Source organism: Shewanella decolorationis (genome assembly GCF_004354305.1).
Taxonomy (GTDB): Bacteria; Pseudomonadota; Gammaproteobacteria; order Enterobacterales; family Shewanellaceae; genus Shewanella; species Shewanella decolorationis.
Genome location: NZ_CP037898.1, coordinates 2,251,884 through 2,309,554 on the forward strand (window position 1 = coordinate 2,251,884; position 57,671 = coordinate 2,309,554).

The 57,671-nt window shown below is 47.3% G+C and carries 49 protein-coding genes, 2 pseudogenes and 1 riboswitch (2 of these 52 cut by a window edge); of the genes and pseudogenes, 23 read left to right on the plus strand and 28 right to left on the minus strand.

The window, feature by feature from the left end; all coding sequences use genetic code 11:
* Nucleotides 1–9, minus strand: partial view of an ABC transporter permease gene (locus EYR25_RS10270; RefSeq protein ID WP_243729967.1) — the start only. The gene continues 2,658 nt to the left of window position 1, outside the view; only the first 9 of its 2,667 coding nucleotides appear in the window; the start codon lies at nucleotides 7–9; its stop codon lies off the left edge, out of view.
* A 157-nt stretch (nucleotides 10–166) separates the two neighbouring features.
* A pseudogene (locus EYR25_RS10275) lies at nucleotides 167–688 on the minus strand (ABC transporter ATP-binding protein); the annotation flags it as partial.
* A 368-nt stretch (nucleotides 689–1,056) separates the two neighbouring features.
* Nucleotides 1,057–1,182, plus strand: a riboswitch (glycine riboswitch).
* A 150-nt stretch (nucleotides 1,183–1,332) separates the two neighbouring features.
* On the opposite strand from EYR25_RS10275, the gene EYR25_RS10280 reads away from it, so the two are divergent.
* The 3 genes from EYR25_RS10280 (at nucleotide 1,333) to EYR25_RS10290 (ending at nucleotide 9,203) form a co-directional block, all read left to right on the plus strand.
* A complete protein-coding gene (locus EYR25_RS10280; RefSeq protein ID WP_133179884.1) occupies nucleotides 1,333–2,691 on the plus strand; it encodes an alanine/glycine:cation symporter family protein in 1,359 nt (452 codons plus the stop codon).
* Nucleotides 2,692–2,820: 129 nt separating this feature from the next.
* Nucleotides 2,821–8,124: a PAS domain S-box protein gene (locus tag EYR25_RS10285; protein ID WP_133179886.1), complete on the plus strand. Its 5,304-nt coding sequence runs from the start codon at nucleotides 2,821–2,823 to the stop codon at nucleotides 8,122–8,124.
* Between the two features lie 62 nt (nucleotides 8,125–8,186).
* The gene (locus EYR25_RS10290) at nucleotides 8,187–9,203 is read left to right on the plus strand and encodes a response regulator (protein WP_133179888.1); all 1,017 of its coding nucleotides are present in this window, start codon (nucleotides 8,187–8,189) and stop codon (nucleotides 9,201–9,203) included.
* A 48-nt stretch (nucleotides 9,204–9,251) separates the two neighbouring features.
* Here the strand turns inward: EYR25_RS10290 and ygfZ are convergent, their stop codons facing one another.
* Complete coding sequence (ygfZ, locus tag EYR25_RS10295; RefSeq protein ID WP_133179891.1) at nucleotides 9,252–10,208, minus strand: tRNA-modifying protein YgfZ; 957 nt, start codon at nucleotides 10,206–10,208, stop codon at nucleotides 9,252–9,254.
* 137 nt (nucleotides 10,209–10,345) lie between these two features.
* Nucleotides 10,346–11,575 (minus strand): phosphoglycerate dehydrogenase, encoded by a 1,230-nt coding sequence (gene serA, locus EYR25_RS10300; RefSeq protein ID WP_023266825.1) that lies wholly within the window; start codon nucleotides 11,573–11,575, stop codon nucleotides 10,346–10,348.
* A gap of 155 nt (nucleotides 11,576–11,730) precedes the next feature.
* Between serA and EYR25_RS10305 the strand changes: the two genes are divergently transcribed.
* Together EYR25_RS10305 and EYR25_RS10310 are read left to right on the plus strand one after the other, a co-directional pair.
* A complete protein-coding gene (locus tag EYR25_RS10305) occupies nucleotides 11,731–12,339 on the plus strand; it encodes a DUF2238 domain-containing protein (protein ID WP_133179893.1) in 609 nt (202 codons plus the stop codon).
* A gap of 364 nt (nucleotides 12,340–12,703) precedes the next feature.
* Entirely contained in the window at nucleotides 12,704–13,375 is a 672-nt protein-coding gene (locus EYR25_RS10310; RefSeq protein ID WP_023266822.1) for a helix-turn-helix transcriptional regulator, read from the plus strand.
* Nucleotides 13,376–13,812: 437 nt separating this feature from the next.
* Here the strand turns inward: EYR25_RS10310 and EYR25_RS10315 are convergent, their stop codons facing one another.
* Together EYR25_RS10315 and EYR25_RS10320 are read right to left on the minus strand one after the other, a co-directional pair.
* Nucleotides 13,813–15,321, minus strand: coding sequence for a curlin (locus EYR25_RS10315; RefSeq protein ID WP_133179896.1), 1,509 nt, complete (start codon nucleotides 15,319–15,321; stop codon nucleotides 13,813–13,815).
* A 14-nt stretch (nucleotides 15,322–15,335) separates the two neighbouring features.
* Entirely contained in the window at nucleotides 15,336–15,755 is a 420-nt protein-coding gene (locus EYR25_RS10320) for a curlin associated repeat-containing protein (protein ID WP_023266820.1), read from the minus strand.
* Nucleotides 15,756–16,154: 399 nt separating this feature from the next.
* On the opposite strand from EYR25_RS10320, the gene EYR25_RS10325 reads away from it, so the two are divergent.
* Nucleotides 16,155–18,662: a S8 family serine peptidase gene (locus tag EYR25_RS10325; protein ID WP_133179898.1), complete on the plus strand. Its 2,508-nt coding sequence runs from the start codon at nucleotides 16,155–16,157 to the stop codon at nucleotides 18,660–18,662.
* Nucleotides 18,663–18,762: 100 nt separating this feature from the next.
* Here EYR25_RS10325 and EYR25_RS10330 read toward each other — a convergent pair whose 3' ends face one another.
* The 8 genes from EYR25_RS10330 to sfsA all read right to left on the minus strand — a co-directional run bounded on the left by EYR25_RS10330 (nucleotide 18,763) and on the right by sfsA (nucleotide 25,781).
* On the minus strand, nucleotides 18,763–19,290 hold the full coding sequence (locus tag EYR25_RS10330) for a hypothetical protein (RefSeq protein ID WP_023266818.1): 528 nt from the start codon (nucleotides 19,288–19,290) through the stop codon (nucleotides 18,763–18,765).
* A 294-nt stretch (nucleotides 19,291–19,584) separates the two neighbouring features.
* On the minus strand, nucleotides 19,585–20,430 hold the full coding sequence (panC, locus tag EYR25_RS10335) for a pantoate--beta-alanine ligase (protein ID WP_133179901.1): 846 nt from the start codon (nucleotides 20,428–20,430) through the stop codon (nucleotides 19,585–19,587).
* A 76-nt stretch (nucleotides 20,431–20,506) separates the two neighbouring features.
* A complete protein-coding gene (panB, locus tag EYR25_RS10340; protein ID WP_133179903.1) occupies nucleotides 20,507–21,301 on the minus strand; it encodes a 3-methyl-2-oxobutanoate hydroxymethyltransferase in 795 nt (264 codons plus the stop codon).
* Nucleotides 21,302–21,357: 56 nt separating this feature from the next.
* The gene (gene folK, locus EYR25_RS10345) at nucleotides 21,358–21,846 is read right to left on the minus strand and encodes a 2-amino-4-hydroxy-6-hydroxymethyldihydropteridine diphosphokinase (protein ID WP_133179905.1); all 489 of its coding nucleotides are present in this window, start codon (nucleotides 21,844–21,846) and stop codon (nucleotides 21,358–21,360) included.
* A complete protein-coding gene (locus tag EYR25_RS10350; RefSeq protein WP_243729968.1) occupies nucleotides 21,846–23,153 on the minus strand; it encodes a polynucleotide adenylyltransferase PcnB in 1,308 nt (435 codons plus the stop codon). Before EYR25_RS10350 ends, folK begins: the two co-directional genes overlap by 1 nt.
* A 282-nt stretch (nucleotides 23,154–23,435) precedes the next feature.
* Nucleotides 23,436–24,332, minus strand: coding sequence for a tRNA glutamyl-Q(34) synthetase GluQRS (gluQRS, locus tag EYR25_RS10355; RefSeq protein WP_133182817.1), 897 nt, complete (start codon nucleotides 24,330–24,332; stop codon nucleotides 23,436–23,438).
* Nucleotides 24,333–24,470: 138 nt separating this feature from the next.
* Entirely contained in the window at nucleotides 24,471–24,914 is a 444-nt protein-coding gene (dksA, locus tag EYR25_RS10360) for an RNA polymerase-binding protein DksA (protein WP_011718198.1), read from the minus strand.
* A gap of 162 nt (nucleotides 24,915–25,076) precedes the next feature.
* Nucleotides 25,077–25,781: a DNA/RNA nuclease SfsA gene (sfsA, locus tag EYR25_RS10365; protein ID WP_133179909.1), complete on the minus strand. Its 705-nt coding sequence runs from the start codon at nucleotides 25,779–25,781 to the stop codon at nucleotides 25,077–25,079.
* A gap of 231 nt (nucleotides 25,782–26,012) precedes the next feature.
* Between sfsA and pepB the strand changes: the two genes are divergently transcribed.
* Together pepB and EYR25_RS10375 are read left to right on the plus strand one after the other, a co-directional pair.
* On the plus strand, nucleotides 26,013–27,305 hold the full coding sequence (gene pepB, locus EYR25_RS10370; protein WP_133179911.1) for an aminopeptidase PepB: 1,293 nt from the start codon (nucleotides 26,013–26,015) through the stop codon (nucleotides 27,303–27,305).
* Between the two features lie 190 nt (nucleotides 27,306–27,495).
* Entirely contained in the window at nucleotides 27,496–28,008 is a 513-nt protein-coding gene (locus tag EYR25_RS10375; RefSeq protein WP_165953564.1) for a GNAT family N-acetyltransferase, read from the plus strand.
* A gap of 263 nt (nucleotides 28,009–28,271) precedes the next feature.
* On the opposite strand, the gene EYR25_RS10380 is transcribed toward EYR25_RS10375, so the two are convergent.
* From EYR25_RS10380 to EYR25_RS10390, 3 genes are all read right to left on the minus strand, one after another.
* Entirely contained in the window at nucleotides 28,272–29,159 is an 888-nt protein-coding gene (locus tag EYR25_RS10380) for a phosphoribulokinase (RefSeq protein WP_011071167.1), read from the minus strand.
* Nucleotides 29,160–29,247: 88 nt separating this feature from the next.
* Entirely contained in the window at nucleotides 29,248–29,493 is a 246-nt protein-coding gene (locus EYR25_RS10385; protein WP_011621531.1) for a YheU family protein, read from the minus strand.
* Nucleotides 29,494–29,502: 9 nt separating this feature from the next.
* The gene (locus EYR25_RS10390) at nucleotides 29,503–30,486 is read right to left on the minus strand and encodes a hydrolase (RefSeq protein WP_133179916.1); all 984 of its coding nucleotides are present in this window, start codon (nucleotides 30,484–30,486) and stop codon (nucleotides 29,503–29,505) included.
* Nucleotides 30,487–30,597: 111 nt separating this feature from the next.
* On the opposite strand from EYR25_RS10390, the gene EYR25_RS10395 reads away from it, so the two are divergent.
* Both EYR25_RS10395 and EYR25_RS10400 read left to right on the plus strand, forming a co-directional pair.
* The gene (locus EYR25_RS10395; protein ID WP_133179918.1) at nucleotides 30,598–31,104 is read left to right on the plus strand and encodes a TAT leader-containing periplasmic protein; all 507 of its coding nucleotides are present in this window, start codon (nucleotides 30,598–30,600) and stop codon (nucleotides 31,102–31,104) included.
* A 46-nt stretch (nucleotides 31,105–31,150) separates the two neighbouring features.
* Complete coding sequence (locus EYR25_RS10400) at nucleotides 31,151–32,746, plus strand: GMC family oxidoreductase (protein ID WP_133179920.1); 1,596 nt, start codon at nucleotides 31,151–31,153, stop codon at nucleotides 32,744–32,746.
* Nucleotides 32,747–32,833: 87 nt separating this feature from the next.
* Here the strand turns inward: EYR25_RS10400 and EYR25_RS10405 are convergent, their stop codons facing one another.
* Both EYR25_RS10405 and EYR25_RS10410 read right to left on the minus strand, forming a co-directional pair.
* Nucleotides 32,834–33,493: a cupin domain-containing protein gene (locus tag EYR25_RS10405; RefSeq protein WP_133179922.1), complete on the minus strand. Its 660-nt coding sequence runs from the start codon at nucleotides 33,491–33,493 to the stop codon at nucleotides 32,834–32,836.
* A gap of 67 nt (nucleotides 33,494–33,560) precedes the next feature.
* On the minus strand, nucleotides 33,561–34,343 hold the full coding sequence (locus EYR25_RS10410) for an SDR family NAD(P)-dependent oxidoreductase (RefSeq protein WP_133179924.1): 783 nt from the start codon (nucleotides 34,341–34,343) through the stop codon (nucleotides 33,561–33,563).
* Nucleotides 34,344–34,445: 102 nt separating this feature from the next.
* Between EYR25_RS10410 and EYR25_RS10415 the strand changes: the two genes are divergently transcribed.
* Both EYR25_RS10415 and EYR25_RS10420 read left to right on the plus strand, forming a co-directional pair.
* The gene (locus EYR25_RS10415; RefSeq protein ID WP_023266941.1) at nucleotides 34,446–34,781 is read left to right on the plus strand and encodes a winged helix-turn-helix transcriptional regulator; all 336 of its coding nucleotides are present in this window, start codon (nucleotides 34,446–34,448) and stop codon (nucleotides 34,779–34,781) included.
* Nucleotides 34,782–34,878: 97 nt separating this feature from the next.
* Nucleotides 34,879–35,289: a GFA family protein gene (locus EYR25_RS10420; RefSeq protein ID WP_039978046.1), complete on the plus strand. Its 411-nt coding sequence runs from the start codon at nucleotides 34,879–34,881 to the stop codon at nucleotides 35,287–35,289.
* Nucleotides 35,290–35,306: 17 nt separating this feature from the next.
* On the opposite strand, the gene EYR25_RS10425 is transcribed toward EYR25_RS10420, so the two are convergent.
* Both EYR25_RS10425 and EYR25_RS10430 read right to left on the minus strand, forming a co-directional pair.
* Nucleotides 35,307–35,768 carry a DUF2390 domain-containing protein gene (locus tag EYR25_RS10425; protein ID WP_133179926.1) on the minus strand — a complete coding sequence of 154 codons (462 nt, stop codon included), beginning with the start codon at nucleotides 35,766–35,768 and terminating at the stop codon, nucleotides 35,307–35,309.
* 34 nt (nucleotides 35,769–35,802) lie between these two features.
* Nucleotides 35,803–37,716 carry an ABC transporter ATP-binding protein gene (locus EYR25_RS10430; protein ID WP_133179929.1) on the minus strand — a complete coding sequence of 638 codons (1,914 nt, stop codon included), beginning with the start codon at nucleotides 37,714–37,716 and terminating at the stop codon, nucleotides 35,803–35,805.
* A gap of 391 nt (nucleotides 37,717–38,107) precedes the next feature.
* Between EYR25_RS10430 and EYR25_RS10435 the strand changes: the two genes are divergently transcribed.
* The 4 genes from EYR25_RS10435 to dbpA all read left to right on the plus strand — a co-directional run bounded on the left by EYR25_RS10435 (nucleotide 38,108) and on the right by dbpA (nucleotide 43,475).
* Nucleotides 38,108–38,308 carry a YheV family putative zinc ribbon protein gene (locus tag EYR25_RS10435; RefSeq protein ID WP_011621538.1) on the plus strand — a complete coding sequence of 67 codons (201 nt, stop codon included), beginning with the start codon at nucleotides 38,108–38,110 and terminating at the stop codon, nucleotides 38,306–38,308.
* Between the two features lie 730 nt (nucleotides 38,309–39,038).
* A complete protein-coding gene (locus tag EYR25_RS10440; RefSeq protein ID WP_133179931.1) occupies nucleotides 39,039–40,139 on the plus strand; it encodes a hypothetical protein in 1,101 nt (366 codons plus the stop codon).
* Nucleotides 40,140–40,738: 599 nt separating this feature from the next.
* Nucleotides 40,739–41,596: a pirin family protein gene (locus tag EYR25_RS10445; RefSeq protein ID WP_133179933.1), complete on the plus strand. Its 858-nt coding sequence runs from the start codon at nucleotides 40,739–40,741 to the stop codon at nucleotides 41,594–41,596.
* A 502-nt stretch (nucleotides 41,597–42,098) separates the two neighbouring features.
* Nucleotides 42,099–43,475, plus strand: a complete 1,377-nt coding sequence (gene dbpA, locus EYR25_RS10450) for an ATP-dependent RNA helicase DbpA (RefSeq protein WP_133182819.1) — start codon at nucleotides 42,099–42,101, stop codon at nucleotides 43,473–43,475.
* Between the two features lie 63 nt (nucleotides 43,476–43,538).
* Here the strand turns inward: dbpA and EYR25_RS10455 are convergent, their stop codons facing one another.
* The 4 genes and pseudogenes from EYR25_RS10455 to EYR25_RS10470 all read right to left on the minus strand — a co-directional run bounded on the left by EYR25_RS10455 (nucleotide 43,539) and on the right by EYR25_RS10470 (nucleotide 47,486).
* Nucleotides 43,539–45,815 carry a TonB-dependent receptor gene (locus tag EYR25_RS10455; RefSeq protein ID WP_133179935.1) on the minus strand — a complete coding sequence of 759 codons (2,277 nt, stop codon included), beginning with the start codon at nucleotides 45,813–45,815 and terminating at the stop codon, nucleotides 43,539–43,541.
* Nucleotides 45,816–45,872: 57 nt separating this feature from the next.
* Nucleotides 45,873–46,121 carry a hypothetical protein gene (locus EYR25_RS10460; RefSeq protein ID WP_235056932.1) on the minus strand — a complete coding sequence of 83 codons (249 nt, stop codon included), beginning with the start codon at nucleotides 46,119–46,121 and terminating at the stop codon, nucleotides 45,873–45,875.
* A gap of 240 nt (nucleotides 46,122–46,361) precedes the next feature.
* Nucleotides 46,362–46,889, minus strand: a complete 528-nt coding sequence (locus EYR25_RS10465; RefSeq protein WP_133179937.1) for a CbrC family protein — start codon at nucleotides 46,887–46,889, stop codon at nucleotides 46,362–46,364.
* Between the two features lie 174 nt (nucleotides 46,890–47,063).
* Nucleotides 47,064–47,486: pseudogene (locus tag EYR25_RS10470) on the minus strand (VOC family protein).
* A gap of 395 nt (nucleotides 47,487–47,881) precedes the next feature.
* Between EYR25_RS10470 and EYR25_RS10475 the strand changes: the two are divergent.
* Genes EYR25_RS10475 through EYR25_RS10490 form a run of 4 tightly spaced genes read left to right on the plus strand, consistent with a single transcriptional unit; the run spans nucleotide 47,882 to nucleotide 51,112 of the window.
* A complete protein-coding gene (locus EYR25_RS10475; RefSeq protein WP_133179939.1) occupies nucleotides 47,882–48,721 on the plus strand; it encodes a MipA/OmpV family protein in 840 nt (279 codons plus the stop codon).
* A gap of 9 nt (nucleotides 48,722–48,730) precedes the next feature.
* Nucleotides 48,731–49,114: a DUF3019 domain-containing protein gene (locus tag EYR25_RS10480; protein WP_023265855.1), complete on the plus strand. Its 384-nt coding sequence runs from the start codon at nucleotides 48,731–48,733 to the stop codon at nucleotides 49,112–49,114.
* Between the two features lies 1 nt (nucleotide 49,115).
* On the plus strand, nucleotides 49,116–49,823 hold the full coding sequence (locus tag EYR25_RS10485; RefSeq protein WP_133179941.1) for a response regulator: 708 nt from the start codon (nucleotides 49,116–49,118) through the stop codon (nucleotides 49,821–49,823).
* Nucleotides 49,820–51,112 carry an ATP-binding protein gene (locus EYR25_RS10490; RefSeq protein WP_023265857.1) on the plus strand — a complete coding sequence of 431 codons (1,293 nt, stop codon included), beginning with the start codon at nucleotides 49,820–49,822 and terminating at the stop codon, nucleotides 51,110–51,112. The genes EYR25_RS10485 and EYR25_RS10490 overlap by 4 nt, the downstream gene beginning before the upstream one ends.
* Nucleotides 51,113–51,348: 236 nt before the next feature.
* Here the strand turns inward: EYR25_RS10490 and EYR25_RS10495 are convergent, their stop codons facing one another.
* The 3 genes from EYR25_RS10495 to EYR25_RS10505 form a co-directional block, all read right to left on the minus strand.
* Nucleotides 51,349–51,807 (minus strand): CC0125/CC1285 family lipoprotein, encoded by a 459-nt coding sequence (locus tag EYR25_RS10495; RefSeq protein ID WP_023265858.1) that lies wholly within the window; start codon nucleotides 51,805–51,807, stop codon nucleotides 51,349–51,351.
* A gap of 21 nt (nucleotides 51,808–51,828) precedes the next feature.
* Nucleotides 51,829–52,602 (minus strand): outer membrane protein OmpV, encoded by a 774-nt coding sequence (gene ompV / locus EYR25_RS10500; protein ID WP_133179943.1) that lies wholly within the window; start codon nucleotides 52,600–52,602, stop codon nucleotides 51,829–51,831.
* Between the two features lie 303 nt (nucleotides 52,603–52,905).
* Complete coding sequence (locus EYR25_RS10505; protein WP_133179945.1) at nucleotides 52,906–53,946, minus strand: NADP(H)-dependent aldo-keto reductase; 1,041 nt, start codon at nucleotides 53,944–53,946, stop codon at nucleotides 52,906–52,908.
* Between the two features lie 453 nt (nucleotides 53,947–54,399).
* Between EYR25_RS10505 and EYR25_RS10510 the strand changes: the two genes are divergently transcribed.
* The 3 genes in view from EYR25_RS10510 to EYR25_RS10520 are tightly spaced (each overlapping or abutting the next) and all read left to right on the plus strand, a layout consistent with a single transcriptional unit that may run on beyond the window.
* The gene (locus tag EYR25_RS10510; RefSeq protein ID WP_133179947.1) at nucleotides 54,400–55,770 is read left to right on the plus strand and encodes a Na(+)-translocating NADH-quinone reductase subunit A; all 1,371 of its coding nucleotides are present in this window, start codon (nucleotides 54,400–54,402) and stop codon (nucleotides 55,768–55,770) included.
* On the plus strand, nucleotides 55,770–56,984 hold the full coding sequence (locus EYR25_RS10515) for an NADH:ubiquinone reductase (Na(+)-transporting) subunit B (RefSeq protein ID WP_133179950.1): 1,215 nt from the start codon (nucleotides 55,770–55,772) through the stop codon (nucleotides 56,982–56,984). Before EYR25_RS10510 ends, EYR25_RS10515 begins: the two co-directional genes overlap by 1 nt.
* On the plus strand, nucleotides 56,974–57,671 hold the 5' portion of the coding sequence (locus tag EYR25_RS10520) for a Na(+)-translocating NADH-quinone reductase subunit C (RefSeq protein WP_133179952.1). 97 nt of this gene lie beyond the right edge of the window; the window shows 698 of its 795 coding nt (coding positions 1–698); its start codon is at nucleotides 56,974–56,976; its stop codon lies beyond the right edge, outside the window. The genes EYR25_RS10515 and EYR25_RS10520 overlap by 11 nt, the downstream gene beginning before the upstream one ends.

Sequence of the window (57,671 nt, forward strand, 5' to 3'; positions counted from 1 at the left end):
TGGACTCATCATCGACTTAACCGGAGATAGACACTGCGGCGTGGGAAAGATGCCAACGTTTTTGCATAAAGGCAGCGCATTCTTCACTGTGGGTGACCATGAGTATGCTGGTTTGGCTTTCATTGGCCAGTTCGCACAGCAGTGACATCACCTGTTTACCCGATTCATCATCAAGGTTGCCCGTGGGTTCGTCGGCCAGCAGTAAACTCGGGTTGTGGGCTAAGGCTCTGGCGATAGCGACCCTTTGCTGTTGCCCGCCAGAAAGTGCTTCGACCTGCCGATTGAGCAGCGAAGCTAGCCCCAATTTGTCGACGAGATAATCGCACCAAGGATTCCAACTGGCGCCATTGAGATTGAGTGAAAAACCTATGTTGTTTCTCACATTGAGTGGCGTCAGTAGATTAAATTGTTGAAACACGACGCCTAAATGGCTGCGCCGGAACTCGCTCCAGTGTTTGTCTTGCCAATCTTGGGTGGATTGATGATTCAACACTATCTGGCCGCTGTCTGGCGTTTCAAAGCCTGCGATCAAATTTAGCAGTGTGCTTTTACCGCTGCCGCTGGGGCCCGTGAGTGCGATGGTTTCGCCGCGATGCAAGGTTAAATCGACGGCTTGCAGTACGGTATGACGCTGCTCACCATCGCGAAAGCTTTTACTCACTTGGATAAGTTTGGCTACTTCTGACATTTATCCTTCCACTCTGGCAACATTTAGCTCGACTAAAGATAAAACATTTTATCTTCTGATAGATACTGCTATTTGGCCCTTAAGGTTCACTTTGCATCGATTCAAACTTAGGTTTTATGCTGTTTAAATTTTCTGCAATTGTGGCGTTTAGCTCGCATTCTGTGAGCGAATGGGCTTGAGCTATTTTTGTGTTTGTTGCATGCTGTGCGCCCTGTTAAATCGATAGCGGACTATCGATTTAACAATCCGTTCGGATGAAGGTAGCAGGAGAGTGGGGAATTAACCCCACACCGACGAGGCAACTTTGTTTTGGGATCTTTCCCGATACAAAGCACTCTTTCAGGTGCCGCAAGGCGTGGACTGTTACTGGACGAGCCTCTGGAGAGACTACCGATTGCGTTAAATCGCGATAATAGGTGGCGCCGAAGGCGAAAGTAGGTGCGTCGATGAATGCATTCTGCGAAACGCTCAGGCAAAAGGACAGAGGAGAGGATGACTGCACGGTCCCTGTCGTTTGTCTTTTGGACTTTGCCCTGCCTTTATTGGCTGGGTGATAGTCTTTCTTTAGGCTGGCAGCGGTGTGTCACAGCCATTTCTTTTCCTCCTCCTTTATTAATTTAGTTGTTTAATAATTGAGGAATATCATGAGTTTTCAAGCTTTACTCAGCAGCCTGAACGGTATCGTTTGGGGACCCGTTACCCTGTGTTTACTTGTGGGCACGGGCATCTATCTCACCTTGCGTTTGCGGCTTATCCAAGTGTTTCGTCTGCCCATGGCGCTTAGCCTATTGTTTAAACCTGCGAAAGGGCATGGGGATCTCTCTTCCTTCGCCGCCTTATGCACGGCGCTGTCCGCCACCATTGGTACGGGCAATATTGTTGGGGTGGCAACCGCAATTAAGATGGGCGGCCCAGGAGCATTATTTTGGATGTGGTTGGCGGCCTTCTTTGGCATGGCGACTAAGTATGCCGAATGTATGTTGGCGGTAAAATATCGCACTACCGATGCGCGCGGGCAAATTGCGGGCGGCCCCATGTATTACATCGAGCGGGGGCTGGGCATACATTGGATGGCGAAGTTGTTTGCCCTGTTTGGCGTAGGGGTGGCGTTCTTCGGGATTGGGACTTTTGCCCAAGTGAATGCGATTAGCGATGCCCTGACCATTGCCTTTGAGGTGCCTACTTGGGCGACGGCACTGGTGCTCACCCTGTTAGTCGCGGCGGTGACCTTAGGTGGGGTGAAGCGTATTTCCAACGTGGCGCAAAAGTTAGTGCCAGCGATGTCAATTGGTTATGTGCTGGCTTGTATATGGATTTTAGTGAGTTTTGCCGAATCGATTTTACCCGCCTTGCAATTAGTGGTGGAGTCGGCCTTTACGCCAGTCTCGGCGGCGGGTGGATTCTTAGGCGCGACTGTGGCGCAGGCGATTCAAATGGGGATTGCCCGCGGGGTGTTTTCGAACGAATCAGGCCTCGGTAGCGCGCCAATTGCCGCCGCGGCGGCGAAAACCAATGAGCCCGTTGAACAGGGTTTAGTCAGCATGACGGGCACCTTTTTCGACACTATTATCATCTGCACTATGACGGGGCTGGTGCTGATTATCACCGGAGTCTGGAGCGGCGATACTGCAGGCGCAGCCATGACTAGCGCGGCCTTTAGCTTAGGCGGCTCGGCGGCCATCGGTCAGTATTTAGTGACCATCGCCTTAGTTTGCTTTGCGTTTACGACCATTTTAGGCTGGCACTACTATGGTGAACGTTGCTGGTACTATTTAGTGGGCGAACGCGGGCTGCGGGCCTATCAAATGCTGTTTTTAGGCCTGATTGCGGTCGGCGCCTTTATCAAGCTGGATGTGATCTGGTTATTGGCCGACACGGTCAACGGCTTAATGGCGATCCCGAATTTGATTGCGATTATTGGGTTAAGGCACGTCATCATTGCCGAAACCCAAAGCTATTTTGTTCGGACACTCTCAAACCGTACGCTAGACCCCATTTATTAATGTTTTGAAAACAATATATTAGTTCACATTATTTTAACTTTGACATTGTCGCCGCAAGGTTCTTCGTTTACTTTAATAGGTGCTGTTCAAAAAATAGCACTTTAAAAACGAGAACTTTGAGGCGACGCCATGGACAGAAGTAAACTCCGTACTTTTCGCAGCAGGATCCTATCCCATATTGCTCTGCCATTGATTTTAATCATGACAGCTGTCTATGGGATTACTTCTTGGTTTAACTACCTTTCCCTAGAAAAACGCCTCTATGATAATTTAACTCAGGAGTCGACTCATTCTGCCTCTCGATTACAACTATTGCTTGAGCATGCACAGGCAAATACTCAAGGGCTTGCTGATTTTATTGGTTTTTTATCCGATAAAGATGATGTAAATAATTCAGATAAACTGCAAAAGGTGCTTACAAATCGCCTCGAACGTAATCCCGACTTTTATGGCTCGGCGGTTGCTTTTAAACCTAATACTTTCCCCGACAAAAAGCTTTATTCCCCCTATGTTTATCGCAGCGGAAATAGTTTCCATTACTTAGATATTGGTACCGAGGGGTATGACTACACCGATGGGACGTGGGATTGGTGGTCACAAGCCATTACTCAAGCGGGGGGCTACTGGTCAAAAGCCTATTTTGATGAGGGGGCGGGCAATGCCCTGATGATCACTTATTCTGTTCCCTTTGGTGAGCAGCCCGATTACTTTGGGGTGGCAACTGTCGATTTAGCATTAGATAAATTACCCGAACAGCTCGGTATTTCACCCAATAGGTTAGTGGTTTTGGATGACCACGGTAGACTTATCTTCCACAGTGATAAGGATAAGGTCTTAGCCGCTTCCTCCTCTGGATGGGTGGATCAGCGCAATAGCAAAAATAATGCTTTTTGGGCGTTGTTAGATGATGGTAAGACCGGACAAGCCAGTTTTATTGATGCTAAGGGGACAGCTTATCTTGCCAGCATAGCAGAGGTGACTAAGCTGAAATGGCGCGTTGTCGTTATGGTACCTCAGCAAGAATTGTTTACTTCACTACTCGATGATATTGCTTCGGTTATTCTCAACTTAAGTTTATTAACCTTACTCCTGCTGCTGACTTGCTATATTGCGGCTAAACGTTTAACACGACCTTTAGAAGTACTCGAATCCGGTATTTTGGCTTTTGGTCAGGGGCAGACCCAACAGCTGGCCATTCCCCAAGGCGCCGTGAGTGAGATTGTGACCTTAAGTGAAACCTTTAACCAAATGGCGGATCTTCTCGCCCAGAGGGAGCAGGCGATTTTAGACTCACGCGGTAATCGCTTTGCGCGTTTAATCGATGGTATGAGTGACAAATCCTTCTATTGTTCCCTTGACCCTGACGGCCAACTCGCCCAAGTCAGTGAAGGGGTGACCAAAGTATTGGGTATTCCCCCTGAACTGCTCAAACGTAAATATCAAAGGCTATTTTCGGCCAATCCCCTAAATGAGCAAAACTGGGAATACACAGATCTGGCACTTAAGGGGCAGAATGTTCCTCCACACCAAGTTGAATTAGTCGACGTTAAAGGCCAGACGAGGCGACTCGATGTTTTTATGCAGCCCTTGGTGTCGGATACGGGCGAACTGATGTCAGTGGAAATGTTATTTACCGATGTGACTGAGCAGTTTTCTGCTGCGGCATGGTCAAGCGCAGTGCTTGAAGCCGCACCTGAGGCCATGCTGATTGTCGATCAGAGTGGTCAAATCGTGTTTAGTAATAGCCGTTGCCAACAGCTCTTTGGTTATGATGCGAAAGCCATGCTGGGGCTGCAGATTGAGTCCTTACTTCCGGAAGATTTAAGAAATCCGCATGCAAGGGATAGGCTGCAGTTTCTACGTGAAGGACGTGACAGACCTATGGCAAATGCGCGCCATGTGCGTGCATTAAAATCTGATGGTGATGAGTTTGTGGCCGAAATCGCTTTAAGTATTTTACCGAGTGATTTTGACGGCCGTCGCCAGGTGGCGGCTTCAATACGAGACATGACCCATAAATTAGCGGTCGAACAAAAAATCCGTGATAGTGAACTGAGGTTCCGAGGTCTAGTGACTAATATTCCCGGTGCAGTCTATCGGACACGCATCGGTGAAGTTTGGGTGATGGAATATGTCAGTGACAACATTGCCGATATTACCGGTTATGCGGCGAACCAGTTTATTGAGAATCGTCAACGCACCTTTGCTTCACTGATTTTGGAAGAAGATCGCGAGTTATGTCATCAGCATATCGATAGAGCACTCGCACAGCAGGAAACCTTTGAGGTGGAATATCGCATTCGTCACCGTGACGGTAGCATTCGTTGGGTGCATGAAAAGGGCAAGGCAAGTTACACCGAAGAGGGATTTCCCCTGTGGTTTGACGGCAGTATTGACGATATCACCAAGAGTAAATTAGCCATCGTCGAGCTTGAAGCCTCAAGGCTGCAATTAACCAATATCACAGAGTCTATTCCTTGTACCGTGTATCAATTGCGTTGGGTTTCGCCAACAGAGCGAGCCTTTACGTTCCTTTCTGGCGCGGCGTATCACATGCTTGGCCTGCATCGGGATGATTTACTGAAAGACTTTAATATTATTGCTGAGCGAATTTTTGATGAAGAGCGCCCAGAGGTGGTGCGCGCCTTAGCAGGTAAGAGTGATGACCAGCTTCAATGGATACGCGAGTTCCGTTATCGCCACCCTAATGGCAGTATTCGTTGGATGGAAGCCGGTGCCAGTGGCCACAGTGCTGATGATGGCGCCATTATCTGGAACGGTTATGTCATGGATGTTACTCAACGTAAGTCCATTGAAGAAGAACTCGCAGTCAGTGAGGCTCATTTTAAGGCATTATTTGATGGCGCAACGATTGGTATCGTCAATGTCGATAGTAAAGGGCTTATCCTCGATTGTAACGACCAATTCTGTGAAGATATGGGGTTAAGCCGTGAGGCACTCCGTAACACGCCAATCTTCGAAGTGCTCTGCCAGCAGGACAAAGAAGTTGCTAAAGCACAATTTAAAGACTTAGTCGAAGGCAAAATTGACCATTACCGAGGAGAGAGAAGTTTTGTTCGTCCCTCTGGTGAACCGTTATGGATGACGGTAAACGTTTCAGCCTTATTAGACAGCCAAAAACAGTTTGAGTCTGCCGTCGTCAGCATGGTTGATATGACTGAGCTAAAACTACTTTCGGATGAGTTGCTGGTCGCTAAAGAAGAGGCCGATGCGGCTAGTAAAGCCAAAGGGGATTTCTTGGCGAATATGTCCCACGAAATCCGCACGCCAATGAATGCCATTATCGGTATGTCGCAACTTTGCTTACAGACAGATCTAGACAAAAAACAGAAAAATTATCTCGAAAAAATTGAGCGGGCGTCCCAATCTTTATTATCAATCATTAACGATATCCTTGATTTTTCTAAGATTGAAGCAGGCAAACTCGATATCGAAAATGTGTCTTTCCAACTCGATACCATGCTTGAAGATTTGAGCGATATGTTCTCCGAAAGGGCGGCGCAAAAGCAGATTGAATTGCTATTTGCTGTTGCGCCTAATGTTCCGCGTCATTTGCTTGGTGATCCGCTGAGATTGGGGCAAGTGCTGATTAACCTAATGAATAATGCAATAAAATTTACCGAGCGAGGGGAAGTATTACTATCACTCAACTTAGTCGAGCAGCAAAATGACGATGTTGTTCTGCGTTTTAGTGTACGCGATAGCGGAATTGGCCTCACTAAAGAGCAACAAGCCAAACTGTTTAAATCTTTTACCCAAGCCGATACTTCCACAACCCGCAAATATGGCGGCACCGGCCTGGGGCTCGCGATTTGTAAGCAACTTGTCGAGCTGATGGGCGGCACTATCGGCGTCGAAAGCCAGTTAGGCCATGGCAGTACTTTCTTTTTTACCGTGAAATTGCAGACCTCCAGTGATCAAAAATTAGTTGTTGGTCAGGAGCTTGAAGGCATGTCTGTGTTAGTTGCCGATGATAATGCTACTGCCCGTGACATTATGCGGACGACCTTGGAGAGTATGGGCTTTAAGGTGGATACAGTGCGCTCCGGCGAAGAAGCGATAACACGTTGTACCCAGCAAGAATATGCCGTGGCATTAATTGACTGGAAAATGCCAAACCTTGATGGGATTGAAACGGCAAAACAGATCAAACAATTGGCACAGAAGACCCCACGGATTTTAATGGTCTCAGCCCACGCCAACCAAGACTTCTTAACCCAGATCGAACAATTAGAATTAGCTGGTTATATCAGCAAGCCTATCAGTGCATCAAGATTACTGGATGGCATTATGAACTCCCTTGGTCGTGCGGGTATTCTCCCTGTGAGGCGGCATAGTGAGCGCATCGACCCTAAATTGTTATTGCCGCTTAAGGGTAAACGTATCCTCTTGGTTGAAGACAATGAGATGAACCTTGAGGTAGCGACCGAGTTTCTCGAGCAGGTGGGAATTATCTTATCTATTGCTACTAACGGTCAGATAGCATTGGATAAATTGGCGCAGCAAAGCTTTGATCTTGTGTTGATGGATTGCCAAATGCCAGTGATGGACGGTTATCAAGCAACCATGGCGCTAAGACAAAAACCTGAACTTGCTAACTTACCCGTTATTGCCATGACGGCAAATGCCATGGCAGGCGATAAGGAAATGTGTTTAAGAGCGGGAATGAACGACCATATCGCTAAGCCGATAGAGGTAAATATACTGTATGAAACGCTGCTGAAATACTTAGGTGGCAAAGTGCCGCTGGACGATGGCACCGAACCTACTGAAAGCTCAGAGCTTTCTCCAAAATCAATCAACCTAGATGCTGAGCTTGTCGTGAAATGGCCAGAACACCCAGAGCTTGATATCGATAGAGGTTTGCAGCTAGTGCAAAACTCTACCCGTCTATACCAAAGAATTTTCGATCGTTTTGTGACCAGCCAACGTAATGTAGTAGAACAGATCACTAAAGCTCTGGCGAACAACAAGCGTGATGATGCAGTACGAATGGCGCATACCTTAAAGGGCCTGGCTGGCAATTTAAGCTCAACCAAGCTAGCGGAGTTAGCACGGCAATTAGAGCAGCATTTAAGTGAACATAGCGAGTCTCAGTTAGAGTTAGAACAAATTCAAATGCTCGTAGCATCAATCTGTGAAGCGATTGAACAAGTATCACCACAGTCTACAGAAACAGTCACACCAACGAGTGAGCCATTGTCACCAGAAGCGCTATTACAAGCACTAAAACGGCTACGGCAAAGCTTGGAGGATGCTGATTCTGATGCGGTAACACAAATTGATGCGTTAAAACCGCAGGTGAGTAACAAGTTATGGCAACAGCTAAGTCCTGCGCTGACTATGATTAACCAATACCAGTTTGATGAAGCCATGGATTTAATCGACGAAGTCATCACAACGTTAACCTAGAAACGGGTCAATTACACATCTATTGACCATAGATAAAGCCACAGGAAAAGGTGAAAGCATTAATGGAAAAGGCAACAATTTTAGTCGTCGATGATACTCCAGAAAATATCGATATTTTGGTGGGCATTCTTGGTGATGACTATAAGGTTAAAGTCGCGATTGATGGACCGAGAGCTTTATCGCTTGTCGCTAAAACATTGCCGGATCTGATTTTGCTTGATGTCATGATGCCCGGTATGAATGGTTATGAAGTCTGTAAGCAGCTTAAACAGGAACCTTTAACCTGCCATATTCCGGTGATTTTTGTAACCGCATTATCGGAGGTTGCCGATGAAGCTCAAGGTTTTGCCTTGGGTGCGGTTGACTACATTACTAAACCAGTCAGTGCACCTGTGGTGAAGGCGCGAGTAAAAACCCATCTGGCGCTATACGATCAAAAACGCCTGTTAGAGCAACAAGTCAAAGAGCGCACTCAAGAGTTAGAAGAAACGCGTTTTGAAATTATCCGCCGTTTAGGCCGCGCCGCCGAATACAAAGACAACGAAACGGGTCTGCACGTTGTGCGTATGAGCCACTATGCGCGGCTACTCGCAATCAAATTAGGCTTACCGAGTACCTTCTGTGAGTTGTTGTATAATGCGGCGCCTATGCATGACATTGGTAAAATCGGCACGCCCGATGCGGTACTGAAAAAGCCGGGTAAGCTCGATGCAGAAGAGTGGAAAATCATGCAGCAACATGCCGCTATTGGTGCCGAGATCATTGGCGAACATGGCGATCCTCTGCTGCAAATGGCGCGGCGCATTGCCTTAACCCACCATGAGAAATGGGATGGTTCGGGTTATCCTAATGGTTTGTCGGGGGAAAATATTCCTATCGAAGGTCGGATTGTGGCGATAGCGGATGTTTTCGATGCCTTGACTTCGCGCCGTCCTTACAAGGAGCCTTGGACAATAGAGGCCACGCTCGAGTTACTCGAAAGCCAAGCAGGGCAACACTTTGACCCTAAGCTGGTGGCCGAATTTAAGCAAATTTTGCCCGAAGTGGTGGCGATTCGAGACACTTATATCGAGCATTAAAAGCAAAAGGCGCCATGGGCGCCTTTTTCAATACGACTCGCTTAGCAGCTAGGCTTCTTCGAGTGAGTAAGGTAATGCTTGAATGCGTAAACTGGATTGCTCATCGTCGGCAAAGCGCAGCTTGGCATCGTTCTCGGTATCGTTAGCGAGAACAGCGGTGAGTAAAACTTGATTACCGCGTTGAACAAATTCAATGATTTGTCCACCCTTGCGATAACCGTCTTCCAATTCTATCTCGATACTAGTTTCTAAATTGATATTTAATGAAGTGCTGCCGTGAAGAATGTAAAGCGCGCGCTTGTTACCGCCACGGTATTTCATCCGAGCCACAGTTTCTTGGCCCATGTAGCAGCCTTTGTTAAAGCTAATACCGTTAATAGCCTGTAGGTTACACATCTGCGGTACGTACTGATTAGCATGGCTTGGTGCTAGGTTGGGGTAACCAGCTGCAATTTCTAATGCTTGCCAAGCGCTGGCATCAAATACTGTTTGCTCACTCACTAATGCTGTTGCCGCGTCCGGCTGCAGCACCAGAATAAAACGATCTGCATCCTTTAGGATGGCGCCATGTTCAACCAGCGTCAGTTCTTCAGTAACCTCACCAAAGTGTTGGGTCACAAATTGCACAGCTTGTTCGCCTGCAACACCGAGTAATATCCACTCATCAGAGGCATTGGTCAGAGTCGCCTTGCTAAACACCGCATATTTTTGCAGTTGTGGCAGATCGACATCGATAGTAGCCCTTGGCAGCAGCATTAACAGCGCCTCTTGGATAGCAAAGGTGCGGAAGCTGGCGATCATCTTACCCTTAGGATCGCAATGTGCGCCCCAGCGCCATTGGTTGGCTGCGAGTGAGCTAATGTCCGTAGTTACTTGGCCATGGATAAAACTGCGCCCCTGTTCACCGACTACTTTGATAAGGCCGAGGTTGGATAGGTTGGCGAGCATAAGTGGAGGTATGGAGGCGTCCAGATCCCAAGTGGGTGTCGAAACTGCAATAGTCATAGCGGAGATCCTGAAAATGAAGACGATGCAAGAGGCTAGATTGTAGCGGAATTAAGCGGCGCTCAAAAGCATAAGGCGCACATATCTTGAATGAAATGTGCGCCTTATAAATTCACTCAAGCTGAGTGCTTAAAGCATTAGAACAATACGCGGGTGCGCAGTGTGCCTTCAATGGCCTTAAGTTCAACCAGTGCCTCTTCGGCTTGGTGAGTATCGACTTCCATCACCACATAACCGATTTCTGCAGTGGTTTGCAGGTACTGAGCGGCAATGTTGATGCCTTTTTCAGAGAAGGCTTTGTTGATTTTGATCAGCACGCCAGGACGGTTTTGGTGGATATGCAATAGGCGAGAGGTGCCTTTGTGCATTGGCAGCGACACTTCAGGGAAGTTAACCGCAGATACGGTAGAACCGTTGTCTGAGTATTTAGCTAACTTACCTGCTACTTCGATACCGATATTTTCCTGCGCTTCAGCTGTACTGCCGCCAACGTGTGGCGTCAGTAACACATTATCTAAGCCACGTAATGGGCTGATAAATTCATCATCATTCGATTGTGGCTCGACGGGGAATACGTCGATGGCCGCACCCGCAAGGTGACGTTCTTTAAGGGCGACAGTCAGGGCGTCAATATCAACCACAGTACCGCGTGAGGCGTTGATAAAGATGCTGCCTTTACGCATTGCCGCAAATTCGGCTGTACCAATCATGTCTTTCGTTTGCGGCGTTTCAGGAACATGTAAGCTGACTACATCGGACTGTGCCAGTAATTGTTCCATCGAATGGATTTGCTGGGCATTACCCAATGGCAATTTGTCTTCGATATCGAAAAACACCACACGCATGCCTAAGGTTTCTGCCAGGATGCCCAGTTGAGTTCCGATATGGCCGTAACCTATCACACCTAAGGTTTTGCCACGGACTTCGTAACTGCCTGCGGCCGTCTTCATCCAGCCTCCACGGTGAGCGATAGCATTACGTTCAGGAATGCCGCGCATCAGCATGATGATTTCGCCTAATACCAGTTCAGCCACGCTGCGAGTATTAGAGAATGGTGCGTTAAAAACGGGGATACCGAGTAATTCGGCGGTCGCTAAATCCACTTGGTTAGTACCGATACAGAAACAACCAATCGCAATCAGTTTTTCGGCGCGTTTAAGTACATCGGCAGTTAATTGGGTACGGGAACGAATACCAACAAAGTGAGCATCTTTGATGGATTCGTGCAGGGCTTCATCACCTAAGGAAGCTTTGTGATACTCGATATTGGTATATCCAGCACGTTCAAATACATCGACCGCAGATTGGTGGACGCCTTCCAACAACAGGATCTTGATCTTATCCTTGTCCAGCGAATGTTTCGCCATGATATGGGTACCCTCTAATTAATTGAAATAGTTCTGTGTGATATGCTGACAACCTTGGCCTTCCAAAGTAGCACTTTTTTTGCTCAGTGTGGAGGGCTAGATGGCTAAAGTTAATATTCTAGAATTAGAACAATATCGCATAAGAGGAAGGAACATTGAATAACAAAATCATTTGGTGCGGTATTTACCTCTCAGTTTTAGTGTGGTCGGCGATAAAACCCGCAGATCCATTTACTTGGTGGCTTGAAGCCTTGCCCGCATTAGTTGCGGTACCGCTTTTAGTGTTTACCCGAAAGCGTTTTCCACTGACACCTTTAGTCTATTTTTTGGTGTTGGTGCATTGCTGTGTGTTGTTTGTTGGTGCGCACTATACCTATGCCGAAGTGCCACTGTTCGACACCATTGCCCAATGGATGAGCAGTGAGCGTAACAACTACGACAAGGTCGGGCACTTTGCGCAAGGTTTTATCCCAGCCATGTTAGCCCGTGAGATTATGCTACGTAATCAAGCCGTTAAACCCGGTGCTTGGTGTGCCTTTTTAGTCACCTGTTTTGTGTTGGCTTTTAGCGCCTTCTATGAACTGATTGAGTGGTGGGTGGCGGCCGCGACGGGAGAAGGCGCCGAGGCATTCTTAGGTACTCAAGGCTATGTGTGGGATACCCAATCGGATATGTTTTTAGCTTTGATAGGGGCCATTGTCGCGCTACTCAGTTTATCCCGCGTGCAGGATAAGCAAATCACTAAACTCCTGACTCAAGCCTAATCTGAGTCTTGAGCGTATCCGATCCCATTTGAATGACATTCAAAGGGGATTTTTTTCCAAAAAATGTCATCTTTCGGTGTTAATTTTTTGTTTAAACTTTCGATTGATGTTTTCATAGACTAAGGTATAAAGACGAATGTGATCTCTATCTCATTTAGTATTAATTGCTAGCAATGAAATGCTATTTAGGGAGTTAGTCGAATTTACTACATATAAATAGAGGTTATTAGTACATTTGGGTGATGGCATTCATACGGTAACTAGTCAAAATGGGCTATGTTAATGAGATGTATGCTGAGAGTTGGGCATATTTCATTAAGCCTGATAAAAAGATAATGAAATACTTTTCAGGGAGAAGAGTAAATTGAGTACTATCAATGAGTTAGTATTTTTACATCAAGTGGCGGCGCCTTGCCATTTAGCGATACTTGCTGAATCTATCGGATTGAAAACACGGATCGTTAAACATGCCTCTGAGTTAGAGTTAGATTTAGACAAAGGGCATCGCAGCTTTTGTTTAATCGCCCAGAAAGGTGCGGCCTTAGACAATAAAGGGATCCCTTTGCTGGCATCTCGTCTTGTTCCCCATATTCCTGTGGCTTTGTATCAAGTTGAGCGCAATTCTTTAGATCAAGAGTCAGCTATGCTGCTTGGTATACGTGGACTACTGTTTACTGACCAGCGTATGGATTTGATGTTGACTGGATTGCGTAAAATGGTTGCCGATGAGCTTTGGTACGATAGAACCTTGCTCAGTAAGATGTTTCGCCGTGTGGTACAAAAGCTGGATGGACAAAATGATATGCCTGCCGATACCGTGGCCATGCTGCAAGCGCTTACCTCAAGGGAAAGAACCATCATTCAGTTTGTTTCTAGCGGCGCGAGAAATAAAGAAATTGCCCATCGCCTTTGTATCAGTGAGCACACGGTAAAGGCGCATATTTCATCGATTTTCCGTAAGACCCAGTCACGCAATCGTGTCGAGCTATTAAGATGGGCCCAAACCTATCAAACCCATTTTGAGTTTTGTAGCTAATACCAATCACACTAAATATCTAATCAGTTCAGAGCCTCACAGGCATCTTAATCCAAGGCGCATTGACGAAGAAATGGTTATTCCCTTTTAAGTCAATGTAACACGGGAGCGAGATGCCAGTGAGACTCCCGCAGGGCGGTGTTGAACGTGCTTTATACTGCGTTTAAGGCTTTCGACAGAGCGCCACTATGCCTTCAAGCCTTCGCCTTGTCTAAAGCCCGTTTTACTCCCGCTGAATGATCAGATATTTAATACGATTGGTATAAGTCTTTGTTGATTGGCATCTTGTTTGAAAGCGAGTGGGTGTGTGGTTCCAAAACGATAAGACAAATAGCAATGTACTTTTGAGTGTGATAGGCAAATAAAAACGGGAACATTATCAATGTTCCCGTTTTTATTTAGCCGCCTTCAACTCGAAGGCGACCCATGTTTAAAGATTAGTATTGCACTACAGTTGCAACGTTCATATCACCGCTTTGAGTCACGCTGATGCTGTTGTTGTTACCTGCTTGTGAGCCTAATACTAAGTTGTCATTACCTGTTTGAGTAATCATTAGGCTGTTATTGTCACCACTGACTGCGAATGAGTTGGCAGCAAATGAACTACCGCTATCACCACCGACCCAGTTGCCGTTACCCGCTTGAGTGATTTCTGCTGAGTTTTCATCACCTTCGATGATTAAATCGATAAGGTTCAAATCGCCACGGTGTTGCAGAGCAGTCACATCGGCATTGTTATTACCAGCAACAGAAATGATGGTTTCGTTTTGGTTGCCATCTTGCTCAACATCCACTTCGTTGTCGTTACCCTCTGCATCAACATAAGCAAAGTTCATATCACCTTCTTGGCTGATTTCGATGCTGTTGTCTTCACCGGTTGCAAATGCTACGAGTTCATTATTATCGCCTTTAGAAGATAAATCGAAATCGTTGTCAGTGCCGTAAGCGCCAAAGGTTGCAAAGTTAGCATCACCACGTTGTTTTAAGTCAACGTCGTTGCTGTCACCCCATACTTGGAATTCAGCACCGTTGCTATCGCCTTTTTGCTTGATGGCGATATCATTATCATCACCTTGAATATCAGCAACTAAAGAATCACCAACTGTGTTGCTATCACCATCTTGAGCGATGTCGATAGTGTTATCATCACCCGTAGTCATAGAGAGGTAAGCAATGTTATTGCTGCCTTCTTGTTTCATTGTGATATCGTTTTCACTACCTGCTAAGGCGTAAACGAAACCTGTGTGGTTGTCACCTTTTTGGTAGATATCAACAGTGTTGTCGTTACCAGCGATGCCTTTGGCTGCACCAAAGTTATTGTTACCAATTTGTTCAACTGATACGTCGTTGTTGTTACCTACGTTGGCTGTCAGATCGAGTGCAATAAGACCCGCTTGGTTGCTGTTACCGTATTGTTTGATGTCACCGTCGTTGTTGTCGCCTTGAACACGGAATACTGCAAGGTTTTCATCGCCTTCTTGCTCAACAAATGCACTGTTTTCTGTGCCAGTGATTTCTACATAGCTTTCGTTCAGCTCACCTAATTGGCTAACTGAAACGAGGTTGTCGTTGCCTACGACATCGTTGCTGCTTTGGTTGAAGAAGCCGTCTTGAGTCACTTCAACTTCGTTATTATTGCCTTCCACATCAACAGAGGCTACGTGCCAATCTGTTTGTTGGCTCACTGTCACTTTGTTAGCATCGCCAGTTGAGTTGACTTGTGCTTCATGCCACACACCGTCTTGTAGTACGGTGGCAACTTGGTCGTTACCCGTTTGGGTCACTGCTGCTGCGTTAATGACACCAGTTTGAGCGACTAAGGTGTCTTGACCTTGGCCTGTTTGCTCAACGCTGATTTCGTTGACAGTGCTTGCCGCTAGCGCATGACCACTTAATCCCGCTGTAATGGCTAATGCAATCAATGACATTTTTGCTTGTGATTTCATGTGACTCTCCCTGTTTAATATTGAGTTATTGAGATTGCAGCACCGTCCGCAATCTGTTGAATCGAAAAATTGCCGCTTCCTAGCTGGTTCAATTGCACCAGGTTGTTATTACCAATCTGGGTAATCGAAGCCATATTTTGAGTGCCGACTTGTAGTAGTTGGACTTCATTATTGGTTCCAATCTGTGTCACAAGGGATACGTTATCGTTACCCGCTTGCGTCACATAGGCGCTGTTATCGCTCCCTGATTGAAACACTATCCCTTGGTTTGCCGTGCCTTGCTGCACTAGGTCGATAAGATTATCGCGGCCTGAACGCTCAATTAGCGCCTGCAGTGTGACGGGCAATTCACTGACATCTGCCGCATGGGATGATGTCAGGCAACTACATAACAAGAGCAGCAGTACCAAAAAGCGTGTTAATGGATTTGGCACAAGTGACTCCTTGCATGTATTGGTGTTTTGGTCAGAGCACAGACTCCTTCCAACTCAGGCATCAAGGTACGAGCCATAGTGCTTAGAGACAATTGGCCAAAAGGGTATTTATTTTTGAGGTGTAATTTAAATGTTAACCAGATTAACTTTTGTTAATCCCATGAATATCTTGTTTTTTGTCGATAAAACCCCGCATTTGAGCGGTATTTGCCTCACCGAGTTGGTCTAGTAGTTAAGTTGTATTTAGCGTGCAGCGTCTTTTTTAAATTGAAACATTATGGCAACAATTTGCAGGCAAACATGCTGGAAATTCGTCGTTTTTATCCATTTCACTTTGAATGGTGGCTGCGTAATTGCCGTTCCAGAATTTCAACGTAAAGGACTATAGGAAGCTTAAGTATGTCAATAAAACTCTCACCATTGGCGTTAGCAATTGCAGGGGCGATGACGTTGTCAGCGGTACCTGCAATGGCAAAAGATGCACCAGTCTATGAAAAAGACGCCATCCTTGTGGTGTACAAAGATAATGTGACTAAGGCCGAACGTGCAGCGGCACAGCGTTTAATTCGCGGCACCTTAACCGATGCAAATGCTGATGGCGTAGACGATAAATTCCAGCATTTACTCAATGGTAAACTAGCCCGTTTAGCCCTGCGTAAAGGCGCTAATATTGAAGATGCGATTAAGGTGATTAGTCGTCATCCAGCGGTAAAATATGCAGAACCCAACTACATTCTTAAGGCGATAGGCACACCCGATGACCCAAGCTTTGCTAGCCTGTGGGGAATGAACAACACTGGCCAAAATGGTGGTACCGCCGATGCGGATATCGATGCGCCTGAAGCTTGGGAAATCACTACGGGTAGCTCAGATGTGGTGATTGGGGTTATCGATACTGGGGTAGATTACAATCACCCCGATCTGCAAGCCAACATGTGGGTTAACGCTGGCGAAATTCCAGGCAATGGTATTGATGATGATGGCAACGGCGTGATCGATGATATTCACGGTTACAGTGCGGTAAACGATAACGGTAACCCAATGGATGGTAATGGTCACGGTACTCACGTATCTGGCACTATTGGTGCTAAAGGCAACAATGGTGTGGGTGTCGTTGGGGTGAACTGGGACGTTAAAATTGCCGCGTGTCAGTTCCTTGATGCCGATGGCTATGGTTCTACAGCTGGCGCTATTGCATGTTTAGATTACTTTACTGATCTGAAGGTTAACCATGGTGTGGATATCAAAGCTACCAACAACTCTTGGGGCGGCGGCAGCTTTAGCCAAGCCTTAAAAGATGCGATTGAAGCGGGTGGTGAAGCAGGCATTTTATTCGTTGCAGCAGCGGGTAATGACGCGGTCGATAATGATGCGAGCCCACACTATCCTTCAAGTTACGATTCTGACGTTGTCCTCTCGATTGCAAGTACGGATCGTAATGACCGTATGTCAGATTTCTCACAATGGGGTTTAACTAGTGTCGATATGGGAGCACCAGGCTCCGCGATTCTCTCTACCGTTCCTGGTGGTGGTTACGCGACTTATTCTGGTACCTCTATGGCAACTCCACATGTCACGGGCGCCGCGGCTCTGGTGTGGTCGTTAAATCCAGACCTATCACCTGTGGCAATGAAAGAACTGCTGATGGCATCAGGTGATGCTAATGCAGATTTAACGGGTAAAACCGTTGCCGGTACTCGCCTCAATGTGGCTAACGCACTAGAGCAGGCTAACCCATCTCCTAGCTACAAGTTTACCGTATCGCCAGTGTCACAATCTGTCGAAGCGGGTAGCAATGCAAGCTATAACTTTAGTGTTGGTAGTGTTGCTGGATGGGAAGGCGATGTGGCGCTTTCTGTCTCTGTTTCTCCAGCACTAGAAGGTGTGTCCTTATCAGCCTCAACTGTTTCTGCTGGTGGTTCATTTACCTTAGATGTTGCGACAACGGCGCAAACTGCTTGGGGTGATTACAGCATTACAGTAACAGGTACTGATGGCACTATTGAAAAGTCTAAAGTCGTTTCATTGAATGTGTTCCCTCAAGGATTAAATGACTTTACCTATGGCAATGAGAATGCTGTTGCGATCCCTGATAACAATGCTAATGGTATTGTGAGCACGATTGAAGTTGCTGATGATGTACAGATTTTTGGCGTGACTGCCGATGTCAATATCAGCCACACTTGGATTGGAGACTTACGCGTTGTATTAACTTCACCAGCAGGTACTGAAGTGGTTCTGCATAACCGTGATGGCGGCAGTGCTGACAACATTGTTAAGAGTTGGGACCTAAGTGCGTTTGATGGTGAAAACGCACGGGGTACTTGGTCATTATCAGTAGATGATAATGCTGGGGCAGACACTGGTACTCTTAATAACTGGGGCTTAGTGATCAGCGGCTTAGGCGAAGCATCTCCAGCGGCTCCAGTAGCGGGCTTCGAGTATGCGGTTGAAGGTTTAAGCGTCGCCTTTACTAACACCAGTACCGATGCGAACGATGATATCGTGAGCTACAGCTGGGATTTTGGTGATGGTTTAACTTCAACTGAAATGAACCCAAGCCATGTATTTGCTGCGGCAGGTACTTACACTGTGGCCCTCACTGTGACTGACTCAATGGAACACAGCAATACTGTGACCATGGAAGTTCAAGTGTATGAGCATAGTATCAACGCATCCGTCACTCGCGCATTAGTATCACGCCGTGGTAGCGCTATGGTGGATATTGAATGGGATAGTGCATTAGGCGAAAGTGTTGCTCTATACCGTGACGGTCAGTTAGTGGTGACAACTGAGAACGATGGCAACTATCGTGATCGCTTCACTACATCTGCATCAAGTGTGACTTATCAAGTATGTGAAACCACTGGAACCTTATGTTCTGCGCCAGTAGTAGCACAATTCTAATTTAGTCATCAAAAATGAAGGCGACCTTTTGGTCGCCTTTTTACTTTCTGCCCCTAACTATCTGTTTAGTCGATAGTTAACATTTACGTTTGTTGCTTAACTAATGCGTGTCATTCTTTTTGGGAGCTTCGTGTTCTACATCGGCATTTATTTGGGTTTTTCTATCCGATAATTGTTGTATAAGTTGGCGATTGATTGTGGTGAGTTCATCAAAATGATCATTAATCTTAGTCAGTTGCTTTAAATAATCGGGGTCACTCTTTTCTTTACTTTGCCAATACCTTTGGCGCTCGAGTTTTTGTAACTCACTCGCTCTCAGTATTTCGAAGTAAGTATTTTCTTGTTTTAAGCGATAAAGTTCGCCATCCAGCAATTGCAGTAGTTTTTCCTTGGATAAGGTTTGGCTATTTAGCAAGGCTTGTAGAGGGTCGACCTTGGTTTCGCGTTTATCCGAATCAATTTCCGTGGTGATACCCAACTGATATTCGATTTTATGTTGGCTATATTCCTGTGGGCAGGCGGTTTGGCTAAAGACGACTTTATCGTCCTTGCGACATTTATAGACGGTATTTGCAAGTGCCGTTGTTGGCAGAGCTACGCAAATCAGAGTCACTATGAGTCTTGCCATTCGGTGACAAATCCTTTGTATACGCGATAAAGAATAACACTTCAGTATTGATGCACAGTCAGACTAAGGCTGGTACTTAAGTCTTATTTAACTCTAGCAGTTATCAGATTGAGGGGCAGGAATACTTGTTACTCAAATTTAACATCCGCGACTACTATGGCGTAACTTTAAGAAAAATACCAGTTTTTTGACGATGGAATTTTTTTGACGCGTGATGGAATGGCGTAAATTCGGGCTGGAATATTCAAACAAAAAAGGAGCCTAAGCTCCTTTCTCTCTCGCGAAAATCAATGTTTAGCGGTCGAAGCGCAGGTTATCGATCAGGCGCGCCTTACCTAGGTAAGCGGCTGCCAAAATCACCAGTGCTTGGTCCGTAGTTTCCGCATGGGCCAGCGTGGTGGCATGGCGAACTTCTAAGTAATCAGGGGTAAAGCCTGCGGCGATAAGGCTCGCTTTAGCTTCTGCAGTGACTTGTTCGATGCTCACGCCTTGCTTGATCCCTTGTGCCATGGCATCGATAGCTTTTTTTAGCGCTGGCGCCGCGGCTTTTTCTTCCGCCGTCAGGTAGCCATTGCGTGAACTCATGGCTAAGCCCGAGGCTTCACGAATGGTATCCACACCGATAATTTCAATCGGCAGTGACAAGTCTTCAACCATAGTGCGGATCACTAACAGTTGTTGATAATCCTTGTTGCCAAAGAAGGCGACATCGGGCTGCACTATGTTGAACAGTTTACAAACGATAGTCGCGACGCCACGGAAATGACCAGGGCGACTGGCACCGCAGAGCACATCGGAAATTCCCGGTACTTCAACATAGGTTTGCTGCGCCAAGCCTTTTGGATAAATAATTGCAGGCGTTGGGGTAAACAGCAGCTCGGCACCCGCGGCCGTCAGCGCTTGGCTATCGGCCTCTAGGGTGCGCGGGTAGGCATCAAGATCTTCGTTCTGCCCGAACTGCATGGGATTAACAAAGATTGATACGACTACATGGTCGCATTTCTTCACTGCTTCTTTCACTAAGGTGATATGTCCCTGATGGAGATTGCCCATGGTAGGCACAAAGGCGATGGTTTCGCCCTTGGCACGCCATGCTCGCACTTGAGTACGAATATCATCGATATGGGCGCTAGTGATCATTAACTCTTACCTTGCTAAAACTTGAAATAGTCGTCTGTGTGCTTAGCACTATTTAGCTTAATGAGTGCTAGCACGCTTAGTTAAATGTGTGGTCAGCACTTGGGAAGTTGCCATTGGCCACTTCTTCAATATAAGCGCGTACTGCCGAGCGGATTTCACCGGTTTGCTTAAGGTAGTTCTTTGAAAAACGTGGGATATAACCACTCGAAATACCGAGCACGTCGTGCATTACTAGGATCTGACCATCTGTCGTGGCACCGGCGCCGATGCCGATAACAGGGATAGTTAATGCTTGAGTGATGGCGGTGGCAAGTGATGCCGGAATACATTCAACTACCAATAGCTGCGCGCCAGCGGCTTCTAAGGCCTTGGCTTCATCGAGAATGCGCTGGGCATTTTCAGCATCGCGGCCTTGTACCTTAAAACCACCAAAAACGTGTACCGATTGCGGGGTGAGGCCCAAGTGGGCGCAGACAGGAATACCGCGTTCGGTCAGTTTAGTCACGGTTTCGAGCAACCAGTGACCGCCTTCCAGCTTGACCATATTGGCACCCGCCTGCATGAGTGCAGTGGCGTTTTCCATGGCTTGTTCTGGCGTGGCGTAACTCATAAATGGCATGTCGGCGATCAGCAGTGAACGCTCGATACCGCGACGCACACAACGAGTGTGATAGGCGATGTCGGCTGTCGTGACGGGCAGGGTATCATCGTGGCCTTGCAGAACCATTCCCAAAGAATCGCCGACCAGTAGCACATCGATGCCTTCGCCGTCGAACGCACTGGCAAAGCTGGCATCATAGGCTGTCAGAGCGGTGAATTTTCTACCTTCCTGTTTGTATTTCAACAGGGTTGAGCTAGTAACTTTAGACATATGGGTGATCTTCAAACCAAATAGAAGTGGTGTTATAAGCTAACTGGGGGCTGACTTCAATGATCATTGCCCAGTAGTTGTAACTCGGCCAAGAATTTTTCACTGATAAGGCTGCGTAGCGGCGTTTTACAAGGTAACACCAGATCCGGTGCTATGGCCGCCAAAGGCACTAGCACAAAACTACGCTCCTTCATGCCGTAGTGTGGCACTTTGAGTCTGGGCTCATCGATAATGGCATCGCCATATAAGAGTAAGTCGAGATCTAAGGTTCTGGGGCCCCAACGTTCTTTACGAACACGGCCCTGAGTGTTTTCAATCTCTTGTAGTGCATCTAACAGGGCGATGGGTGCCAGAGAGGTCTCAAAGCTGGCAACGGCATTGATATAGTCGGGTTGCACTACGTCCCCCATGGGGGGGGAGCCGTAATAGGGCGATACTTTAAGACTCTGATGTTCAGCCAAGGCGGACAAGGCCGCAACGGCATTGTCCAACTGGGTTTTAGGATCTTCAAGATTAGCCCCGAGGGCGACAAAAACCTGAGTCATTATTCGGCTGCTTTGGCTTTAGCGGCACTCGGGCGACGGCGACGGCGCTGTGGTGAATTGCGGTTACGGTTACCCGCCGCTTTGTTACCACTGCGGGCGATATTCATACGCTCGGTTTCATCCGCTTCAACAAATTGTTGCCACCAAGCGGCACCCTTAGCGACATTGCCACCTTCTACTTCGCCGCGTAGTAACAGCAAGTCATAGGCAGCCCTGAATTTAGGGTGCTCTAACAGTTTAAAGGCGCGAGTGCCTTGGCTGCGATCGAAACGTAATTGCAATTGCCAAATGTCTTTGGCGGGCGTGCTAAAACGGCGCGGAATGCTGATGGTTTGACATTGCTGCTCAATCACATCACCCATGGCGGCAAAAAACGCATCGTATAAAGTCAGGCCGCTTTCGACCGCGATATCTTCGGCGCGTTGGCGCAGTGGATACCAGAGAATCGCCGCATAGAAGAATGACGGGGTGACGGGCTTATCTTCGTTCACGCGCGCATCCGTGCTCTTCATGATGGCTTGCACCATCTTCATCGCCGGGCCTTTTGGCGCATCTTTTAATTGGGCGTCGACTTGCGGGAAGAGCGGCGCGAACAGCTTATATTCCTGCATCATTTCAAAGTTGGCCATGGCTTTACCAGCGAAGAAGAGTTTGAGCACTTCTTCATACATTCGGGCGGCCGGAATGTCCTTGAGCAGTGGCGCTAACTGTTTGATTGGCTTAGCGGTTACTTCGTCGATTGTCATGCTGAGCTTAGTGGCAAAACGCACAGCCCTGAGCATACGCACTGGATCTTCACGGTAACGGGTTTCGGGATCGCCAATCAGCCTTAAGGTGCCGGCTTTAAGATCTTCCATACCGCCGCCATAGCTGCGGATAGAGTAGTCGCTGATATCGTAATAAAGGGCGTTGACGGTAAAATCGCGGCGCTCTGCGTCTTCATCGATTTCGCCATACACGTTATCCCTGAGCAAACGCCCTTCGGCATTGGCTTTGGAAATCTTTTCATTGCTGTCGCCGTGGTGACCACGGAAGGTGGCAACTTCAATCACATCGCGGCCAAATACAATATGGGCGAGGCGGAAGCGGCGTCCGACTACGCGGCAATTGCGAAACAGCTTTTTAATTTCTTCCGGCGTTGCATTGGTAACCACGTCGAAGTCTTTCGGTTCGAGTCCGAGGAGTAAATCCCGTACGCCCCCACCGACTAAATAGGCCTGAAAACCTGATTTATTCAATCGGTATAATACTTTAAGTGCGTTTTCGCTGATCTGCTTACGGGAAATCGAATGCGCATCCCGAGGCACGAGCGACAAGCTTAAGCCGCCAGAAGTGAGTTCTGGCGTTTGGGGTTCAATCTGAGCTGGAGTCGGAGCGGTCGTTTTAGGCGCGTCTTCAAATAGCTGCTTGCAGAATTGGCTGATACGGCGAAAAATGGGACACCTCGGAATGTATCTGTTATGTGATTAAAAATCTGGCGGCTATGATATACCAATTGCGCACCGATGGGTATATCGCGATTTTTGAGCTATGCCACGACTTAGCACAGCTAAAACGATGCTTTTGGGGCGCAACTCGCCCCACGGGGATTAAGGTGCTATCAAGATTTCCCGCTGCTTAGGAATGGCCGACAGTTGAAACTGCGCCACCGCTTGGGCTAGCATTTGCGGCGCTGTAGTGGGCTCCACTGGCGCTTGGCCTAAAAAGCTGAGTGCGGCATTAAGGCTCGCCTGCGGATGCTGTTTATCGATAGCCTGCGCATGGTTTTGTTTCGACAGCTTAAATCCTGGTGTCAAACAGGCTAAGGGTAAGTGCAACCACTGCGGCGCGCTTAGGCCAAAGGTTTGATACAGGCTTAATTGGCGGCAACTGGCTTCGATTAAATCGTAACCGCGTACCACTTCGGTGATGCCTTGGTAGGCATCATCCAGCACTACTGCGAGTTGATAGGCGTACAGGCCATCGCTGCGTTTGATAATAAAATCTTCGGCGGCAAAGGCATGGTCCACTACGACTTTTCCCATTAGGTTATCGCTAAATTCGACTACTCGTTGTCGATTGACAATGCGGATCGCGCCCGATTGATGCGGCGTGGCTAACTGATGGCAGCGACCATCGTAAATCCCGCCCATGGCTTGGATCTGTTTACGGCTACACTGGCAAAAGTAGGCGTTATCTTCGGCAAGTAACTCGTCGAGCTTGGCTTGATAGGCCTCGGTGCGAGCACTCTGGTACAGCACTGCATCATCCCATTCGAAACCGTAGGCTTCTAAGGTACGTAAAATATCATCGGCGGCGCCTGCGACTTCCCTCGGGGGATCAATATCTTCAACGCGAATTAACCACTTTCCCCCCAATGAGCGTGCCCGCAGATAACTGCCAAGGGCGGCGATCAGTGAGCCAAAATGCAGCGCGCCCGAGGGCGAAGGGGCAAAACGGCCAACATAGGGATGTAAAGCGGTAGTGTTGGAAGAGTGAGTCGCCATCATAGGAATGTGCAGGAATAACCAGTCAAAGTGGCCGTATTTTAGGGGGATACGAACAAAAAAGCGAAGTGAAACGAAGGATGTTCATGCGAGACGCACAAACAAGTAGGCGGGGAAATCCCCGCCCGAGATGGCCGATTAACCCGCCATTTGCTTCTCTTTGATCTCTGCAAGCGTTTTACAGTCGATACATTGATCGGCCGTTGGACGCGCTTCGAGACGGCGAATGCCGATTTCGATACCGCAGGTTTCACAGAAGCCAAAATCGTCTTCTTCGATTTTTTGCAGGGTTTTCTCGATCTTCTTGATCAGTTTACGTTCTCTGTCACGGGCACGCAGTTCGAGACTGAACTCTTCTTCTTGCGCTGCACGGTCTACAGGATCAGGAAAGTTTGCTGCTTCGTCCTGCATGTGACTCAGAGTACGGTCGACTTCCTCACGCAACTGATTGCGCCAAGCTTCAAGAATGATCTTGAAGTGACCCAGTTGCTTAGCGTTCATATACTCCTCACCCGGCTTTTCCTGGTAGGGACTTACACCTGCGATAGCGAGTACGCCAAGTTTTTTGGTGCCTTCAGGCATAACGCATCTCCTGTCATCATTTGCGTTGTAGGGCGTCCTTAAGAACGGCCGCTATCTATATCAGAATCTTCACATTGAGGCAAATTTTTCATTTCACCTTGGCAGAATTTTTTGATTGCCTTCGCTAATTGAAATGAAAATGCATTTTACTGAATCTTAACATCATACTCGGACTGGACATGAATGGGCTAGATGTATCTCACTCGCAGAAATCTCACAGCGATAAGCTAAGACTTCTACTCCTGATAAAACTGCTTTTTTCAACAGGTTAGCATATTCAGGGTCGATATGTGCCGCGGGGGCCACGCTGTGGATGTCCGTGTGTTGCACCACAAATAGCAAGACGGCTCTATGGCCGAGGCTGGCCATATGCATTAATTCTCGCAGGTGTTTTTGGCCGCGAAGACTCACCGCATCGGGGAAATAACCTTGGCCATCCTCGAGCAAAGTACAACTTTTGACTTCAATATAACAGGCGGGTTTTTGAGCAGACTCAAGCAAGATATCGATGCGGCTGTTTTCATCGCCGTACTTCACTTCGCGGCTTAAGCTGTCGTAGCCTGCGAGTTCGGTGATGACACCTTTATTAAGCGCTTCCTCGACCAGGGCGTTGGCATTGCCCGAATGAATGCCGATAAGGCCACCCGTTGGCGTAGTCATTAACTCCCATGTATGGGCATATTTACGTTTAGGATTAGTAGAAGTCGAAAACCACACGGTTTCACCGGGGAACAGGCAGTTACGCATTGAACCGGTATTGGGGCAATGCAGGGTGATTTCAGTGCCGTCGTCGAGTTGAACATCGGCGAGAAAACGTTTGTAGCGTTTAAGTAGCTTTCCCGATTTCAGTGCTGGACTAAAGTGCATGCTATAACCTGTAGCGAGGTGATTTGGGCGCCTAAGACTAACAAATTTCGCAAATGTTTACAGATTTTACCTTGGTAACTTAGGTCGACGGCTTTCAGTCCTTGCCTGCTAGCAGTAAACTGCCGCCAACCCAGTTGTACTTTGTATACCCCCAAAGCCTGAGGATGTAGGACCTCTCACCTCAACTTACATGGGTATAAGCGCAAGAACAAATTAAAATAAGGACCCCTCATGAGTGAACTTAAAGTGACTGAAGTGATGAGAGTTGAGTTAACCAAAGATACCCCTGCCGCCCATTGGGGCAAAGCCGATGTGACCTTCAATGCCGAAGGCGCATTAGTCCACTTAGGAGGTGGCGATGAGCTGCGCCAAATTCAAATGGCGGCGCGTAAGTTACGTAATCAAGGGATCAGCACTGTTGCCTTAGCGGGCGCTCTTTGGGATCTGAATAGCCAATGGGTCTTCGCCCAAGGTTTTGCCACCGCTAAACCCGGCTATAAGATCCAATGGTGCGGCGATGACGCAGTACAAGCCGAATTACAACGTCGCTTAGAAGTGGCGACATTTGCCCGTCAACTGATCAACGACACCCCTGAAAATCTGTCGCCAGTGAAATTGGCGCAGCAAGCAGCCAAATGGTTAGCCGAACTCGGTGGCGCTAAGGTGAGCTACCGTATTATTGAAGGTGAAGCATTATTAGAAGAGCAGTGGATTGGGATCCATGCCGTAGGCCGTGGTAGTGAGCGTCCACCGGCAATGTTAGAGCTGGACTTTAACCCGCTGTCAGCCGATGCCCCAGTATCAGTTGCCTTAGTGGGTAAAGGGATTACCTTCGACTCAGGTGGTTATAGCATTAAAGCCTCTGAAGGCATGCTGGGCATGAAGTGCGATATGGGCGGCGCGGCCACTGTGACCGCCGCTTTAGGTTTAGCGATTAAATCGGGTCTGAACAAACGCGTTAAGTTATTCCTCTGCTGCGCTGAAAACCTGATCAGCGGCCGTGCCTATAAGTTGGGTGATATCCTCACCTACAAAAATGGTGTGACAGTTGAAGTGGTCAACACCGATGCCGAAGGGCGCTTAGTGCTGGCCGATGGTCTGCAAGCGGCTTCTGCGACGGGTGCTCCGTTTATTATCGATGCGGCAACCTTAACTGGTGCAGCTGTGATGGCGGTGGGCTCTAACTACAACGCGATTTTCTCGCCACAGACCGAAGTGTTACAACTGGCGCAGCAAAAGGCCTCGACTGTAGCCGAGCGTGTATGGCCATTGCCACTGGATCCTTGGCACAAAGACATGTGTCCATCGGCCTATGCTGATACGGCAAACAGCCGTCCAGTGAAAGGCGGTGGTGCAGGCGGTGCTTCGAATGCGGCTGGCTTCCTGTGGCGTTTCGTTTCGCCAGAAGCCAAATGGCTACACGTGGATTTAGCGGCGGCCTTCGAAGATTCGGCTTCTGCTTTGTGGGGCGCAGGCGCAACCACCCACGGCGTGCTGACCATCAGTGAACTGATTAAAGGCTAAGTTTGCCTTCGCGACTAAGTTTTCCTTTTCGGCTAAGCTTACGAGTGCAATTTCTTATTGAGTTAAAACCGCCTACGGGCGGTTTTTTATTGCATACTTTAGGAATTGGATGTACTTGCTTATTGATTTTTATATGTAATTCAATATATTACTTGATGATTCTGGCACAGATGATTGCCTGGGGAAAATGATGCTAAGGATACGTAAAGCGACGCAATTAGATGCTAAGGCCTGCTGGGATATCCGCAATGCAGCCATTAATAAAGGCTGCGTCGGATTTTATGCTCAAGAAGACTTAGAGATTTGGACCCAGGGCGAATTGACTGAATCATTTCGGCGTATGGTGGGGGCGCATTTTTATGTGGCTGAAATCCTCAATGAAACAACCCAAGAATCGACGGTTGTGGGCACCATCATGCTGGATGAACCCTATGCTCAGGTCGAGGCGCTGTTTGTCTCCCCCAAGGTGATGGGCTTAGGTGTTGGCAAGTCGTTATTGCAATTTATTGAAACAAAAGCCTTTAATTTAGGCATTGCCCAATTGCGATTAGAGTCGACCTTAAATGCGGTCGAATTTTATCGCCACTGCGGATTCGGTGGTGAAGGCTTAGAGGAATACTCCATCTATTGCTCACCCCGTGGCATCGCCTTGGATTGTCGGGTGATGTATAAAAATTTAGGGCGCTTAACTTCACGCCGTTAGCCGAGTACAATTGAAGTTTGGGCTGAAAAGCTTCGAAGGATTATTGAAGTGGAATTGACTTCTAATACTTGTTTTGAAGGGTTGCTGGCATACCCAAGGGAATCAACAGATCAAGATGGGGGAATTAACTCCCAAGAGTATGCCAACTATCGTTCTTTCGCCTGAAATCCCGATGCCAATAAGATTAACTTCAATGGCTTAAATCAAACTTAATCTATTGCTCAAAAAGGCTTTATTTGATTAAGACACATCTTAACTTTGTCTCAGTTCGCTTGTGGACTATTCAGCTGCTGGCGTTTTTCCATTAAATCTTTAATCAGTGGTGTGAGGATCAGCTCCATTGCGAGGGACATTTTGCCGCCCGGCACCACTAAGGTGTTGACCCGCGACATAAAGGAGCCTTGGATCATGCTCAAATAATAGGGGAAGTCGACGTTGTTGATGCCGCGAAAACGGATCACCACAAAGCTTTCGTCTAGGCTTGGAATATCTTTGGCGCTAAAGGGGTTAGAGGTATCGACCGTCGGTACCCGTTGGAAGTTGATATGGGTACGGGAAAACTGCGGTGTCATATGCTTAATGTAATCGTCCATGCTGCGGACAATCGAGCCCATGACTTTTTCTCGGCTATGACCTCGCTCCGAGGTGTCACGAATGATCTTTTGGATCCACTCTAAGTTAACGATAGGCACCATGCCGATCAGCAAATCCACATGCTGGGCCACGTTGGCATCGCCCGTGACTACGCCACCATGTAAGCCTTCGTAATACAACATATCGGTGTTTTCAGGCAGCGGACGCCATTGAGTGAAGGTGCCCGGCATTTGGTTAAAGGGCACAGCTTCATCGAAGGTATGCAAATAGCTGCGGGTTTCACCTTGGCCCGTGGCGCCGTAATCGCGAAAGCATTGCTCTAGGCGGGCAAAATTATTGGCCTCGGGGCCAAAGTAACTCAGGTTGCGATTCTCAGCCTGGGATTTGCGGATCATCACTTCCATCTCTGCGCGGGTATAGTGATGAAAACTATCACCTTCAACAAAGGCGGCATTAATCCCTAGCTGGCGAAAGATATGACTAAAGGCGGTTGTAGTTGTGGTGGTTCCTGCGCCGGATGAGCCTGTAACTGCAATAATCGGATGTTTTGCTGACATTTTTTCTACCTAGCTAGGAACCTAAAGAGCCGCTCATTGGGAGCGATAAACCGTATAAGCTATTTATACGGCACAGGGATACTGGTGGTCAATCTTGCCGTTTTGCCACTTGGTCGGCGTGGCGAATGGCAAAGGATTCATCGTCTTCGCTGTATTCCAAGACGAGTTTGCCTTGTTTAAGTGCTTGTTGGCATTGCACTATTGCGGCTGATAGTTCTTGCTCATCTAGGCTAGTAAAACTACCATCCTCCACTTGGCCTAACAGATATTCGCGGATCAAATTGGCTAACGTCTCTTTGGGAAGCTGGAGTAAAGCATCGTAGGGAATAAGCATTCGGGTTCCTTAAGGTGCCGATGAAGCATCATTGGCGAGTAAAAAGTCTAAAATGCGCCGCTCTAGATAATAGCGCGGCTTCCAAGGTGTGCCGCCCTCAATAAAACCGACGTGGCCGCCATGGGCGTGTAACTCATATTCCACATGCTCGGAAAGCTGGTTGGGATGTGGGATAACAGCATCCGTCATAAAGGGATCGTCCTTGGCGTGTAAGATCAGCGTTGGCTTAGTGATGCACTTGATAAAGGGGAGGCCGCTGGCGCGGGCGTAGTAATCTTCAACGCCCAAAAATCCATGGAGTGGTGCGGTGACTTTATCGTCAAAGTCATAAAAAGTATTGAGATTAGCAACTTGCATAGGGCTCAATGCCATCACACCTGCAAGATCGGGGTCAGCAAGCTTTTGATTGACCTTGTGTTGTAACTGTTTGATTAAATGGCTTTGATAAACCTTGGAAAAGCCATTTTCTAAGCGTTTGGCGCAGGCCGATAACAGCAGCGGCGCCGAGACAACCACAGCGCGACTCAACAGGCTATGCTCTTGATATTCGCCTTGATATTTGGTCAGTACGTTGCCGCCTAAGCTGTAACCTACGGCCAATAAAGGTGACTGCGGATAGGTTTGTTGTAGCAGGCTTAGGCTAAACTGCAAATCGTCAGTATCGCCACTGTGGTAACTGCGGGCTAGGCGATTGGCTTCCCCTGAACAGCTTCTATGGTGGTGCACCACAGCGGCTAACTCTTGTTCTTTACAGGCTTGCAGAATGCGTCTGGCGTAATGGGACTGGGCACTGCCTTCTAATCCATGAATGATGACCACAATGGGTTTACCGATTTCTGGCCTTGTTAGCCAATCTAAATCGATAAAATCGCCATCGGGAAGCTCGAGTCGCTGCCGTTCGAGAACAGGTTGGGCCACTTTAGTGAAAACGGGCAGAATAGTTTGTACATGGGGACTTTTGGCCCACCAAGGCGGATTAAAAACGTTTGGCATGGGATCTTATCTTGATATCAACTATTGCTGAAAATTAAAACGTGTGTTTAATTTAGATTCGCGGTCATTGTAGCACAATAATTTAACACTAAGCGTCTTGGGGAGACATCGATGAATAGACGAACCTTTTTACTGGGCGCGTTTGCCGGTACGGCAGCGATTGCCTTGGGGGTGAATCTTTACTCTCCCGAATTCAGCCTGCCCGATGAAGGCGAAGATAAAGACTATCGTTTGTTATTCGGTGTGCTGCTACCAGTGATGCTTGATGGCGCCTTACCCGATGTGGCATCCCATAAACAGGCGGCACAAAATCGCACCTTAGATGCCATTAAGCAATCGATTGATGTACTGCCCGACGAGCAGCAGACTGAACTATTCGAACTGCTGGATATGCTGGAAAATCGTCTCGGTTTACTGCTACTTACCTCAAGTATGACGCCGCTGCTGATGCGTTCACCGGGCGAATTAACCCAAATGTTGGAAACCTGGCGCCACAGCTACTTTGCGTTATTGCAAACGGCTTATTTAGGCCTGCGGGAATTAGTGATGGCCAGTTATTACGCCTGTCCTGAGCATTGGAGCCGACTCCACTACGCCAAGCCTGAATTGTTCAAATAGGCTGAATTTATAATAATAACAATAATGTAAGAATGGAGTATTCCAAGTGGCAATCATAGATCCCATAGTGACAGGCTTAAATTCCGGTTGGTTACATACCGATGCCAGTCAATTGCAAGAGAACCAGCAATTTGAAGCCGATGTGGTGATTGTGGGTACGGGCGCTGGCGGCGGTGTGGCGGCGGAGATCCTCACTCAAGCAGGGCTCAGTGTGATCATGATTGAAGCGGGGCCGCTTAAATCCTCCAGCGATTTTAATATGGAGGAGCGAGTCGCGTACCCGAATTTGTACCAACAGGCTGCGGCGATGAAAACCGCCGATAAGGCGATTGGTATTTTCCAAGGTCGCGCCGTGGGGGGCTCGACCACCATCAATTGGACCACTTCCATCCGAACGCCAAAGGAAGCCTTAGCCTTTTGGGCGCAGCATAAATCCGTTGCGGGGCTCGACTCCGAAGCCCTCGCGCCTTGGTTCGAGCAGATGGAGCAGCGGCTCAATATTCACGAATGGAATTATGAGCCTAACCGCAATAACGGCGCGCTTAAGCAAGGCTGTATCAATCTAGGTTGGGAATATACCGTCATCAAGCGCAATGTGGCGGGCTGTTGGAATACTGGCTATTGCGGTATGGGCTGCCCAGTTAATGCCAAGCAGTCGATGTTAGTCACGACAATTCCGAGCGCATTAGAGAAGGGCGCACAGCTGATTAGTCGTGCTAAAGTCGTTAAGATTGAACACCATAATGGCCAGGTCTTTGCCCTCAAGGCGCAGGCGCTCGATGTTAATTTACGGCCGACCTCGGTTGAGCTGCTGTTTAAAGCCAAGCACTATATTTTAAGCGCTGGCGCTATTCACACGCCGACTCTAATGATGCGCTCCGAGGTGCCCGATCCCTATCAGCTGTTGGGTAAACGTACCTTTTTACATCCCACAGTGCTCTCGGGCGGCGTATTTGCCGATACGATAAATGCCCACAGCGGTGCGCCGCAATCTATCTATTCCGATGAATTTGTTTGGAAAAACGGCGCCGATGGCGAGTTAGGCTACAAGCTTGAGGTGCCGCCGGTGCATCCGATTTTGATTGCCTCTAAGACCATAGGTTACGGCATAAGCCATGCTGAGCTGATGGCACAGTTTAATCAGCTACAGGTCACCATTGCCTTGGTTCGTGACGGTTATCATCCCGATAGCCAAGGTGGGCAAGTGCATTTAACCCCAACGGGCTTTACATTAGATTACCCGCTCACAGAGGCTTTTTGGCGGGCGGCGCGGCGAGCCTACGCCAGCATGGCCGAATTGCAATTTTCGGCGGGGGCATTAAAAGTGCTACCCATCAGCGATGGTATGCCGTATCTGTCGTCATGGAAGGAGGCAAAAGAGAGCATAGCCCAAATGGATTTAGCGCCGCTAAAGACGGTGGTGGCCTCGGCTCACGTGATGGGCGGTTGTCCCTTTGGTGAGGATGAAAAGCTCTCTATGGTCAATAGTTATGGTCTGTCACATTATCTGGATAATCTGTCTGTGATGGACGGCTCTATCTTCCCGACCAGCCTTGGGGCCAATCCGCAGCTGTCGATTTATGGCATTACCGCGCGCAATGCCACGGCGCTGGCGCAAAAGCTGACCGATGGTAAAGGCTGATATTTCCTCTGCATTGGGTGGCATATTGCAGCATAAGTCTGTCGCAACGACTTATGCGGTATAAACCCAAGGAGCCGTCTACTTGCGTTACATGGCGCTAATGGGTAAATGGCCTGTTTTTACTAAGATAATGGTTTCCTCTTCGACAAAAGGAAAATGGCCGCTCATATGAGGGCTGCGGATCCAAGTGTGGCGTGGATATTCGCCAAATTCATCTTGAAACTTGCCGGATAACACTAAGATTTCCTCACCACCAAAATGCCTATGGGGCTGAAATCTCTCACCTTTAGGCCATTTTACTAATGCAGTATGTTGATGCTCGAACTCGTGTAATGGCATGACTTGTAAGCCACCAATACCCGGTAACCATTGGGTCTGTTGGGTATTCATTCTGATAAGCTCAAGATCCCGCGGATCGAATTGGTTAAGTTTTACGAAAATCACGCAACCTGTTTGGCTAAAAGGGGCATGTTGGCTCCCTGGTGGATGGCGAAGATAAGTACCCGCGGGATAATCACCGTTTTCATCGGAAAATACGCCCTCAAGCACAAAGATTTCTTCGCCCAATGGATGCTTATGAGTCGCAAACTGCGAGCCCGCTTCATATTTCACTATGCTGGTGGTGTGCCCTGACTCCTTAGCCTCCCGTTCCAGTGGTTTACGCCACACCCCTTGAGCCGGGCTTGGCAACCAAGGTTGTGGCTGCGTATGGATAACGATACGCTGGTTAAAGTTCATATTAAGCATAGTGTTAGACCTGATTTAATCTTATGAAATGATTTATGTGTTGCTCGCAGTGCATTAACTCGCGAATTTAGTTACGTCCTGCCATCACACCACCATCAATATCCCAAATTGCGCCAGTTACCCAACTCGCATCATCGGATAACAAAAAGCATACGCTATTTGCCACATCGGCAGGAGTGCCGACTCGTCCAATTGGATGAAAAGCATCAAAGCTTGCAAGCACTTGGTCTCGCTCTTCCTTTGGAATAAAAGCGTTATAGATTGGCGTATTCACCACCGCGGGTGAAACCGCATTAACGCGAATATGCTTGTCCGCCAGTTCCATCGCTAAGTGTTGGGTTAATGCGTGTAACCCGGCTTTTGCCATTGAATATGCCGACGAAGGCGTGGCTTTAACCGCTTGTTTTGCCCACATAGAACCTATGTTCACTATACTACCACCGCCCGCATCGATCATCTTGAGGGTGACAGCCTGCGTGATGGTAAATAGCGCTTTATTTAACCCCATATACAGTTCGTAATCCGCTTCAGTGTGGTCAATAAAGGATTTGGGATTGAAATAACCCGCCGCATTGACTAGGTAGCCGACCTTATGCTCAAGTTGGTTAATGTGTGTAATGAGCCGATTAAGATCCGCAGCTTGGTAAAGGTTGGCTTGAAAACCTTCAATCTGTAATTCAGGCGTTGCACATGCCTGTTTAAGTGCCGAGACGGCGGCGGTGAGTTTTTCTTGCTGATTACCCACGATAAGCACTGATACGCCTTGCTTGGCCAGTTGTTTTGCGGTTTCAAAACCGATGCCGCTGCTACCACCGATAATAATGGCGAGATTTGAGGTATTAAATTGCATTTGCTACTCCTAAGTATTATCAAGGTGGTAATCTTAGGGATTCAATAACTATATGAACAGTAAGTACAAATTGGTTAGGCAGGTACTTTTGGGTACATCTTTATGAATAACAATGAAAAAATAATTTCACGCAAATCGCCCCCAGAGCGCTCAGCCCGAATGGTCGAGACGATTTATGGCTGTAAATGGTCATTAACGGTTTATCAGTTGTTGGCAAATGGGATCCAAAGGCCTGGAGAAATGGTGCGTTCGGTTGAGGGACTCTCCACTAAGGTATTGAATCAATGTTTAAAAAAGAACATTGAATTTGGCATCTTAGATAAAATTATTTATAACGAATTACCGCCGCGGGTCGAATATCAGGTAACTGAGTTTGGTCAAAAGTTTCTGCATATTTTGGATGAACTCGAAAAATTGCAGCAAGAAATCGATGGATAATGCGTGGGATTTCAGCTTGGCTGTGTCGATACGCTAAATTAAGGTCATTAACTATATTCTGATCCCGCGCTATTTGATGGGCGGTGATGGGGGCGAAATGTTTACTCAGATAGGACGAGAAGGCGGCTGTTTATGCGGAGCAATTCGTTATCGGATTGAGGGTAAGCCCTTCGACGCCGATTATTGCCATTGCCGCATGTGCCAAAAAAGCATTGGGGCCGTGTTTGGTGCTTGGATGGATTTTAAGGTTCAACAAGTGACTTGGCTTAAGGGCAAAGTGACTGAGTTTGCCTCATCAGAATATGTAAGACGTGGTTTTTGTGCCCAGTGCGGCTGTTCACTGACTTTTAGGCACACTGAGTATCCCGATTATCTCACCCTAACGATTGCCAGCTTAGATGATCCTAATTCAGTGCAGCCTAATTACCATATTTATACTGAGCAGCAGCCGAGCTGGCTTAAGATTGAGGATAACTGCCAGCGTTACCCTCAAGCCCGCACTAAGTAAGTTGTGCATGAGGCCAGTTAGGGAGCAATCAAATCCAGTGCGTTAACATCCGCTGCGGATAAACCAAATAGCGCGAGATAACTCACCAGGTTGGTTTGTTCGCCGGTTGGCGATAACCCATTGACGGCATTTAGAATTGTGCGCTGCGCCTTACGTTCCATCATCAGCTCAACATCGAGCATTTGCTGGTATTCTTCTTCATTCAGGCTGGCCTTGGCGAGACGGCGCAAACGGCGATAGGGCGTAAGAAACTTTTCGTCCCACTCCCAAACAGCATTCACCAGCTGTTGCCATTGTTCGGTCGTATACTGTCGCGGACCCGCCACATCAAGCGTGAGATCTAAATATTGCGCCAGCAATAGTAAATTCACGTTCACTTGATTGTTATCCTGTAGCTCAAGGCAAAGCTGTTTATTTTGCCCGTAGCTCATATCACACCAATGCCAAATTTGGCTGTCTAGCGGGGTTGCATCCGACATACGGCTTCCTTGTATGTTAGGCGATAGAGGGCAATTACTGCCCCATTAGCTCAAGTTCCATTGCATCTATTTCTTCTTGTAACTCAAGCCATTGCATTTCACTTTCTTCTAGCGCCTGTGTCAAGCTGGTACGCTCACTGAGTACCGAAGTTAGCTTGGCTTTGTTGTCTTGATCATATAATTCGCTATCGGCCAGCAAATGCTCCAGCTCGGCGAGACGCTCACTGAGCTTTTGCTGATCGGTTTCAAGCTTCGCCTGTTTGCGTTTAAGGGGTGACACTTTTTGGCGTAGCTCGGCTTCTAATCGCTTTTGCTGTTTCTTATCGACCGCAGGTTTTGTGTCATCGCTGTTAGCCGCTTGGTTGGCACTGGTGGCTTTCGCTGCGTCGAGTAACCATTGGTGGTAATCTTCAAGATCGCCATCGAAGGCTTTTACTTCACCTTGGTCAACCAGATAATAATCGCTACAGGTTAAGCGCAGTAAGTGACGGTCGTGCGATACGATAACCATTGCACCTTCAAAGGTTTGCAATGCCATGGTAAGCGCATGGCGCATCTCTAGATCTAAGTGGTTGGTGGGTTCGTCGAGCAGCAATAGGTTAGGACGCTGCCACACTAATAGGGCCAACACTAAACGGGCTTTCTCGCCACCGGAGAAGGGACGAACCGGCGAGAGCGCCATATCGCCATGGAAGCCAAAACCACCGAGGAAGTTACGTAACTCCTGCTCACGGGCATTTGGCGCTAGGCGCACCAGATGTTGCAGCGGCGTATCGTCTAGGCGTAAAAATTCGATTTGGTGCTGGGCAAAGTAACCGATATTCAGGCCGGGATTTGGCTCATACAATCCAGTCATCGGTGACAGTTGTCCCGATAACAGTTTGATTAATGTCGATTTACCCGCGCCGTTGCGCCCTAAGAGGCCGATACGGGCGCCGGGCACTAAGTTTAAATGCACTTTGCTAAGGATTTGCTTATCGCCATAGCCCACTGCCACTTGTTCCATTTTAATCAATGGATTGGGCAGGGCTTCAGGTGGGCGAAACTCCATATAAAACGGGCTATCGGCCTGGGATGGCAACAGTTCAGTCATTCTTTCCAGCGCCTTTAAGCGGCTCTGCGCTTGCTTGGCTTTACTGGCCTTGTAGCGGAAGCGGTCGACGAAGGACTGCATATGCGCCCGTTCTTTTTGTTGGCGCTCATAGGCGACCTGTTGCTGCGCCATACGTTCGGCACGGATGCGCTCAAAGGCACTGTAGTTGCCTTTGTAATAATTGAGTTTTTGATTCTCAACATGGACGATTTCATCGACAATCTCGTCGATAAAATCCCTATCGTGGCTGATTAAAATCAGCGTGCCTTGATAGGACTTAATCCACCCTTCGAGCCAGTACATGGTATCTAAGTCTAAGTGGTTGGTCGGTTCGTCGAGCAGCAGTAAGTCGGAGCGGCACAGCAGCGCTTGGGCAAGGTTGAGGCGCATCCGCCAACCGCCCGAAAAGCTTTTCACTGGGTTGTTTTGCTCGGTTTCGCTAAAGCCTAAACCTGCCAGCAAGGCACCTGCGCGGGCACGAATGGCGTAGCCGCCAATGGCATCGATTTTTCCGTGCAAGGTGGCAATGGCATGGCCATCATTGTGTTCTTGCGCGATATGCAAATCGGCCTCAAGCTGGCGATATTCTTTATCACCATCAAGTACATACTCAAGTGCCGAGACTTCCAGCGCGGGCGTTTCTTGAGCTACGGTGGCGATTTGCCAACCCGAAGGCATACTAAACTCGCCTTTGTCTAAGCTCAGGTGACCCATAATTAATGCCAGCAGTGAGGACTTACCCGTGCCATTGGCGCCGACTAGGCCGACCTTATGGCCGGGATAGATGGTCAAAGAGGCTTCGTCGAGCAGGGTTTTGCTGCCACGGATTAATTGCGCTTGGTTGATGCTGATCATTAACTACAACTTGGTCATATCATGAATGAGTAAGGGCTGTGATGATAACGTACAAGCCGATGGCAAACCACAACTTAGGCCGAGTTGCTGAGGATTTCTTGCACTTTTTACTTCTTATTTTTGGCGAATGTTGTGGCGGCTTTTAGGGCGCTCTTAGGATGAGTGGCAAAGCGAGTGTACGGCCGATTTGGCAAATCCTTCTTAAGTGAATCCCGCAAGATGCTTACACCTACTCATATTTTATGGCATCACAACTTGGTTTAAAGGCTGGCAATAGCTGGGCACTGTGGCAAAATAGCCGCCAATTTCAGGCTCACGCTTTCGGTTTTGCAAGCGAAGCGTAGTCATCTTCTGATTCAACTGAGCTGGTCTGTGCATTAAAGGTATTAGCATGACAACCAAAATCAAAAAGCGCTTCGTTGCTGGCGCAAAATGCCCAAAATGTGGCGCCAAGGACAGCATTCTGCTGTTTAAAGAAAACGGTATCGAAACCGTAGAATGCACCGACTGTGATTACCGCGAACAGCAAACCGATGTCAAAGTCACCGAAAAAGCCACAGGTGCCGTGATTGGGGTGTTTAAGCCTGACTAGGCTTGGTGTTGCTTTGCCTGTTAGTTTTAAAGCTGGATTTCAAAAGTCTCTCCAACTCGCTGTACAGGATTGTCATTGTTTCCCCTGTGGCACGCCACCCTTTTATTTCACAAGAAGCCTCCCAGAGGGCTCGACGGCGGCATCTGTAACACATGGAAGTGTAAATGCCGCGATCACATGGCCAATGATGTTCCCAACATCATAGTGGCATTTCCCATATCCCTATGGGTCAGATGTGAAAGAGTGGCCTTGCCGCCAACGGTCACAGTTACAACAATGCCAATCTTTACGATTATTGTACTGCTCATCTGGCTAAATGCTTTTGCACCAAAGCTGGCTAGCATTCATTTAGTGAATTGAAAACTAACGAATGAATTGCCCTGCAAAATCTCATCTAGTTACCTATGTTTGGCCCTACCGCGAAGTGGCTAATAATATATGGCTATACAGTCATATTTAAATTTAGATATTTTGGTGTGATTTTAAGACAATATCAGTGCGCATTAATTCCATCCGAAATAAATAAAATTCTTTAAAATCAGTTGAATATAGTAACTAAATCTTAGTTAATAGGTTTGGAAAACGCGTATGCGCGTTTTTCCAGATGGTGTATTTTATAGAAAGCTGATAACTTCTGCATAAACAGATAGTTAACTTTGCGCATTTTTACTGGTCTAACGTGATAAACGCGCATACGCACTAATAAAATGTCATGTGAATGGAGTAATCAATGAGTCAACAGATAAACACTGATTTCTATAATTTCATTTCCAAAAAATTTTCAAAAAAACACAAACACACTTGTTTCTATCCCGATTGTGAAGAGAAAGCCATTAACTCTCATACAATATCGAAGCAGTTTTCACTTAGCCACTTAGCTGTCGACGGTAAATTAGTCACCCCCATTTCACTAAGAAATGATACTAACGAGAGAAAAGATATTGTTTTTAAAGAAAAAGGAATTAATGACGCAACAACCTTTAAAGGCTTTTGTAAAGAACATGACGATTTGTTTTCTACGGTCGATCAAAACGGAATAATTACAATTAGAGATATATTCCTGCAAATATACCGTTCACTGAGTAAAGAGTCTTTTGAACACGAAATATATAAAGAAGGTGAGTTAACTGCATTTAAAAATGAGTTTTTATTTGACTCAAGTCATGAAAACAGAAAAGTAATGAGCACGTCGAAATTGCTCATGCTTTTTTATGATTTACTGTTAGATTTCCCTGAGGCAGACCAGAGAATTAGTGGTTATAACGGTAATTCTGTCACATTAAAGCCTTTTTCAGAAGCTGTAGATTTGGACGTTACTATAATATACAAGAATATAAAATTTAATGTTCCAGTCGCTTTGCACAACAAAGTACAGTTAGTATTTAAAAACACATACTGTGATAATTTCATATTCCTCATACCTTATAAGGAAAGCGCTGACTTAATTATACTTTCTCATAACAATTACGTTGAACATTATCTCTACAATCTAAGTACCGATATAAAAACATTGAACTTCATAGAGTCATCAATGATGATGGATGGAGAATGGTGGATTTCTCCTAGAGTTTTTGACTCTTGGTCTAATGAAAGAAAACAAGTACTTCAAGAAGATTTTAGATATTTCACAGAACGATCATTTTTAGAAGACTATGATATGTCGATTTTTGACTCTGTAAGACTTCAATTATGCGAAAGTTTGAATAAGGATCAAAAGGAAGAAGAAATAAAAAAAATAGACACCATCCCATCAAGGCTAGCTCCTGAAGCAAGAGAAAATCTTTTACAAGAAAAGTTAATTTCAGATATATCTAAGATAAAATTCACATAACAAGTAAATCCAGGTGACGCCTACGGCTCACCTGATTTAGGCGTTAGCCCATAGAGATTTTCATCCGAGAATGACGAGTTAGAGTTAATAACCTAACTCATTTTTGTCCCTTTGTTTTTTACGTACATATCGCAAATGGGTAGTTAAAATTGGCATTGGGGCACCAGTGACCGTTGGCGACAGGGCAGCTCATTCACATCAATGTGATCGTTGCATTAGTGCATCCTGTACAGCAGATGTCGTCGTCGAACCTATAGGGACACTTTTTGTGAAAGAATAGGACGGCGTGTCACTGGGGAGATAATGGCAATTACTTTTACATTTTCGACCAACAGTACTCCGCCTTGTTCAAGACTATTTTCATTCATTTACTCTCTCTAAAAGTAAGTTTTTGAAGAATTAAGTTGGGCCAATATATATTTTGCTCTAACACCAACCATTCTATTTTTTAGAATAATCCAAGCGTGATTTCGCGTTATTCTTTTGCAAATTTCCTTGTTATTCTGCCTCCATTAGCATTGCCACTGTTTCACGCGGTCACTTCTAAGCCAAGTGATCGTGAGTGCACTGGCTAATGCCTTACGAGTTAGGAGCATAAAATGAAAGTCTTAGGTCAGTTTTCTGCTAAACCTGCGATGGATGGCGATGGGGTGAATATTCGCCGTGTGGCGGACTTTATCACGACCCATTTTGATCCGTTTTTGATGATGGATGAGATTAAATCCGATGATAAACAGGATTTTATCGGTGGCTTTCCGCCGCATCCGCACCGTGGAATGGAGACCTTTACTTACATACGCAAGGGCGGGTTTGAGCATCGCGATCAGATGGGTAACGTCAAAGCGATTCGTGCTGGCGATGTGCAGTGGATGAGCACGGGTTACGGCGTGGTGCATTCCGAAATGCCGCTGGCCGATGCGCTTAATGGTCTGCATGGCTTCCAAATTTGGGTCAATATGCCTGCCAAGGACAAACTGCGCCCCGCGACTTATCAAGATACGGCTTCAACCCCTAGTGTTGAAACCTCGAACGACACAGGCGCAACCCTTAAAGCCTTGGCGGGGGATTGGGCATTTGCGGGTAAGAGTACAATCAGTGCCACCATCCAAGGATTAGCGGGCGAAGCGGCGATTGCCGACTTGATGATAAATGCTAATGGTGAGGCGCAGCTCGATTTATCCAAGCATGAGTTTGCCGCCCTCTATCTTTACCAAGGTGGCTTGAGTAAGGGCGAAGGCTCGCAGTTTTCATTCAATGAAGGCCAGTTTTTAGTGCTCGATAGCCAAACACCATTGCAGCTTAAGGCCGATGAACGCGGTGCGGGCATGCTACTGTTTGTGGGTAAACCGATTCGCGAAAAAATTGTCCAAATGGGCCCCTTTGTGATGAACACCCAAGCGGAGATTCAACAGGCGATTCGCGATTATCAAGAGGGTCGCTTTGGCAGCATCGCCTAAGTCTCCCTGTTTTTAAATATTGACTCCTTGCTTGAAAAACACTGCTAGTACAAAGCTTGTTTTTCCGTAGTCACAGCCACCAAGCCCTGCCAATGCAGGGCTTTTTGTTGGCGCACTTCTGATTAATGACTCTCTTTAAAGCAGGCAATAAAGCCTGCTTTGGTGGTTAAGCGAAAGACTTCAGGAAAAGGGCGCGCTTTATTGCTACAATAGCCTAGCTTTGGGATGGCGCGGATAAGACTGAACACGGCAAGTTGCCGACTTAGCCTTATTACGTGAGTGGCGTAGCTTATTTAAAGAGCTAGTTTAAAAGCATAAGTTAAAGGCTTAGTTAACTTAACCGCCAGAAATAAAGACCTAAACAAATGGCTAAACGCCCCGAAGCGATAAGCGTATTTAATCAGTAACACTATGCAATTTCAGTGACTTGCCTGAGTTTATGCCAGCGCGGGTTACCCACCACAGGATATTCGCCTTGAGCAATTCAGACACTCAGCCTTCAATGGCTTTCTCGACTCTTAAGCTAAAACCCGAACTGCTTGAGAACCTTACCACTATGGGCTATCACGAAATGACGCCAATTCAGGCGCAGAGTCTGCCAGCCATTTTAGCGGGTGAGGATGTGATTGGTCAGGGCAAGACGGGTTCGGGTAAAACGGCGGCTTTCGGTTTAGGTCTGCTGAACAAATTAGATGTGAAGCGTTTTCGCATTCAAACCTTAGTGCTGTGTCCAACCCGCGAACTGGCTGACCAAGTGGCGCAGGAGATCCGCACACTGGCGCGTGGTATTCACAACGTAAAAGTGCTCACTCTTTGCGGTGGCGTGCCCATGGGGCCGCAAATCGGTTCGCTCGAGCATGGCGCCCACATTATTGTCGGTACACCGGGGCGGATTGTCGATCACTTAGAGCGTAACCGTTTAGACCTAAGCAACCTGAATATGCTCGTGCTGGACGAAGCCGACCGTATGCTGGAAATGGGCTTCCAACCCCAGCTCGATGCGATTATCGAGCAGTCGCCACGCGAGCGCCAAACGTTGCTGTTTAGTGCAACCTTCCCCGAGCAAATTCAGTCGATTGCCAAGCAAATTATGTATGACCCAGTGATGGTGAAAGTGGCCGTGACCCACGAAAAGAGCACCATCGAGCAGCATTTCTACCACTTGGATGACGACAATGCGCGTATGCAGGCGCTGCAATTATTGCTGCTGGATCGTAAGCCCGAGAGCGCTGTGGTGTTTTGTAATACCAAGCGCGAAACCCAAAAAGTGGCCGATGAACTCAGCGATTTAGGCTTTAGCGTTATCGCCCTACATGGGGATTTAGAGCAGCGTGACCGGGATGAAACCCTGCTGCAATTTGCTAACAAGAGTGCCTGTGTGTTGGTGGCAACCGATGTGGCCGCCCGTGGCCTCGATATCGACGCGCTGGACGCGGTATTTAACTACCACGTGGCCTATGATACCGAAGTGCATATTCACCGTATTGGCCGTACCGGCCGTGCGGGCAGTAAGGGCGCGGCTTTTACCTTCTTTAACGATCAAGATGGCTACAAAATTGCGTTATTAGAAGAGTACTTAGAGCGCGATATTCAGAGCGAAGCCTTGCCATCATTAAGTTTGCTCGGCACTGCGCCCAATGCGCCAACCATGATCACCCTGCAAATCGATGGAGGTAAAAAAGAGAAACTTCGCCCCGGCGACATCCTCGGTGCCCTCACTGGAGAGAATGGTATCGAAGGTTCGCAGGTTGGCAAAATCCTTGTGACCGATTATCGCGCCTATGTGGCGGTGAATCGCAAAGTCGCTAAAAAGGCGCTGAGCAAAATCACCAGCGGCCGCATTAAGGGTAAGTCCTACCGCGCGTGGTTAATGAAATAACCTGCAGTTAAGTGAATAAAAAGCGAAGCCAAATGGCTTCGCTTTTTGGTTTATGGTCTGGGATTAGAAGTTATAGGTGACTCCCAGCATCAGGTTGCGCCCCATTAACGGCGCATAATCCTTGAGTAGGGAAGTATGGGGGCGGGCCTCCTGATTAAGCAGGTTGGTACCTTTGAGATAAACCAAAATATCGCCGCTTGAGGTGTACCAGCGATAAGTTGCTGCGGCGTTCACTAGGGCATAGCCTGCGGTTTCGGTCTCATTGTCGGCGGTGTCGGTTTGGCGGGCATAGCCTATGGCGCCTAACTCTGCGTGCCACTGCTGCAGATCGAAGTTTAATGTCGAGCCGACACGCATCGGCGATATTTGCGGTAAGTTGCCACCATCGACGAGTTTGCCGCGGGTGTAGTCGCTAAAGAGCCCGAGTGACCAGAGATCATTAAATGGAATCGTTGCCTGCGCCTCGATGGAATAAAGATCCGCATCGCCTTGAGTATATTGATAAACCGGCATATCGCCTTCTTCATCGCTGTTGACCAGATCCGAGGCAACCAGTCCAGTGTTGCGCTCATAGTAGAAGTTGTTGACTCGGTTATAGGCGAGGCTGAGTGAACCTGTCCATGCGCCGTCCAGCTTACGCAGCGTGAGGTCGATATTATTGGCGATTTCCTTATCGTTACTGCCGCTGTTGGCAACGATTTGGCCATTCTCTAGGCTAAATTGCGACCCTAACTCAAAGCTTTGAGTGGCATCGTGTGGCCCGTAGCTGTAAAGCTCTTCGGCGGTGGCCGAGCGTTCGGCGCGGGTGAGTGATAGACCCAGATTGTATGATGGGCTAAAGTCCCACACCACGCCCGCAGACAGCGTCACATTATTATCAGTTAAATCATTAGGTTGATACTCTTGTTCACCATTAAGCGTGTCGAGTTGCATGCTATCGGGCGCGAGGCGGTAATGCTCTAGGCGACCGCCGAGTTCAAAACGAAAATCCCCCAGCTTACGTTCTTGCACGATAAAGGCGGCGAGAGTGTCCGTTTTACTGTCGGGAGTCAGTGCTTCGTCGCCTTCCACCGCAAAGTCACGGTGCACTGCATGCAGCCCAAGAGTACCTTGCCATTCGCCCCAAGGATGATTGTTTAGGCTTAAACGTGCTTCGCTCTGCTTGTTGAAAAAGGTGGTGCCAGCAACACCATCTTCTTCCTCGGCGTGTTGATAATCGCTATAAGCTGCGTCGAATTTTAACTTACTAAAACCAACAAAGGGGTCGAGTAGCCCGCTGTGTAACTGCCAAGCGGTTTTTTGTAAGTCGATGGTGATATTGGGTGCATCGGCCTCACCACGGCTGGGGATGCCGTAGTTGGATTCGGTGCGCGCGCCGGAGATGCTAACAAAACCCGAATCCCCCGTATAGCCAACGCCTGCGGCGTAATCATCGAGTTTGAGTTGGCTATTGGCTAAGGTACCGTGGGTGGTCGGCATATCGGCAATGGCATTACCGGGAATGTCGACATCCTCGGTTTTTCTGTGGGTGCCATCCAGATGCCAGTTGAACTGGCCATTACCCCCGTTGAGTTCGGCATTGTAGGTTTGGCCATGATTGGCGCTGTCATAGCGAGCGCCAAAGTGCCCTGTCACTTCATCGATTGGGGTTTCGCTGTAGCGGCTATCGACCACATTCACGACACCGCCGATGGCGCCATTACCATAGAGTAGGGTGCCCGGACCGCGAAGAATTTCAATCTGCTGCGCTGAGGCGGCCTCGGAGGTCACGGCATGGTCCGCCGATACGGTAGAGGCATCGCCAACCGACAGGCCATTTTCAAGTACTTGTACTCTGGGGCCGCCCATGCCGCGGATAATCGGCCGACTGGCACCCGCACCAAAGTGAGAAGCCTGTACGCCGGGGAGTTTTTCTAAGGTGTCGCCCAAGGTGGGTTCAGTGTTGAGCTTGAGTTGATCCTCGGTCAATACGCTGATGGGCGTGGTGCTTTCGAGGGCTGAGCGGGCGAGGGGCGAGGCGGTTACCACGATATTTTCCATCGGGGTTTGGCTCAGCGTCACATCTTGAATGAGCAAACCAGTCTTTGAACTAATCTCTTGATCGCTATGTTTAAAATTCGCATGACTCACGTGTAGGTGCAGGTGACTATTATCGGCAATCTTGAGTTGATACTGGCCTTGGGTATCCGTAGTCGTGCTGTTACCGCCGTCAACACTGACGCGGGCATTGGCGAGCGCGTTACCTTGTTGATCAGTGACTTGGCCTTGAAGCTCTGCGGCCATAGCCGATGAACACATGCTCGCGACTGCAAGCGCTATTGAAGATAGTGCAAGTTTCATTGTGCCTTTCCTTGTAGATAAGCAAAAAATTAATTTTTAAGTTTTTGAATTTGCTTTCTAAAAGGGAGGGGCGCGCACATCAACATGGCGGATGTGGGCTAAGTTAGGGGCTTGATAGGCGGTGGTGGCACGATGATTGGCATGTTGCAGATCCAGTGGTAGCACGGGCATAGATGCCGGACTTGCACAGGTATCGTGGCCAAAATCGCAGACAATACAATGGGTGTGTTCATGTTCCAGACTGTGTTCGGTGTAATGGGTCAGCGCAAAGCACTGGGTAACCAGTAGCCATACACTGAGCAGCAACCAAGGCCACTTTTTATGAGTCCGAAATTGATGATAAGCCATTATTGTTATTGGTTAAGGTTCAGCCGTTAGTCTTATCGGGAAGCACATATCCCTGTTGAAATAAGCTAAAGCGTGCGCTATGTCAGGCAACCTAGGTCGCTGATGCAGGCCAATTCGCTTTAGCCTTATCTAATTCACCAACTGAACATAAGTGATTTACATTGACCGAGTCTAATTAACTTTTGATCATAAAGTGGTTCAGTGGCAATCCAAGGTAAAAATCGCTTGTTGGCAATGGCGGCACTTAAACTTGTAGATGGCCGGGTTGCCACCCTTTTGGTAGCTAGATAAGATTTTTTGCCATAGGTCATGACTTTGCAGGTATTCGGCTAAAAAGTCTTCTAAAGCTTCGCCCTGTAAGGCTTGTAAATCGGCGAGTTCGGCATCGCCATGAAACTCGCAGGCATCATTACAGTGGGATTGCCAGACTTCCTGTTGCCAGGAGACATACCCCGGCGTTCTTTCCGCCACTTCCTTCACTATGGCGATATCTAGCCCCGCTTCGAGCAGGGGATAATCGTCGACAAAATGGCCATTAAATTTGTCTGCGGCGCTACCATCGGCAACGCACCAAGGGCAGATAGCTTCAACATTGTCCCAGCAATACATTCCTGAGCTGCAGATAAATCCCCGTGCTTGGCCGCAGCATTCGCAGGTTGCATCGCTTGAGATCACGGCGCCAGTATTGAGAGGGTTGGGATGGTAGGTAAACTGAGGGAAATCCATTTCAACTCCTAAGTGAAGAATAACGCAATTAAATAGCCAAGCGATTATTATCAAGCTGCGTGGTTAATTCAATCGTTTATTCAATGAGATAAGCACTTATCTGGTACTCGCAGCGCCACATAGTTAACGCTTATTCTGTTTTTTTACTTGGCTATCTGCTTGGTCTTTGCACTGTTATTGGCATCTTTTTGCCATGGGATGATTAGGGCTCAATTGCAATAAATCCCAACGGTTGCCATAGAGATCTTCAAATACGGCAACTGTGCCGTAATCCTGCACCTGCGGCTCACGAATAAAGCGGATCCCAATGGACTGCATATAGTGATAATCGCGCCAAAAATCATCGGTATTTAAGAACAGAAACACGCGGCCGCCAGCTTGATTACCGATAAAGGGTTCTTACTCCGATTTAGAGGCCTTGGCTAACAATAAGGCGGTGCCACTGGAATTGGGCGGGGCTACCACGACCCAACGTTTATCTTGCTCGGGCTGATAGCTGTCTTCAATCAACTCGAATTTGAGTTTATTAACGTAAAAATCAATCGCCTCATCGTAATCTCTTACAACGAGTGCGATATGGACAATGGCTTGTTTCATGTTAGATCCTAGAGGTTAAGTCCCAACCGTATAGGCTTTGGGGGACGATAGATAGGGTTATGACATGGAAGGTAACGATATCTTGAGCAGATAGCGTGCTATTCATCAATTTAACGACTCCCTGTGCGGGAGAAAGCTGTTATCGCCTTAATTCAACAATCAATTCAATGAGTGGAATTTAGCACACTTGCTTGCAGGATACTCCTTGATAGAGTCTTGTTAGTGAGCACTTAGTCGTCTTTGCTCTATTTATGCATAATCACTGCATAAGTGTACTTTTGCTTACATAAATAACAGCCAAATTGCTGCAAAGATAGCCCTGAAGTCCGCATATTCTAACAAATTGCTGTAAAATGTAGCGCCAAATAACCATTAGAAATGTGAATTAAATAGGCATGCGTATTCATTGGTTTTTCGTATTAATGCTGAGCATTGTTTCCTGTACCTCAGCCGCGTCCGACATTGCGAGCAGTGTCAGTGGTGTCGCTAATCGTTTCGACGATGGTGGTAATTTTGAGTTGGGATTAAGTGTTTATGGCATCAATCAAGTTGATGTTCGTCAAACCGATGCTGGCACAGCGCAGTTGTCACTGTTGGTCAGTGGTATGTATCAGTACAAGGGGCTTTTTATTGAGATGATCCACCAGTCTCAGGATGGGGTGAATCTTGGCATTAATCTGTGGAGCTCTGAGGATTGGTCTTTAGAGTTATTGCTGGCTAACTTACAGGGGTCTTGGTCCCGTCCTGATATTGATCCCCGCACACTCGATGAAGCTGGTCGGAATGCTTATTTGTTATCTGAAGATTCGCTCTATATCGGTGCCGGATTTCGTGCAACGCGTTATTGGGGCGATAACTATGTCTTTCAGTATCGATTAGTGTCTGATTATTATGATGATCAGGGCATTCAGAGTTCTGCTAGATTGGGTAAGTCGTGGCTGGTTCGTAATTGGAATTTTCACCTACTAGGAAGCATAGGTTACTCTTCTGCGACCTTGAATCGCTATCTTTTTGGTGTAAGCAAAGAAGAAGCGACGGAACGCTTTCCCGAATATCGTCCGAGTAGTTCATTTAATTATGGGGTTGAACTTGGCGTTGCCTACCCTCTGAGCGAGAGCTTAGTTTTTCGAGCTATGTATCGCTTAAACCTGTTGTCCAGTGAAGTGACCGACAGTCCTTTTAATCAAGCAGGTTATACATCGTATTTTAATGCCTCAATCAGTTATGTGTTTTAGGGAGGAGGCATGAAGCGATTTTATCTATGGTTAGTGTTGCTCAATGCACCTCTCTTCGCTTGGGGCCAAGATGATGCGGTGATTTTTACTGCTACTCCAGAGCGTTGTATTGCGCTCCATAAAGGACAAACTTGCTATCAGGATGTTCTGTTTCGATGGCAGACCCCTACGAGTGGTGAGTATTGCCTTATTCTGACAGATCGTCAGCAACAGCTAACATGCTGGAGTGGCAAAACGTTACAAGAATACCAATATAGTTTTGAGGGCGATAAAACCGCGACTTTTAGTTTGATCCGAAATGATGACGTGCGGCCGCTTGCCCAAGTCAAAGTGGTGGTCACATGGGTCTATAAAGCACCCAAACAGAGTCAATCTGGCTGGAGGTTATTCTAGTATGACAGTCGGTAAACACATTTTAGTCGTCGAAGATGATATCTCGCTCGCGGAGTGGATAAGTGATTATTTATTGGAGCATGGCTATCTAGTCACTGTCGCTAGCCAAGGTGACTTTGCTTTAGAAATGATAGCTGAAGATACGCCTGACCTAGTCTTACTCGATGTCATGATGCCCGTTAAGAATGGTTTTGATGTATGTAAAGAAGCGAGGACGTTTTATTCAGGGCCGATTTTATTTATGACGGCTTGTGTAGAAGATGGTGATGAAATCCGTGGTTTAGATGCTGGAGCCGATGATTACCTCACAAAACCGATTCGACCTCAGGTGCTGTTAGCGCGTATAAAAGCCTTGCTGCGCCGAGTCAGTGATGAAGAACAAAAACAGCAATTAGTCTTCGGTTCTATGGTACTCAATGCGACGGCAAAATCGGTTGTTATTGATAAGCGGCCATTGGATTTGAATGCCAATGAATTTGATGTGTTGTGGCTGTTAGCATCGAAGGCGGGAACCATTGTCAGTCGTAATGAGTTGGTGGCTCAGTTGCGGGGCTTTGAATATGATGGCTTAGATCGTTCGGTGGATATTCGGGTTTCCCGTTTGCGCAAAAAATTGCAGGAAGCAGCAAACCTACCTTACAAGGTTAAAACGATTCGTGGTAAGGGATACCTTTTCTGCCATGACGGCGCCGCAGAGCGTGTTTTATGAAGAAGTTAATGACTTCTCTGGTATTAGTCGTTCTGGTTTCTATTGCAAGTTTAGGTTGGTCTATAACTGAGTTTGCTAACCTCTTAGACCCTGAAAATGAAACGCAAAGTGCTATAACTCACCTCGCTGCATTAAAGCGGTTGGGGAGTACTTTGGCTAAAACATTAGATGAAGATAGTGCCATTCAAACTGGTTTTATCGAAAATTGGAACCGACTTAATTCAGAGCAATTGTCTTTAATAAGCGAAGCCGATTTTGTCTTACCCTCAGCACTTAAAACTGCGTTTGATTCAGGAGAGTCGCTGCTACTGGATTCAGACGAGGGTATTTCTTTGCATTATTTACTGCCTAAAACTAGGCAAGTGTTGAATATTAATACTGATATTGTGGCGCCAAGTGATGTTAGTTTTACCTTAAATAAGCTGTACACCATACTTTTTTATAGCGGCTTAGTCGTGATTTTGTTGGTTTGGGTTTCTCCTCTAATCCGTCAACTAGTGAATCTCAGTGAGGCAACCCAAGCGTTGGGTATGGGAGATTTACAGCAGAGAATCCCTGTTAAAAAAACATCGTATATAGGCATAATTGAAACTGAATTCAACCGTATGGCTGATCGCATTCAGCAACTCATTGATGACAACAAGTTACTTAGTCGGGCGGTTTCTCACGACTTAAAAACCCCAATAGCGAGGCTCAGGTTTGGTATTGAAGCCTTGGAAGAAACCCAAAATGAACAGCTTAGAGTAAAGTATTTCCAGCGTTTGAATCGTGATTTGGATACGATGGAAGACTTGGTGATGACACTACTGAGTTACGCCCGTCTTGATGAGGCTAACATCCAGCCAGAATGGCAATCGATTGAGTTGAATGCGTGGTTAGCTGAAAAGTATCAAGGCCAATCATTTTCAGGATTTTCAGTGGAATTGTTTCCCTATTCGACACCAATTAACGTCAAAATTGATCCTAAATACTTATCCATGCAGGTGAATAATTTATTCAGTAATGCGCTACGTTTTGGCCAAGCACAAATTAGGCTGAGCATCACTGTAGAGCAAAACAATGCTTGGTTGCATGTTGACGATGATGGGCCGGGGATTGATGAGCAAGAGTCTACTCAAGTGATCAAACCTTTTGTGCGTGGGTTGCATAGTCGCGGAAATGCGGGTCATGGTATGGGGTTAGCTATTGTCGATAGAATTGGTCGTTGGATGGACGTGCCACTGTGTATCGGACGCGCTCCTGAGCTGGGTGGGGCACGTATGTCACTCAAATTTAAGATTGAACGATAGCTGCGTCGCGTTTAATCCTCCACTTCAACATAATTCCCGTCTTTGTTAGTGAGCTATCAAAGACGGGAAGTCATTCGGGCGTGTTGACGTTTCAGGGTTATTTTTGCAGCAATGTGGCTAGCTTAAGAGCCGCTCGTCATTTGAGTAGAATAACCACACATCATTCCTCGTTTCGCGAGTACGTGCTTGCCAGAACGAACAACATCTAATCTCGAAACGTCAACACGCCCTAGTCATTAACTTTTTACATCAACATTATTGAGGATGTAATCCGTATCGTAGATGCGAGAATCGGTATTCTCAGGCTTGTTATGCAAACCTGTCACTTCGACCATCACGGAGGTTTCCTGATTCATTGTTGACGTTCCCCACAAGAGATCCTTACTTGCGGTTGCACCTACCCCAAATTGGCCAATGGCATCACGATCTGTTTGCTCATGGGTAAATGTAAAGTAGCGATAACCTGCCTGCTTACATAACTCTGCCGATTTACGCATAACGTATTTACGGGCTAATGCGCGGTCAGTATGAGTATTGCCTACAAAACTGATCTGCCAGCTATCGGGAGCAATTTGTACGGTTTCAAATCCTTTACCGAATGACCAAAATTGTTTTTCGGTATCGTAGGAAGTGGCGCAAGCGGAAAGCATTAGGGCTAAACCTGCGCATAAAAGCGTTTTTTTGATTGATATCATGGCCTTGCCTCAAAATTTTACTCAAAAACTATAGTTCACACCTAAGGTGGTCACCCACTGGTTACGGCTATCAATAAGCGGAGAGTCAGCCATATTGGCACCCAAGTGCGAATAACCTGTAGCCTGTGTAATGTCTAAATGTTTAGTGACAGGAATGACTAAGGTGTAACCCAGTTTGTAGGCGAAGGTGCCATCGGCCTGATAAGCTGAGCGTTGTGCTGTGGCTTCGGATGACTTGACGCCTGTGTAGTAGTTTGCAAAGTCTTTACTGAAGTAATGCACTCCTGCATAAGGAACCAGGTCCGCAAAACCAAGATTGATAGGGTGGTAATAGGTGATATCAGCCTGAAAACCATCATAAACATTGGTCACATCGTGTTGGAATTTGGTTGATAGCGTACCCACACCTAAATGAATGTCAGCGTTTAAGCCCAAATCTCCGCTGAATTTGCGATCTTTCATGCCCGCTAGAATATCAGCATCATCTGCATCAAACCCTGGGTTAGCAACCGCAAATACGCTGAAATTGATAGCACTATCATTTGTTCCTAAAAAGCGATAGTTAATTCCGGACAGATCGGCGTTGAAGTCCTCACCATGGTAGCCTCCATTGAAGTAGGCACCCGTTTGGTGATCTTGTCCTTTGTAAAACTTGCTGCCAGTTGCGACACCAACTCCTGCAAAAAACTGATTTTGATGGCTATAAACATTACCGTTACGAATGTAAGTATTGCTCTCTGCAAAAGCATGGCTAGACATCAAAACACTTGTGATAACAAAGCAAAGTTTCTTCATTTTCTATCCTTAAAATTTCTGTCGAGTGGTAGTGCGAGCACTATATTTCAGTTTCTAAAAGGACTTTGTATCCGTATGTAACCTAGGTGTTTAACCTTAAGGTCAATTGCATGATAGAAGTTAGGAACCTTGCTCTTGAGGTGCTTTAACGCGGGGTTATTTTGTGGTGGCAATAAAATTACGCACAAGCGTCAAACACTTGCTGGGGAAATGATGCGGGAGAATAGAATTTGACTCATAGCAACCAATGGCATCAGGTTATATTTTGATGCCATTGAATTGCCATATTAAACGCCTGATTGGCTAAGGACAGGGCAATCTAAATTGCTCTGAGAGTGCATTGAGACGGCTGAGTAACTCGGGGGAGAGGCTGACCTTTAAGCTGTCGATATTCTCTTTCAGTTGGTATAAGTCTGTGGCGCCAATGATATTTGAGCCAATAAATTTACGTGAGTTAACAAAGGCTAACGCCATTTGTGCGGGGGAGAGATTAAACTCGCGGGCTAAGTCTACGTAGGCTGCCGTAGCATCGAGTGCCATTTGTGATCCTGTGTAACGGGCGAAGCGTTTGAACAGGGTTAAGCGCGCGCCTTCTGGCCATTGGTTATTGCAATATTTGCCGCTTAAAGCACCAAAGGCTAAGGGGGAGTAGGCCAGCAGTGGCAATTCTTCGCGGTGGCTGATTTCACTCATGCCCACTTCAAAGCTGCGGTTGAGTAGATTATAGGGGTTTTGCACGGTAACAATGCGCGGCAGGCCGTGTTTTTCCGCCAGTTGCAGGTATTTCATCAGTCCCCAAGGGGTCTCGTTCGACACGCCAATGTAGCGCACTTTACCTTGGCGAATGACTTCGGCGAGGGCTTCGAGGGTTTCGAGGATTGGCGTTTGCTGCTCAATCTCTTGCTCGTCGTAAAATAATTCCCCGAAGAAGTTGGTATTGCGGTCTGGCCAATGTACTTGGTAGAGATCGATAGTATCGATTTGCAGGCGTTCGAGTGAGGCATCGACCGCTTGGTGAATGTTGTTCCAGTCCAGTGCCATATTCTTGCGAATATAGTCACTCTTGCCACCCGGTGCGGCAATCTTAGTGGCGATCACTAAGTCATCACGATTGCCACGGGCCTTGATATATTGACCCAAAATGCGCTCGGTTTCGCCTTGGGTTTCCGGCTTTGGCGGTACAGGGTACATTTCCGCAGTATCAATAAAGTTGATGCCACTGCCTATGGCGTAGTCTAGCTGTGCAAAGGCCTCGGCTTGGGTATTTTGCTCGCCCCAAGTCATAGTACCTAAACAGATTTTGCTCACCTCGAGATTAGAATGCGGTATGCGTCTGTATTCCATCTATTTCTCCTACGGAAACTATCTTAGTCCGAGGCTATCAAGCTTTTGCTGTAAAGCAAAGGTTAATGAGGTGGTATGGATGTTGGTGGGTTAAAAATGACCAATGTCTTACCGAGATTTTGTTGGGCTTATGGCAAATCTTTGTACATTAAGTCAGCGCTGAGTGTGAGTTTTGTGTCTTAGGCTCGATTTGAAGCGGAAGATAGGGATTTTTGTCTGTTTTCACATACTTAAGTCGCTGCTAAATCAGAGATGATGGAATTATGAATTATTTGTTATAAAACTACATTTGAAGTTTTGATTTCAAAATCGTGGCGATCAATATCACAAAATGGCGCGAATTTACGTATATTACTTACGAAATTGCGGCGGAATGTGACGCCAATATCGGATTATCTGTTAACAAACATCTACCCTAAATTTATCTAAAAATTTTCATGGTTGATATTTGTGATGGCAGATTTTTCAAACCAAGTTATAACGATCAAAAAAGGCCTCGACTTGCCGATTTCGGGTGAGCCTAGGCAGATCATCGAACCCGGTAACAGGCCATCCCAAGTGGCTCTGTTGGGTGAGGAGTATGTTGGCTTAAAACCGACTATGTTGGTGGAAGTCGGCGATAAGGTCAAAAAAGGTCAACCTTTGTTTGAAGATAAAAAAACAAAGGGCGTGCTGTTTACCGCTCCCGCCAGTGGTGAGATTGTTGCAATCCACCGCGGTGAACGTCGGGTGTTGCAATCCGTGGTGATCCGCTGCAATGGCTTAGACGCCGATGAGCAGATCCGTTTTGATATTCACACCGATTTACAGGCCTTATCTGCGGATGTGGTTAAAGATCAGCTGGTTAAGAGCGGCCTGTGGACGGCGCTACGTACCCGTCCTTTCTCCCGCGTTCCCGCCCTCGATAGCAAACCCGCAGGTATTTTCGTGACGGCTATGGATACCAATCCACTCGCCGCCGATCCTCGTTTGATTATTGCCGAGCAGGTCGATGCCTTTAAGGCGGGCTTAGCGGTGCTAAGTCATTTAACCGAAGGCAAGGTTTACCTCTGCCAAGATAAAGGCGAAGCCTTAGTCGGTGCTGATTTGCCTAAGGTTGAAGTGCGCCGTTTTACTGGGGTACATCCCGCCGGATTAGTCGGAACTCACATTCACTTTACCTTGCCTGTCAGCATTGAGCGTCAGGTGTGGCATATCGGCTATCAAGACGTAATTGCCTACGGCAAGCTGTTCCAAACCGGTGAACTCTATACCGATCGCGTGGTGGCGCTGGGTGGCCCAAGCGTGCTTAACCCGCGTTTACTGCGCACCCAGTTAGGGGCAGAGCTGAGCGCCTTAGTGGCCGACGAAGTAAAACCCGGTAACAACCGTGTGGTATCAGGCTCAGTATTATCAGGTCATACCGCCCAAGGTGTGCATGACTTTTTAGGCCGCTTCCACAACCAAGTATCAGTGCTCGCCGAAGATGCGCAGCACCAAGTATTGCCTTGGGTACGTGGCGGTTCGGATAAGTTTTCTATCACCCGTGCGGTAACCTCCCGTTTATTTGGCCTGACTAAATCCTTTGAATTTACTACGCATCAGGGCGGCTCTCAGCGCGCCATGATGGCCTTTGGTCAGCTCGATCGCGTTATGCCGCTGGATATTTTACCCACGCTGCTCGTTCGTGACTTAGTAGTGCGAGATACCGATGAGGCACAGGCGTTAGGCGCATTGGAGTTAGATGAAGAAGATTTAGCCCTGTGTACCTTTGTGTGCCCCGGCAAATATGACTTCGGTAAAGAGTTACGTGCCTGTCTAGATGTTATCGAGAGGGAAGGTTAATGACGACACAACCTAAAAAACCTGATTTACAGGACGACTACTACGCCACGGGTAAATCGATGAAGGGCTTTGTGCGCTCATTGGTGATCGCCAGTGGTCGCAGCACTAAGGGACAAGTGCACGTACGTGACGCCATTGACGTAAAACGTACCATGACCTTAGTAGGCCTTTGTTTATTACCCGCCATCCTATTTGGCTTATATAACATAGGTTTACAGGCTCAGCTCGCACTTGCAAGCGGCTTAAGCACTCCAGATACCTGGAAACTCGCGCTGTTTAACGCTTTAAGCGGTGGCTTAAGTGCCGAGACAGGCGTGATTGGCCTATTCCTCTACGGCTTAAGTTTTTATCTGCCGATTTACTTAACAGCATTATTGACTGGCCTGTTTTGGGAAGTGGTGTTTGCCAAGGTACGTCGCCAAGAATTGCACGAGGGCTTCTTCGTCACAGCCTTGTTATTTACGCTGATTTTACCCGTTTCGATTCCACTCTGGTTGGTGGTGATGGGGATTAGCTTTGGGGTGGTGATTGCCAAAGAGCTGTTTGGTGGCATGGGATACAACTTCCTTAACCCCGCATTAGCAGGTTTGGCGTTTATCTATTTTGCCTATCCATCAGAAGTCACAACGGTTAAGCAATTAGTCGCCGTTGATGGTTTTTCTGGTGCGACCGCATTAGCGCAAGCTGCAGCAGGTAAGCTCCAATTTGCCGATTACGCTTGGTACAGCGCCTTTAGCGACCCTAACTGGTGGAATAATTTCTTTGGCTTTACCGTAGGGGCGATTGGTGAAACCAGCACGCTCGCTGTATTGCTCGGTGGGCTATTACTGCTTATCACCCGTTTAGCCGACTGGCGCATCGTGGTGGGTGTGATGCTGGGCATGATTGCCACTGCAACCTTGTTCAATGTTATTGGTTCAAGCACTAACCAGATGATGGCAATGCCTTGGACATGGCACTTAGTCACGGGCGGTTTTGCTATCGCGATGATGTTTATGGCGACCGATCCAGTAACAACCTCTTATACCCGCCAAGGCAAATTTGCCTACGGCGCCTTGATTGGCTTTATGACAATCCTTATCCGTGTGGCTAACCCTAAAATGCCTGAAGGCGTGATGTTAGCGATTCTGTTCGCCAACCTGTGGGCGCCGCTGTTCGATTATCTGGTGGCCCGTGCCAACATCAAACGGAGAGTAAAACGTCATGGTATTTAAGAAAGATACTGTGGTGGGGACCATGATCTTCACCATTACGCTCTGCCTTTTGTGCTCCTTTATGATTACCGGCACCGCTGGCGTACTAAAAGAACGCAAACTTGCGAAAAAACGCGATGAGTTACAACGTTATGTGTTGATGGCGGCCGATGTCAATTTAGGCCAAGGCAATGAGTTTAGAGATATTTTTGCTAAATCCGTTAAGCCATTATTGATTAATCTCGACACAGGCAAAGTGGACTCCGATGCCAATGTACTCGACTTTGACGAGCGCATGGCGGCGATTAACCCAGAAACCTCAAGCGCTCCTAAAAAGGATATCGCTAAGATTAAAACCCGTGCCAACGATGCTCGTGTGTTTAAGGTGTTTGATGATAGCGGCAAATTATCCAGCGTGGTCGTGCCTTTCTACGGTAAAGGGCTGTGGTCGATGATCTACGGTTACGTGGCCGTCGAGCCTGACTTTAATACTATTAAAGGCATGGTGGTTTACGAGCACGGTGAAACTCCAGGTATCGGTGACTTTGTGACTGATCCACATTGGTTATCCCTGTGGAAGGGGAAACAACTCTTTGATGAAAAAGGCAAGTTTGCGATGCGCCTCGTGAAAGGCGGCGCCAAAGAGGGCGATGTGCACGGTGTTGATGCAGTGAGTGGCGCGACCATGACTGGCCGTGGCGTGCAACG

Coding starts and splice junctions, on each gene's coding strand:
- EYR25_RS10315 (WP_133179896.1), bottom strand. CDS start 15,321: ATGAAATCACAAGCAAAAATGTCATTGATTGCATTAGCCATTACAGCG.
- EYR25_RS10390 (WP_133179916.1), bottom strand. CDS start 30,486: ATGCCAAACGTTTTTAATCCGCCTTGGTGGGCCAAAAGTCCCCATGTA.
- EYR25_RS10290 (WP_133179888.1), top strand. CDS start 8,187: ATGGAAAAGGCAACAATTTTAGTCGTCGATGATACTCCAGAAAATATC.
- EYR25_RS10465 (WP_133179937.1), bottom strand. CDS start 46,889: ATGGATTTCCCTCAGTTTACCTACCATCCCAACCCTCTCAATACTGGC.
- EYR25_RS10445 (WP_133179933.1), top strand. CDS start 40,739: ATGAAAGTCTTAGGTCAGTTTTCTGCTAAACCTGCGATGGATGGCGAT.
- EYR25_RS10375 (WP_165953564.1), top strand. CDS start 27,496: ATGCTAAGGATACGTAAAGCGACGCAATTAGATGCTAAGGCCTGCTGG.
- EYR25_RS10410 (WP_133179924.1), bottom strand. CDS start 34,343: ATGCAATTTAATACCTCAAATCTCGCCATTATTATCGGTGGTAGCAGC.
- panB (WP_133179903.1), bottom strand. CDS start 21,301: ATGTCTAAAGTTACTAGCTCAACCCTGTTGAAATACAAACAGGAAGGT.
- EYR25_RS10475 (WP_133179939.1), top strand. CDS start 47,882: ATGCGTATTCATTGGTTTTTCGTATTAATGCTGAGCATTGTTTCCTGT.
- folK (WP_133179905.1), bottom strand. CDS start 21,846: ATGACTCAGGTTTTTGTCGCCCTCGGGGCTAATCTTGAAGATCCTAAA.
- EYR25_RS10515 (WP_133179950.1), top strand. CDS start 55,770: ATGACGACACAACCTAAAAAACCTGATTTACAGGACGACTACTACGCC.
- EYR25_RS10385 (WP_011621531.1), bottom strand. CDS start 29,493: ATGCTTATTCCCTACGATGCTTTACTCCAGCTTCCCAAAGAGACGTTA.
- sfsA (WP_133179909.1), bottom strand. CDS start 25,781: ATGCACTTTAGTCCAGCACTGAAATCGGGAAAGCTACTTAAACGCTAC.
- EYR25_RS10415 (WP_023266941.1), top strand. CDS start 34,446: ATGAATAACAATGAAAAAATAATTTCACGCAAATCGCCCCCAGAGCGC.
- EYR25_RS10330 (WP_023266818.1), bottom strand. CDS start 19,290: ATGGCAAGACTCATAGTGACTCTGATTTGCGTAGCTCTGCCAACAACG.
- EYR25_RS10395 (WP_133179918.1), top strand. CDS start 30,598: ATGAATAGACGAACCTTTTTACTGGGCGCGTTTGCCGGTACGGCAGCG.
- EYR25_RS10405 (WP_133179922.1), bottom strand. CDS start 33,493: ATGCTTAATATGAACTTTAACCAGCGTATCGTTATCCATACGCAGCCA.
- ompV (WP_133179943.1), bottom strand. CDS start 52,602: ATGAAGAAACTTTGCTTTGTTATCACAAGTGTTTTGATGTCTAGCCAT.
- EYR25_RS10430 (WP_133179929.1), bottom strand. CDS start 37,716: ATGATCAGCATCAACCAAGCGCAATTAATCCGTGGCAGCAAAACCCTG.
- gluQRS (WP_133182817.1), bottom strand. CDS start 24,332: ATGGCGACTCACTCTTCCAACACTACCGCTTTACATCCCTATGTTGGC.
- pepB (WP_133179911.1), top strand. CDS start 26,013: ATGAGTGAACTTAAAGTGACTGAAGTGATGAGAGTTGAGTTAACCAAA.
- dbpA (WP_133182819.1), top strand. CDS start 42,099: ATGGCTTTCTCGACTCTTAAGCTAAAACCCGAACTGCTTGAGAACCTT.
- EYR25_RS10285 (WP_133179886.1), top strand. CDS start 2,821: ATGGACAGAAGTAAACTCCGTACTTTTCGCAGCAGGATCCTATCCCAT.
- EYR25_RS10480 (WP_023265855.1), top strand. CDS start 48,731: ATGAAGCGATTTTATCTATGGTTAGTGTTGCTCAATGCACCTCTCTTC.
- EYR25_RS10325 (WP_133179898.1), top strand. CDS start 16,155: ATGTCAATAAAACTCTCACCATTGGCGTTAGCAATTGCAGGGGCGATG.
- EYR25_RS10425 (WP_133179926.1), bottom strand. CDS start 35,768: ATGTCGGATGCAACCCCGCTAGACAGCCAAATTTGGCATTGGTGTGAT.
- EYR25_RS10505 (WP_133179945.1), bottom strand. CDS start 53,946: ATGGAATACAGACGCATACCGCATTCTAATCTCGAGGTGAGCAAAATC.
- EYR25_RS10485 (WP_133179941.1), top strand. CDS start 49,116: ATGACAGTCGGTAAACACATTTTAGTCGTCGAAGATGATATCTCGCTC.
- EYR25_RS10380 (WP_011071167.1), bottom strand. CDS start 29,159: ATGTCAGCAAAACATCCGATTATTGCAGTTACAGGCTCATCCGGCGCA.
- EYR25_RS10280 (WP_133179884.1), top strand. CDS start 1,333: ATGAGTTTTCAAGCTTTACTCAGCAGCCTGAACGGTATCGTTTGGGGA.
- EYR25_RS10435 (WP_011621538.1), top strand. CDS start 38,108: ATGACAACCAAAATCAAAAAGCGCTTCGTTGCTGGCGCAAAATGCCCA.
- EYR25_RS10440 (WP_133179931.1), top strand. CDS start 39,039: ATGAGTCAACAGATAAACACTGATTTCTATAATTTCATTTCCAAAAAA.
- dksA (WP_011718198.1), bottom strand. CDS start 24,914: ATGCCTGAAGGCACCAAAAAACTTGGCGTACTCGCTATCGCAGGTGTA.
- EYR25_RS10455 (WP_133179935.1), bottom strand. CDS start 45,815: ATGAAACTTGCACTATCTTCAATAGCGCTTGCAGTCGCGAGCATGTGT.
- serA (WP_023266825.1), bottom strand. CDS start 11,575: ATGGCGAAACATTCGCTGGACAAGGATAAGATCAAGATCCTGTTGTTG.
- EYR25_RS10495 (WP_023265858.1), bottom strand. CDS start 51,807: ATGATATCAATCAAAAAAACGCTTTTATGCGCAGGTTTAGCCCTAATG.
- EYR25_RS10510 (WP_133179947.1), top strand. CDS start 54,400: ATGGCAGATTTTTCAAACCAAGTTATAACGATCAAAAAAGGCCTCGAC.
- ygfZ (WP_133179891.1), bottom strand. CDS start 10,208: ATGACTATTGCAGTTTCGACACCCACTTGGGATCTGGACGCCTCCATA.
- EYR25_RS10420 (WP_039978046.1), top strand. CDS start 34,879: ATGTTTACTCAGATAGGACGAGAAGGCGGCTGTTTATGCGGAGCAATT.
- EYR25_RS10490 (WP_023265857.1), top strand. CDS start 49,820: ATGAAGAAGTTAATGACTTCTCTGGTATTAGTCGTTCTGGTTTCTATT.
- panC (WP_133179901.1), bottom strand. CDS start 20,430: ATGATCACTAGCGCCCATATCGATGATATTCGTACTCAAGTGCGAGCA.